The organism is Kitasatospora sp. NE20-6 (assembly GCF_045862635.1).
Map to the genome: position 1 here is coordinate 341,363 of NZ_BPRL01000003.1, position 56,274 is coordinate 397,636.

The 56,274-nt window shown below is 75.6% G+C and carries 50 protein-coding genes (2 of these 50 only partly in view); 35 read left to right on the forward strand and 15 right to left on the reverse strand.

The features are described from left to right. Positions 1–181, forward strand: the end of a protein-coding gene (locus SNE206_RS03800) for a (2Fe-2S)-binding protein (protein WP_407911885.1). It extends 596 nt beyond the left edge of the window; the window shows 181 of its 777 coding nt (coding positions 597–777); the start codon falls outside the window, past its left edge; its stop codon occupies positions 179–181. Between the two features lie 25 nt (positions 182–206). Here SNE206_RS03800 and SNE206_RS03805 read toward each other — a convergent pair whose 3' ends face one another. Together SNE206_RS03805 and SNE206_RS03810 are read right to left on the reverse strand one after the other, a co-directional pair. After that, the gene (locus SNE206_RS03805; RefSeq protein WP_407911886.1) at positions 207–1,097 is read right to left on the reverse strand and encodes a DMT family transporter; all 891 of its coding nucleotides are present in this window, start codon (positions 1,095–1,097) and stop codon (positions 207–209) included. 114 nt (positions 1,098–1,211) lie between these two features. Then, positions 1,212–1,964, reverse strand: coding sequence for a MerR family transcriptional regulator (locus tag SNE206_RS03810; protein WP_407911887.1), 753 nt, complete (start codon positions 1,962–1,964; stop codon positions 1,212–1,214). 161 nt (positions 1,965–2,125) lie between these two features. Between SNE206_RS03810 and SNE206_RS03815 the strand changes: the two genes are divergently transcribed. The 6 genes from SNE206_RS03815 to SNE206_RS03840 all read left to right on the forward strand — a co-directional run bounded on the left by SNE206_RS03815 (position 2,126) and on the right by SNE206_RS03840 (position 9,602). Next, entirely contained in the window at positions 2,126–3,664 is a 1,539-nt protein-coding gene (locus SNE206_RS03815; protein WP_407911888.1) for a flavin-containing monooxygenase, read from the forward strand. Then, entirely contained in the window at positions 3,661–4,599 is a 939-nt protein-coding gene (locus tag SNE206_RS03820) for an alpha/beta fold hydrolase (protein ID WP_407911889.1), read from the forward strand. Before SNE206_RS03815 ends, SNE206_RS03820 begins: the two co-directional genes overlap by 4 nt. Then, positions 4,596–5,537 carry an SDR family oxidoreductase gene (locus tag SNE206_RS03825; protein WP_407911890.1) on the forward strand — a complete coding sequence of 314 codons (942 nt, stop codon included), beginning with the start codon at positions 4,596–4,598 and terminating at the stop codon, positions 5,535–5,537. Before SNE206_RS03820 ends, SNE206_RS03825 begins: the two co-directional genes overlap by 4 nt. Before the next feature lie 252 nt (positions 5,538–5,789). Further along, positions 5,790–6,800 (forward strand): zinc metalloprotease, encoded by a 1,011-nt coding sequence (locus tag SNE206_RS03830; protein WP_407911891.1) that lies wholly within the window; start codon positions 5,790–5,792, stop codon positions 6,798–6,800. A gap of 95 nt (positions 6,801–6,895) precedes the next feature. Continuing rightward, positions 6,896–7,669 carry an SDR family NAD(P)-dependent oxidoreductase gene (locus tag SNE206_RS03835; RefSeq protein WP_407911892.1) on the forward strand — a complete coding sequence of 258 codons (774 nt, stop codon included), beginning with the start codon at positions 6,896–6,898 and terminating at the stop codon, positions 7,667–7,669. A gap of 130 nt (positions 7,670–7,799) precedes the next feature. Further along, a complete protein-coding gene (locus tag SNE206_RS03840; RefSeq protein WP_407911893.1) occupies positions 7,800–9,602 on the forward strand; it encodes an ABC transporter ATP-binding protein in 1,803 nt (600 codons plus the stop codon). On the opposite strand, the gene SNE206_RS03845 is transcribed toward SNE206_RS03840, so the two are convergent. Next, complete coding sequence (locus SNE206_RS03845) at positions 9,599–10,153, reverse strand: MarR family winged helix-turn-helix transcriptional regulator (protein ID WP_407911894.1); 555 nt, start codon at positions 10,151–10,153, stop codon at positions 9,599–9,601. The genes SNE206_RS03840 and SNE206_RS03845 overlap by 4 nt on opposite strands. A gap of 45 nt (positions 10,154–10,198) precedes the next feature. On the opposite strand from SNE206_RS03845, the gene SNE206_RS03850 reads away from it, so the two are divergent. Then, the gene (locus tag SNE206_RS03850) at positions 10,199–11,140 is read left to right on the forward strand and encodes an EamA family transporter (protein WP_407911895.1); all 942 of its coding nucleotides are present in this window, start codon (positions 10,199–10,201) and stop codon (positions 11,138–11,140) included. Positions 11,141–11,207: 67 nt separating this feature from the next. Here the strand turns inward: SNE206_RS03850 and SNE206_RS03855 are convergent, their stop codons facing one another. Continuing rightward, positions 11,208–11,879: a lysophospholipid acyltransferase family protein gene (locus SNE206_RS03855; protein ID WP_407911896.1), complete on the reverse strand. Its 672-nt coding sequence runs from the start codon at positions 11,877–11,879 to the stop codon at positions 11,208–11,210. A 214-nt stretch (positions 11,880–12,093) separates the two neighbouring features. Further along, positions 12,094–14,313, reverse strand: coding sequence for a CDP-glycerol glycerophosphotransferase family protein (locus SNE206_RS03860; RefSeq protein ID WP_407911897.1), 2,220 nt, complete (start codon positions 14,311–14,313; stop codon positions 12,094–12,096). Between the two features lie 1,092 nt (positions 14,314–15,405). On the opposite strand from SNE206_RS03860, the gene SNE206_RS03865 reads away from it, so the two are divergent. The 3 genes from SNE206_RS03865 (at position 15,406) to SNE206_RS03875 (ending at position 16,614) form a co-directional block, all read left to right on the forward strand. Further along, the gene (locus tag SNE206_RS03865) at positions 15,406–15,681 is read left to right on the forward strand and encodes a hypothetical protein (protein ID WP_407911898.1); all 276 of its coding nucleotides are present in this window, start codon (positions 15,406–15,408) and stop codon (positions 15,679–15,681) included. Positions 15,682–15,817: 136 nt separating this feature from the next. Then, complete coding sequence (locus SNE206_RS03870) at positions 15,818–16,240, forward strand: YjbQ family protein (RefSeq protein ID WP_407911899.1); 423 nt, start codon at positions 15,818–15,820, stop codon at positions 16,238–16,240. Positions 16,241–16,401: 161 nt separating this feature from the next. Further along, entirely contained in the window at positions 16,402–16,614 is a 213-nt protein-coding gene (locus SNE206_RS03875) for a hypothetical protein (RefSeq protein ID WP_407911900.1), read from the forward strand. A 107-nt stretch (positions 16,615–16,721) separates the two neighbouring features. Here SNE206_RS03875 and SNE206_RS03880 read toward each other — a convergent pair whose 3' ends face one another. Together SNE206_RS03880 and SNE206_RS03885 are read right to left on the reverse strand one after the other, a co-directional pair. Continuing rightward, positions 16,722–19,859, reverse strand: a complete 3,138-nt coding sequence (locus SNE206_RS03880; protein WP_407911901.1) for an AAA family ATPase — start codon at positions 19,857–19,859, stop codon at positions 16,722–16,724. After that, on the reverse strand, positions 19,856–21,028 hold the full coding sequence (locus SNE206_RS03885; RefSeq protein WP_407911902.1) for an exonuclease SbcCD subunit D: 1,173 nt from the start codon (positions 21,026–21,028) through the stop codon (positions 19,856–19,858). The genes SNE206_RS03880 and SNE206_RS03885 overlap by 4 nt, the downstream gene beginning before the upstream one ends. Positions 21,029–21,336: 308 nt before the next feature. Between SNE206_RS03885 and SNE206_RS03890 the strand changes: the two genes are divergently transcribed. Beyond that, entirely contained in the window at positions 21,337–21,942 is a 606-nt protein-coding gene (locus SNE206_RS03890; protein WP_407911903.1) for a hypothetical protein, read from the forward strand. A gap of 242 nt (positions 21,943–22,184) precedes the next feature. Further along, positions 22,185–22,982 carry an SGNH/GDSL hydrolase family protein gene (locus SNE206_RS03895; RefSeq protein WP_407911904.1) on the forward strand — a complete coding sequence of 266 codons (798 nt, stop codon included), beginning with the start codon at positions 22,185–22,187 and terminating at the stop codon, positions 22,980–22,982. Between the two features lie 166 nt (positions 22,983–23,148). Here the strand turns inward: SNE206_RS03895 and SNE206_RS03900 are convergent, their stop codons facing one another. Then, the gene (locus SNE206_RS03900; protein WP_407911905.1) at positions 23,149–24,969 is read right to left on the reverse strand and encodes an AMP-dependent synthetase/ligase; all 1,821 of its coding nucleotides are present in this window, start codon (positions 24,967–24,969) and stop codon (positions 23,149–23,151) included. Positions 24,970–25,335: 366 nt separating this feature from the next. On the opposite strand from SNE206_RS03900, the gene SNE206_RS03905 reads away from it, so the two are divergent. The 5 genes from SNE206_RS03905 to SNE206_RS03925 all read left to right on the forward strand — a co-directional run bounded on the left by SNE206_RS03905 (position 25,336) and on the right by SNE206_RS03925 (position 30,841). Beyond that, positions 25,336–28,041 carry a nitrate- and nitrite sensing domain-containing protein gene (locus SNE206_RS03905; RefSeq protein ID WP_407911906.1) on the forward strand — a complete coding sequence of 902 codons (2,706 nt, stop codon included), beginning with the start codon at positions 25,336–25,338 and terminating at the stop codon, positions 28,039–28,041. After that, positions 28,038–28,457: a roadblock/LC7 domain-containing protein gene (locus SNE206_RS03910; protein WP_407911907.1), complete on the forward strand. Its 420-nt coding sequence runs from the start codon at positions 28,038–28,040 to the stop codon at positions 28,455–28,457. Before SNE206_RS03905 ends, SNE206_RS03910 begins: the two co-directional genes overlap by 4 nt. An 8-nt stretch (positions 28,458–28,465) precedes the next feature. Next, positions 28,466–28,939, forward strand: coding sequence for a DUF742 domain-containing protein (locus SNE206_RS03915; RefSeq protein ID WP_407911908.1), 474 nt, complete (start codon positions 28,466–28,468; stop codon positions 28,937–28,939). Then, positions 28,920–29,531, forward strand: a complete 612-nt coding sequence (locus SNE206_RS03920; RefSeq protein ID WP_407911909.1) for a GTP-binding protein — start codon at positions 28,920–28,922, stop codon at positions 29,529–29,531. The genes SNE206_RS03915 and SNE206_RS03920 overlap by 20 nt, the downstream gene beginning before the upstream one ends. A gap of 584 nt (positions 29,532–30,115) precedes the next feature. Beyond that, a complete protein-coding gene (locus tag SNE206_RS03925; protein WP_407911910.1) occupies positions 30,116–30,841 on the forward strand; it encodes a winged helix-turn-helix domain-containing protein in 726 nt (241 codons plus the stop codon). A 166-nt stretch (positions 30,842–31,007) separates the two neighbouring features. Here the strand turns inward: SNE206_RS03925 and SNE206_RS03930 are convergent, their stop codons facing one another. Then, positions 31,008–31,997 (reverse strand): aldo/keto reductase, encoded by a 990-nt coding sequence (locus SNE206_RS03930; RefSeq protein WP_407911911.1) that lies wholly within the window; start codon positions 31,995–31,997, stop codon positions 31,008–31,010. A 109-nt stretch (positions 31,998–32,106) separates the two neighbouring features. Here SNE206_RS03930 and SNE206_RS03935 point away from each other — a divergent pair, with 109 nt between their 5' ends. The 9 genes from SNE206_RS03935 to SNE206_RS03975 all read left to right on the forward strand — a co-directional run bounded on the left by SNE206_RS03935 (position 32,107) and on the right by SNE206_RS03975 (position 43,359). Continuing rightward, positions 32,107–32,541, forward strand: coding sequence for a group III truncated hemoglobin (locus SNE206_RS03935; RefSeq protein WP_407911912.1), 435 nt, complete (start codon positions 32,107–32,109; stop codon positions 32,539–32,541). A 137-nt stretch (positions 32,542–32,678) separates the two neighbouring features. Then, complete coding sequence (locus tag SNE206_RS03940; protein ID WP_407911913.1) at positions 32,679–36,080, forward strand: BTAD domain-containing putative transcriptional regulator; 3,402 nt, start codon at positions 32,679–32,681, stop codon at positions 36,078–36,080. 34 nt (positions 36,081–36,114) lie between these two features. Continuing rightward, positions 36,115–38,250, forward strand: coding sequence for an MMPL family transporter (locus SNE206_RS03945; RefSeq protein WP_407911914.1), 2,136 nt, complete (start codon positions 36,115–36,117; stop codon positions 38,248–38,250). Positions 38,251–38,376: 126 nt separating this feature from the next. Further along, positions 38,377–38,934, forward strand: a complete 558-nt coding sequence (locus SNE206_RS03950) for a TetR/AcrR family transcriptional regulator (protein ID WP_407911915.1) — start codon at positions 38,377–38,379, stop codon at positions 38,932–38,934. Positions 38,935–38,945: 11 nt separating this feature from the next. Then, on the forward strand, positions 38,946–39,515 hold the full coding sequence (locus SNE206_RS03955) for a DUF4865 family protein (protein WP_407911916.1): 570 nt from the start codon (positions 38,946–38,948) through the stop codon (positions 39,513–39,515). Position 39,516: 1 nt separating this feature from the next. Next, positions 39,517–40,014, forward strand: a complete 498-nt coding sequence (locus tag SNE206_RS03960; RefSeq protein WP_407911917.1) for a carboxymuconolactone decarboxylase family protein — start codon at positions 39,517–39,519, stop codon at positions 40,012–40,014. Beyond that, a complete protein-coding gene (locus tag SNE206_RS03965) occupies positions 40,011–40,865 on the forward strand; it encodes a phosphotriesterase (RefSeq protein ID WP_407911918.1) in 855 nt (284 codons plus the stop codon). The genes SNE206_RS03960 and SNE206_RS03965 overlap by 4 nt, the downstream gene beginning before the upstream one ends. 168 nt (positions 40,866–41,033) lie before the next feature. Further along, positions 41,034–41,900, forward strand: coding sequence for a universal stress protein (locus SNE206_RS03970; protein WP_407911919.1), 867 nt, complete (start codon positions 41,034–41,036; stop codon positions 41,898–41,900). 271 nt (positions 41,901–42,171) lie between these two features. Beyond that, positions 42,172–43,359 carry an alpha/beta hydrolase gene (locus SNE206_RS03975; RefSeq protein ID WP_407911920.1) on the forward strand — a complete coding sequence of 396 codons (1,188 nt, stop codon included), beginning with the start codon at positions 42,172–42,174 and terminating at the stop codon, positions 43,357–43,359. Here SNE206_RS03975 and SNE206_RS03980 read toward each other — a convergent pair. Continuing rightward, a complete protein-coding gene (locus SNE206_RS03980) occupies positions 43,352–43,681 on the reverse strand; it encodes a MoaF-related domain-containing protein (protein WP_407911921.1) in 330 nt (109 codons plus the stop codon). The genes SNE206_RS03975 and SNE206_RS03980 overlap by 8 nt on opposite strands. Before the next feature lie 278 nt (positions 43,682–43,959). Here SNE206_RS03980 and SNE206_RS03985 point away from each other — a divergent pair, with 278 nt between their 5' ends. Next, complete coding sequence (locus SNE206_RS03985; protein WP_407911922.1) at positions 43,960–44,271, forward strand: antibiotic biosynthesis monooxygenase; 312 nt, start codon at positions 43,960–43,962, stop codon at positions 44,269–44,271. 49 nt (positions 44,272–44,320) lie between these two features. Here the strand turns inward: SNE206_RS03985 and SNE206_RS03990 are convergent, their stop codons facing one another. Further along, positions 44,321–45,109: an IclR family transcriptional regulator gene (locus SNE206_RS03990; RefSeq protein ID WP_407911923.1), complete on the reverse strand. Its 789-nt coding sequence runs from the start codon at positions 45,107–45,109 to the stop codon at positions 44,321–44,323. Between the two features lie 189 nt (positions 45,110–45,298). Here SNE206_RS03990 and aceB point away from each other — a divergent pair, with 189 nt between their 5' ends. Continuing rightward, positions 45,299–46,951 carry a malate synthase A gene (gene aceB, locus SNE206_RS03995; RefSeq protein WP_407911924.1) on the forward strand — a complete coding sequence of 551 codons (1,653 nt, stop codon included), beginning with the start codon at positions 45,299–45,301 and terminating at the stop codon, positions 46,949–46,951. 50 nt (positions 46,952–47,001) lie between these two features. Here the strand turns inward: aceB and SNE206_RS04000 are convergent, their stop codons facing one another. The 3 genes from SNE206_RS04000 to SNE206_RS04010 are packed head-to-tail and all read right to left on the reverse strand — an operon-like array spanning position 47,002 to position 49,749. Further along, complete coding sequence (locus SNE206_RS04000) at positions 47,002–47,772, reverse strand: SDR family NAD(P)-dependent oxidoreductase (RefSeq protein WP_407911925.1); 771 nt, start codon at positions 47,770–47,772, stop codon at positions 47,002–47,004. A gap of 37 nt (positions 47,773–47,809) precedes the next feature. After that, the gene (locus SNE206_RS04005) at positions 47,810–48,748 is read right to left on the reverse strand and encodes an NAD-dependent epimerase/dehydratase family protein (protein ID WP_407911926.1); all 939 of its coding nucleotides are present in this window, start codon (positions 48,746–48,748) and stop codon (positions 47,810–47,812) included. A gap of 38 nt (positions 48,749–48,786) precedes the next feature. Continuing rightward, positions 48,787–49,749, reverse strand: coding sequence for a ScbA/BarX family gamma-butyrolactone biosynthesis protein (locus SNE206_RS04010; protein ID WP_407911927.1), 963 nt, complete (start codon positions 49,747–49,749; stop codon positions 48,787–48,789). Positions 49,750–49,914: 165 nt separating this feature from the next. Between SNE206_RS04010 and SNE206_RS04015 the strand changes: the two genes are divergently transcribed. The 4 genes from SNE206_RS04015 (at position 49,915) to SNE206_RS04030 (ending at position 53,487) form a co-directional block, all read left to right on the forward strand. Further along, positions 49,915–50,568 carry a ScbR family autoregulator-binding transcription factor gene (locus SNE206_RS04015; RefSeq protein WP_407911928.1) on the forward strand — a complete coding sequence of 218 codons (654 nt, stop codon included), beginning with the start codon at positions 49,915–49,917 and terminating at the stop codon, positions 50,566–50,568. A 160-nt stretch (positions 50,569–50,728) separates the two neighbouring features. Continuing rightward, on the forward strand, positions 50,729–51,355 hold the full coding sequence (locus SNE206_RS04020; RefSeq protein ID WP_405015347.1) for a TetR family transcriptional regulator: 627 nt from the start codon (positions 50,729–50,731) through the stop codon (positions 51,353–51,355). 70 nt (positions 51,356–51,425) lie between these two features. After that, positions 51,426–52,340, forward strand: a complete 915-nt coding sequence (gene galU, locus SNE206_RS04025) for a UTP--glucose-1-phosphate uridylyltransferase GalU (protein ID WP_407911929.1) — start codon at positions 51,426–51,428, stop codon at positions 52,338–52,340. Between the two features lie 115 nt (positions 52,341–52,455). After that, complete coding sequence (locus SNE206_RS04030; RefSeq protein WP_407911930.1) at positions 52,456–53,487, forward strand: ParB/RepB/Spo0J family partition protein; 1,032 nt, start codon at positions 52,456–52,458, stop codon at positions 53,485–53,487. A 20-nt stretch (positions 53,488–53,507) separates the two neighbouring features. Here SNE206_RS04030 and SNE206_RS04035 read toward each other — a convergent pair whose 3' ends face one another. Then, the gene (locus SNE206_RS04035) at positions 53,508–54,395 is read right to left on the reverse strand and encodes a helix-turn-helix domain-containing protein (RefSeq protein ID WP_407911931.1); all 888 of its coding nucleotides are present in this window, start codon (positions 54,393–54,395) and stop codon (positions 53,508–53,510) included. Positions 54,396–54,609: 214 nt separating this feature from the next. Between SNE206_RS04035 and SNE206_RS04040 the strand changes: the two genes are divergently transcribed. Then, positions 54,610–56,040 carry an MFS transporter gene (locus SNE206_RS04040; protein ID WP_407911932.1) on the forward strand — a complete coding sequence of 477 codons (1,431 nt, stop codon included), beginning with the start codon at positions 54,610–54,612 and terminating at the stop codon, positions 56,038–56,040. A gap of 169 nt (positions 56,041–56,209) precedes the next feature. Further along, a protein-coding gene (locus tag SNE206_RS04045; protein ID WP_407911933.1) for an MFS transporter crosses the window boundary here: on the forward strand, positions 56,210–56,274 show its start. Its footprint extends 1,138 nt past the window's final position; 65 of the gene's 1,203 nt are visible here — the first part of the coding sequence; its start codon is at positions 56,210–56,212; its stop codon lies off the right edge, out of view.

The window sequence follows — 56,274 nt, forward strand, 5'->3', positions numbered from 1 at the left end:
CGGCACCCCGCCCTTCGCCGGGGCCGCGGCCTTCCGCACGCTCCCCGGCACGGCGGGGCGCGCCCACCGGACGCGCACCCGGCAGGGCTGCTGCCTCTACTACGCGATCAGCCCGGCCGAGGCCTGCGTGACCTGCCCGCGCACCGCCGACGAGGAGCGCGTGCGGCGGCTGGAGGCCTGACCCTCCGGCGCGCCCGCCGCGTCGGTCAGCCCCGGCGGGAGACCGCTACGCCCGCCAGGCAGAGCACGCCGCCCGCCAGCGTCAGCGCGGCCGGCACCTCGCCGAGCGCGGCCCAGGCCATCAGCACGACGAGCGCCGGCACCGCGTAGGTCGTGGCGCCCATCCGCCCGGCGGTGGTGCGGGCGAGGGCGTAGGCCCAGGTGGTGAAGGCGAGGGCGGTCGGGAACAGCCCGAGGTAGACCATGTCGAGGGTGGCCCGCAGGGGCGCCGCGTCGAGGTCGGAGACCAGCTGCGGCGCGAACGGCAGGCAGGCCGCCGCCCCGATCAGGCAGCCGAAGGCCGTCACCTGCAGCGGGGAGGCGTGCCGCAGCGCGGGCTTCTGGGCGACCACCCCGGCGGCGTACGAGACCGCGGCCAGCAGGCAGAGCCCGATGCCGAGGGCCGAGCCGGTGCCCGTGTCGCCGGCCGTCGACAGGCCGACCACCGCGGCGCCCGCGAACGACACCGCCAGCCCGGCCAGCAGGGACCGGGGGAACCCCTCGCGGAGGACCCAGCCGCCGAGCACGGCGATCAGCACCGGTCCGATGTTGACCACCATCGCCGCGGTGCCCGCGTCGACCTCCTGCTCGCCCCAGTTGAGCGCCACCATGTAGAGGCCGAACCAGAGCAGTCCGGAGACCGCGATGCCGGGCCAGGCGGCCCGCGGCGGCAGCCCCTCGCCGCGGACGGCCAGCAGCACCAGCAGCGCCACGGCGCCGACGAGGAGGCGGCCGAGGGCGAGCGCCCCGGGGCCGAAGTGCGGTCCGGCGTCGCGGATGGCGACGAACGCGGACGCCCACAGCAGGACGGTCGTGGCGGCGGCGGCCAGCGCGCGCCCGTCCGGGCGGGTGGTGCCGTCGGTGAGGGTCTGCTCCATGGCGCGCAGGTTACCGGCGGCGCGCCCCGCGGCCGACCGGGTTTTCCGCGGCGGCGGAACCGGCCCGGCCGGGGGCAGCGCCGACCGCTGTCGGCGCCCGGTCGGCGCCCGGCTTCACTCCTGGGTGAGCAGGCGTTCGTACGCGGCCCGCACCTTGCGGTCCATGGCGAGCGAGAACTGGGCGTCGGCGGTGGCGCGGGCGAGCGGGCGGACGCGGCGGATCCGCTCGGTGAGGCCGGCGGCCTCGGCGGGGGTCAGGTCGTCGACGTGGGCGAGGCCGCCGAGCAGGTGGTCGCGGGCGAGGTCGGTGAACGCCTCGGCGACGGCGTCGAGGTGCTGCTGGGCCTTGCGGCTGGCGGCGAGCACGGCGGCCAGCGGCACGCCCTCGGCGACGAGGGCGAGGGTGGCGTCCATCAGGCGGCGGCTGATGTGGGTGATGCCGTCCTCGTCGAGGGTGATGTAGCCCTGGGCGATGGTCTCGGCGGTGTTCTCCGGGGTGAGCTGGTCGCCGAAGGCGGCGACGAGTTCGTCCCAGCCGAGGCGCACGGGAGTCTCGTCCGACCAGGGGGCGGCGATCTCGTCGCGCAGTCCGATGAGGTCGGCGACGTCGCGGCCGCTCTCGCCGGCGCCGATGAGCTCGGCGATGCCGCCCAGGGTGTGTCCGCGGTCGAGGAGCTCGCCGATCACGCGCAGCCGGGCGAGGTGGTGCTCGCCGTACCAGGCGATGCGGCCCTCCTTGCGGGGTGGCTGGAGGAGCTTGCGCTCCCGGTAGAAGCGCAGGGTGCGCGTGGTGATGCCGGCGGCCTCGGCGAGTTCCTCGACGCGGTACTCGCGGGGCTGCCCGGTGCTGCTGGTGATCTCCGCCACGCGGCTCAGCATAGGGCGGCGACCGGGTGAACCGGACCCGTCCGGCGTCTTCCCGGAATGCACGGCAGCGACTACCCTCCAATCGTGCCAGTGATTACTGGCATGGTTCGACCGGTCGTGCATGCCCCTCTCATGCCCCACCCTCGCCCTGGAGCCGCCGCATGGCATCGCGCAGCAAGCAGTCCCCCGGCCCCGCCGCCGACCCGGCAGCCGTGCCGCACGTCCGGGTCGCCGTGATCGGCTCCGGCTTCGGCGGCCTGGGCGCCGGCGTCCGCCTCCGCCGGGCCGGCATCACCGACTTCGTCATCCTGGAGCGCGCCGCCTCCGTCGGCGGCACCTGGCGCGACAACAGCTACCCCGGCTGCGCCTGCGACGTGCCCTCGCACCTCTACTCCTTCTCCTTCGCGCCGAACCCGGAGTGGCCCCGGAGCTTCTCCGGCCAGCCCGACATCCGCGCCTACCTGGAGAAGGTCACCGACACCTTCGGCCTCCGCCCGCACCTGCGCTTCGGCGCCGAGGTCACCGAGGCCCGCTGGGAGGAGGGCCCGGCCCGCTGGCGCCTCACCACCGCCGCCGGCACCTGGACGGCCGACGCGGTCGTCTCCGCCGCCGGCCCGCTCGCCGACCCGCAGATCCCCGGCATCCCGGGCCTCGCGGACTTCCCCGGCAGGGTCTTCCACTCCTCCCGCTGGGACCACGACTACGACCTCACCGGCAAGCGCGTCGCCGTCATCGGCACCGGCGCCTCCGCCGCGCAGATCATCCCGGCCATCCAGCCGAAGGTCGGCCGGCTCACCGTCTTCCAGCGCACCCCCGCCTGGGTCATGCCGCGGCGCGACCGCGAGATCACCGGCCCGGAGAAGTGGCTGCACGGCGCGCTCCCGCCGACCGGCGCGCTGCGCCGCGGCGCCCTCTTCGCGCTGCGCGAGCTCCAGGTCGACGCCTTCGTGCGCCGGCCCGGCCTGCTCAGGCTGGTGCAGCGGATCGCCGAGCGGCACATCGCCCGCGGCGTGAAGGACCCGCAGCTGCGCGCCCGCCTCACCCCGGACTATCGGATCGGCTGCAAGCGCATCCTGCTCAGCAACACCTACTACCCGGCGCTCGCGGCGTCCAACGCCGAGGTCGTCCCCGGGGGCCTCGCCGAGGTGCGCGGCTCCACCCTGGTCGGCGCCGACGGCAGCGAGCACGAGGCCGACGCGATCGTCCTCGGCACCGGCTTCCACGTCACCGACATGCCGATCGCCCAGCGGGTCTTCGGCGTCGGCGGCCGGTGCCTGGCGGAGGAGTGGAAGGACGGCATGGAGGCGCTGCGCGGCTCCACCGTGCACGGCTTCCCCAACCTCTTCTTCGTGATCGGCCCCAACACCGGGCTCGGCAACAGCTCGATGATCCTCATGATCGAGTCGCAGCTGAACTACCTGGTCGACGCCCTCGGGGCGCTCGACTCCGTCGGCGCCACCGCGATGCAGCCCACCGCCCGCGCCCAGCGCCACTGGAACCTCGAACTCCAGCAGAAGATGTCACGCACCGTCTGGACGACCGGCGGCTGCACCAGCTGGTACCTCGACGACGGCGGCCGCAACACCGTGCTCTGGCCGGGCTCGACCACCGCCTTCCGCCGCGCCACCCGCCGGGTCGACCTCGGCGAGTACGAGCTGATCAAGCGCACCGCCCCGGTGGCCGAGGGGGTGCCGGCATGATCGACCGCGACTTCGTCCTCCCCGACCCGGCCGCCGTGCACCGGGTGGTCTCGGCCGACGGCACCGGCCTGAACGTCGAGGAGTACGGCCCCGCCGGCGCCCCGGTCGTCGTGCTCGCGCACGGCTGGACGTGCTCCACGCCGTTCTGGGCGCCGGTCGTCCACCGGCTGGCCGCCGACCACCGGGTGATCGCCTACGACCAGCGCGGCCACGGACGCAGCGACCGGCCGTCCGGCCCCGCCGGGTACGGCACCCGGCAGCTGGCCGACGACCTGGAGGCGGTGCTGTCCGCGGTCGTGCCGGCCGGCGGGCGGGCCGTGCTCGCCGGGCACAGCATGGGCGGCATGACGATCATGGCCGCCGCGGGTCGTGCCGGGGTCGCGGCGCGCACCGCGGGCGCCGTCCTGATCAGCACCGGTCCGGCCGACCTCGTCGCCGAACTGCTGGTGGTGCCGGCGGGCGTCCGCCCCGCCGGGCTGCGCCGGGCGCTGCACCGCCTCGTCCTGGAGTCGCGCCTGCCGCTGGGCCGGGTCAACGCGGTCAGCCGCGCCCTGCTCAAGTACGCCACCATGGGCCCGCGCACCCCGGCGGCGCAGGTGCAGGCGTGCGCCCTGGTGGTGCACGCCTGCCCGACGGCCGTGCGGCACGGCTGGGCGAAGGTGCTCGGCACGCTGGACGTGACGGAGGGTCTGGCGCGGATCGCCGTGCCGACCGCCGTCGTCGTCGGCACCGCCGACCGGCTGACCCCGCCGGTGCACGCCCGCCGGATCGCCGCCGCGCTGCCGGACCTCCGCGGCCTGCTGGAGCTGCCCGGGGTGGGTCACATGTCGCCGGTCGAGCGGCCCGACGAGGTGGCCGCCGAGATCCGCCGGATCGTCGGGGCCGCCGCCGAGGGCGCGCCGTCCACCGAGAACGAGAGGAGCCGCACCGCATGAACCCGCCCCTGTCCTCCCAGGTCGTGGTGGTGACCGGAGCCGCCCGCGGCATCGGCGCCCTGATGGCCCGCCGGCTCTCCGCGCAGGGCGCGAAGGTCGCCCTGGTCGGCCTGGAGCCGGCCGAGCTCAAGGCGGTGGCCGCCACGTGCGGCCCGGACGCCTCCGCGTGGGAGGCCGACGTCACCGACCTGGACGCGCTGACCGCGGTCGCCCGGCAGATCCAGGACCGGTACGGCCGGATCGACACCGTCGTCGCCAACGCGGGCATCGCCATCGGCGGCCCGCTGCTCGACAGCGACCACCGGGCGTTCACCCGGGTGATCGAGGTCAACCTGCTGGGCGGCGTCGCCACCGCGCGGGCGTTCCTGCCCGCGCTGACCGAGAGCCGCGGCTACCTGCTGCAGATCGCCTCGCTCGCCGCGCTCACCCCGGCCCCGCTGATGTCCGCGTACTGCGCCAGCAAGTCCGGCGTGGAGGCGTTCGCGCACGCGCTGCGCGCCGAGGTCGCCCATCAGGGCGTCAGGGTGGGGGTCGGCTACCTCAGCTGGACCGACACCGACATGGTGCGCGGGGCCGACCAGGACGCCGTGCTCAAGCAGATGCGGTCCCGGCTGCCGTGGCCGGCCAACAAGACGTACCCGCTGGGTCCGGCCGTCGACCGGCTGGTCGCGGGGATCGCCCGGCGTTCGGCCCACGTGTACGCGCAGGCCTGGCTGCGCGGCATGCAGCCGATCCGCTGGCTGGTGCCGTCGGTGATCGCCCTCGGCGGACGCCGCGACATGGCCCGGCTGGAGCCGCAGCTGAGGGCGACGGCGGGGGAGCGCCTGCGCCCGGTGGGGGCCGGCGGGGCGGCCGACGCGGCGGTGTCGGGGGCGGGCGCCGGGGTCGCCCGGACGGGTGAACCGGCGGCGCGTCCGGTGGACCCGGGGGCCGAATAGCCGTCAGTCTTCGACCGGGGTGGCGGACTTCGCCACCCCGGTCTGGCGGTTTCCGGCCACGGGGCTGGTGTTGCGGGGAGGTAAAAGCTCCCCCTGGATGGACCGATCACCGGTAAACCTCCGGCATTTGAGTGATTTGTCCGTAGTATTTCGCGGCCTGAACGCATCTGACGCGTGCACGGCGGGAATGCGTAGCCTCTGCTCGGCGGCACCCACGGCCGCCGTCCCCCCACACCCTCTCCGGGAGAGCAGATGCGCCGTTCTGCCCGTGTCCTCAGCCCTGCCCTGGCCGTCCTGCGGGGCAACCGCCTGCTCGCCGCGGCCGCCCTCGCCGGCGTCCTGTCGGTCGGTCAACTCGCCCTGCCCGCCTCCTCCGCCGTGCTCGGCGCGCCGTCCGCGTCGGCGTGTACGACGGACTCCGGCCAGGACGCCGGTGCCCGCCGCGGCACCGGCTCCTCGGCCCACGAGCCGAACGCCGTCACCGACGCCCAGGCCCAGGCGATGGACGCCGACCTCAAGGCGAAGGTCGCGAAGCTGGCGAAGTCCGCCCAGGGCTCCCAGCTGCTGGCCGACTCCGCCCTCGCGGCGACGAGCATCCCCGTCTACGTGCACGTCGTGCACTCCGGCACCACCGGCAAGCTCTCCGCCGCCACCATCGCCAACCAGATCGCCGTGCTGAACGCCGCGTACGGCGGCCAGGGCACCGGCAACGTCGCCACCCCGTTCACCTTCTCGCTGGCCGGCACCGACTACACCGACAAGGCCGCCTGGTACAACGGCATCACCCCGGGCTCCTCGGCGGAGAGCGCGATGAAGTCCGCCCTGCGCAAGGGCGGCGCCAACGCGCTGAACCTCTACACCGCGAGCCTCGGCGACGGCCTGCTCGGCTGGGCGACCTTCCCGAGCTCGTACTCCTCCGCCCCGACCGACGACGGCGTCGTCATGCTGGACACCTCGGTGCCCGGCGGCTCCGCCACCAACTACAACGAGGGCGACACCGCCACCCACGAGGTCGGCCACTGGCTGGGGCTCTACCACACCTTCCAGGGCGGCTGCAACGGCAACGGTGACTACGTGTCGGACACCCCGGCCGAGAAGAGCGCCGCCTACGCCTGCCCGACCGGCCGCGACACCTGCACCACCAAGGCCGGCGTCGACCCGATCCACAACTTCATGGACTACACGTACGACTCCTGCATGTACCAGTTCACCGCGGGCCAGGTGACCCGCATGACGAACTCCTGGGCCTCCTACCGCGCCTGACCGCGCGCTACGACCCCGCCGCCGCCCGTCCGGGAACCGCTCCCGGGCGGGCGGCGCCCGTGCGCGCGGGCCGCCCGGATCGGTACGGTCGGCGCATGACCACTGCTCTCATCACCGGCGCCACCGCCGGCATCGGCGCCGCCTTCGCCCGCCGCCTCGCCCGCGACGGCCGCGACCTCGTGCTGGTCGCCCGCGACACCGAGCGGCTGGACGCGGCCGCCGCCGACCTCGCGAAGCGCTTCGGGGTGCAGGTCGCCACGCTCACCGCCGACCTGGCCACCGAGGCCGGGATCGCCGCCGTCGAGGAGCGGCTGCGCTCCGGCGACCACCCGGTGGACATCCTGGTCAACAACGCGGGCTTCGGGAACAAGGGCGCCTTCCTCGACGTGCCGCTGCAGGCCGAGCTCGACATGGTCAAGGTGCACGTCGAGGCGATCCTGCGGACGACCGCCGCCGCCCTGCCCGGCATGCGCGAGCGCGGCCGCGGCGCCGTCGTCAACGTCGCGTCGGTCGCCGCCTTCCTGCCGCGCGGCACGTACGGCGCGAGCAAGGCGTGGGTGGTGAGCTTCACCCAGGGCATCGCCCGCGACCTCGGCGGCACCGGGGTGCGGCTGCAGGCGCTGTGCCCCGGCTTCACCCGGACGGAGTTCCACCAGCGCGCCGGCATGGGCACCTCGAACATCCCGTCGTGGGGCTGGCTGACCGCCGACCGGGTGGTCGACGACTCGCTGCGCGACCTGGCCCGCGGCCGCACGCTCTCGGTGCCGGGCAAGCGCTACAAGGCCGCCGTGGCCCTCGCCCGACTGCTGCCGAGCGGCCGGATGGGTGCGGTCTCCTCGAAGGCCGGGCGCAGCTACGGGACCGACTGAGCGGGAGACTGGGGACGGTGCGGCCGGGCGGCCCACGGGAATAGAGCATGGCTCACTATTAGTTCCGCTAAAAGTGAGCCCTACTCCACTCAGCAGGCCGCCCCGCCCGCCCCGACCCCGGAGGCCGCCCTTGAAGCTCGACCGGATCGACTGGACCCCTCCCGAACGCGACGCCGCCGAACCCGGCCCGCCCGCGCAGATCCGCCGCATCCTCGCCCTGTTCCGCCCCTACACCGGGCGGCTGGCGATCGTCGGCCTGCTCGTCGCGGCCTCCGCCGTGGTCTCGGTGATCACGCCGTTCCTGCTGCGCGCCGTGCTCGACACCGCGATCCCGCAGGGCCGCACCGGCCTGCTCACCGTGCTCGCGCTCGGCATGATCGCGGCCGCGGTCGTCAACAGCATCTTCAACGTGCTGCAGACCCTCATATCCACCGTCGTCGGCCAGCGCGTCATGCACGACCTGCGCACCTCCGTCTACAGCCACCTCCAGCGGATGTCGCTGGCCTTCTTCACCCGCACCCGCACCGGCGAGGTGCAGTCGCGCATCGCCAACGACATCGGCGGCATGCAGTCGACCGTCACCATGACGGCCACCTCGCTGGTCTCCAACCTCACCGGCGTCATCGCCACGGTCGTCGCCATGCTCGCCCTCGACTGGCGGCTCACCGTGATCTCCCTGCTGCTGCTCCCGCTGTTCGTCTGGATCAGCCGCCGGGTCGGCAGCGAGCGCAAGAAGATCACCACCGAGCGGCAGCGCAAGCTCGCCGCCATGAGCTCCGCCGTCCAGGAGTCGCTCTCCGTCAGCGGCATCCTCCTCGGCCGCACCATGGGCCGCTCCGACTCGCTCTCCCGCGAGTTCACCCAGCAGTCCGACGAGCTCGCCGAGCTGGAGGTCCGGGTCAACATGGCCGGCCGCTGGCGCATGTCGACCATCCAGATCGTCATGGCGGCCATGCCCGCACTGATCTACTGGGCCGCCGGCCTGGCCGCCGCGGGCGGCGCGCCGATCGTCTCCGTCGGCACCCTCGTCGCCTTCGTCTCCCTCCAGCAGGGCCTCTTCCGCCCGACCGTCAGCCTGCTCTCCACCGGCGTCCAGGTGCAGGTCTCGCTCGCGCTCTTCCAGCGCATCTTCGAGTACCTCGACCTGCCCGTCGAGACCGCCGAGCCGGCCCGGCCCGTGCGGCTCGCCGAGGTGCGCGGCGACGTCACCTTCGAGGGCGTCGAGTTCGCCTACCAGGGCGACCAGGAGCGGCCGACCCTCGGCGGCGTCGACCTCAAGGTGCCCGCGGGCAGCTCGCTCGCCGTCGTCGGCGAGACCGGCTCCGGCAAGACGACGCTCAGCTACCTGGTGCCGCGGCTCTACGACGTCACCGGCGGCCGGGTCTGCATCGACGGCACCGACGTGCGCGACCTCTCCTTCGAGACCCTGGCGCGCGCGGTCGGCGTGGTCTCCCAGGAGACGTACCTCTTCCACGCCTCCGTCGCCGACAACCTGCGCTTCGCCAAGCCCGACGCCACCGGCGAGGAGCTCGTCGCGGCCGCCCGCGCGGCCCAGATCCACACGATGATCGCCGACCTGCCCGACGGCTACGACACCGTGGTCGGCGAGCGGGGCTACCGCTTCTCCGGCGGCGAGAAGCAGCGGCTCGCCATCGCCCGCACGATCCTGCGAAACCCGCCCGTGCTGATCCTCGACGAGGCCACCAGTGCCCTCGACAACCGCACCGAGGCCGCCGTGCAGCAGGCGATCGACGCCCTCGCCGCGGGCCGCACCACCATCACCATCGCGCACCGGCTCTCCACCGTGCGGCACGCCGACCAGATCGCCGTGCTCGACCGGGGCGAGGTCGTCGAGCTCGGCACCCACGAGGAACTGCTCGACCGCGGCGGCCGCTACGCGGCCCTGCTGCGCCGGGAGGCCGGGACCGGCTAGCCCCGGTCCGGCCCGCCCCGGTCCGGCCGGGGCTCCTCCGGGGCGTCGTCCCCGAGCGAGAGCAGCAGGGTGCGCAGCGTGCCGGCCAGCGCGGCGCGGTCGTCGGCGCCGAGGGCGGCGAGCAGGCGGTGCTCGTTGGCGACGTGGTCGGGCAGCGCCCGGTCGATCAGCTCGCGCCCCCGGGCGGTGAGGGCGACGTGCACCACGCGGGCGTCGTCGGTGCTGCGGGTGCGGGCGACCAGGCCGGCGGCCTCCAGGCGGTCCAGGCGCTGGCTGACGGCGCCCGAGGTGACCATCGAGGTCTGCATGAGCCGGGCCGGGGTGAGCCGGTGCGGGGGGTCGCTGCGGCGCAGCGTGGCGAGCATGTCGAAGGAGGCGGTGTCGAGGCCGTGCTCGGCGAAGGTGCGGCGCAGCTCGGTGTCCAGCAGGCGGGTGAGCCGGCGGAGCCGTCCGATCACCGCCATCGGCGAGACGTCCAGGTCGGGGCGCTGCCGGGCCCACTGGGCCAGCACGAGATCGACGTGGTCACTGGGGGGCCCGGCATCGGTCATGGCGTCAGGGTAGCCAATCTCTTAGTGCTGAGATAATTTATCTTAGTGCTAAGAAATCGGCCTGCGACCCTGCTGCTGACCGCCCTGGCGCCGAGCGTCTGGGGCACCACCTACTACGTCACCACCGAGTTCCTGCCCCCGGGCCGGCCGCTGCTCGCCGCCGTGGTGCGCGCCCTGCCCGCCGGGCTGCTGCTCGTCGCGGCCACCCGGCGACTGCCCGCGGGCGCGTGGTGGTGGCGCTCCCTCGTCCTCGGCACCCTCAACATCGGCATCTTCCTCGCCCTGCTCTTCGTCGCCGCCTACCGCCTGCCGGGCGGCGTGGCCGCCACCGTCGGGGCCCTGCAGCCACTCCTCGCCGCCCTGCTCTCCGCCGGGCTGCTGGGCATCCGCCCGACCCGGCGCACCCTCCTCGCGGGCCTCGCCGGCGTGCTGGGCGTCGGCCTGCTGGTGCTGCGGTCCACCGCCCGCCTGGACGCCGTCGGCCTCGCCGCCGCCCTGGGCAGCGCGGCCGTGATGGCGACCGGCGTGGTGCTCAGCAAGCGCTGGACCCCGTCCGCGCCGGTGCTCGCCACCACCGGCTGGCAGCTCGTGGCCGGCGGCCTGGTGCTGCTGCCCGTCGCCCTGCTCGTCGAAGGGCCGCCGCCCGCGGTGCTGACCGCGGGCAACCTGCTCGGCTACGCCTGGCTCTCCGTGGTCGGCGCCGCCCTCGCCTACACCCTCTGGTTCCGCGGCATCCGCGCCCTCCCGCCGACCGACGTCACCTTCCTCGGCCTGCTCAGCCCGGTGGTGGCCACCGCCGTCGGCCTGCTGGCGCTGGGGCAGGGGCTGACGGCGGCCCAGGCGGCCGGAGGCGTCCTCGTGCTCGGCGCCCTGGTGGCGGCCCAGTGGCGGACCGCACCCGCCGCCCGGCCCGGCGCCACGCCGGCCGGGGCCGACGGGGAGCCCGCACGCGGAAGCGAGCCCGCGCATGGGGGTGCGGGCCGGTAGCGGGCCGGTAGTGGGCCGGCCCGGTCGGGCCTCCCCGGCGGCCTTCCTGTCGGCGGAGGGCGGAGCCTCAGGCGGCCTTCGGCGTCTCGTTGTAGGACTCGGCCAGCTCCTGGCCGGAGAGCTCGTGGATCGCCGCCATCACCTCGTCGGTGACCTGGCGGCGGGCCCGGGCCGAACGGGCCTGCCCGTGCAGCTCGGTGAAGTGCAGCGGTGCGCCGAAGCGCACGGTCACCCGGCGCACGCGCGGGATGCGCCGGCCGACCGGCAGGATCTCCTGCGGACCCTCCAGCGCGACCGGCACCACCGGCACGCCCGCGGTCAGCGCCAGCCAGGCCACACCGGTCTTGCCGCGGTACAGGCGGCCGTCCAGCGAGCGGGTGCCCTCCGGGTAGATGCCGAACGCGTTGCCGTCGTTCAGGATGCCCAGCGCCTGCTCCAGCGACGCCGCGGCCGAGCGGTAGTCGCCGCGCTCGACCGGCACCGCGTTGATCGCGGAGGTGAAGAAGGCGCGGGAGATCGCCCCCTTGATCCCCGTGCCGGTGAAGTACTCGGCCTTCGCCAGGAAGAACACCTGGCGCGGCGCCGTCAGCGGGATGATCACGCTGTCGACGAAGGACAGGTGGTTGCTGGCCAGGATCACCCCACCCTTGCGAGGCACGTGCTCCAGACCCTCGACGACCGGCCGGTAGACGGCCTTCGCGAGCGGCTTGAGCACGAACTTCGTGATGAGGTTGAGCATGGGCCCTCCCTGGCCGGCCTGCGTGTCCGGGCCGGACGGCCCGCGGTCAGCTCGCAGGTTACGACATGCACCCCCGCGGGCGTCCACTCCTCCGGGCCGGTCGGCGGGTGCGATCCTCGTCACGCTGCGCGCAGGGGCGACTCCGGAGCAGAGCGGCCGGGGTCGACGGTGCGTCATGCCGGCGCCGTGCGGCGGGGGTCGGGAGGGCGGCGGGTCAGGCCGTCAGCACCCGCGGGCTCTGCTCCCCGGCGGGGGATCCGGTCGGGAAGACCGCGCGGACGACCCGCTCCGCGGCGCGCCCGTCGTCCCAGGGGCAGAACCGGGCGCGGAAGACGGCCCGCAGGTCGGGGCGGGGGTCTCCGGAGAGAAGGGCCTCGGCGGCGGCGGGGGTGGTGGTGGCGACCGGCCCGGGCGCCTCGGCGAGGAGGTCGAAGTAGGCGCCGCGGACGGCGCGGTACTCCTCCCAGTCCGGGGCGAAGACGGTGATCGGCCGGTCCAGCACCGCGTAGTCGAACATGACCGAGGAGTAGTCCGTGAGCAGGGCGTCGGCCGCCAGGTAGAGGTCCTCCACCACGGGGTGGGCGGACACGTCGACGATCCGGGCGGCGTCCGGGCCGGTGGCGAGGGCCCCGGGGCCGCCGCTGTGGAAGTAGTGCGTGCGGACGAGCAGGGTGTGGCCCGGGCCCAGGAGACGGGCCAGCGCGGGCAGGTCGAGCAGGGGCAGGTAGCCGCCGCGGGCCTCGCGGTGCGTCGGGGCGTACAGCACGGTGCGCTGCCCCTCCGCGATGCCGAGGGCCTCCCGGACGGCCGCGCACGCCGCGGGGGTGGCCAGCGCCAGCCGGTCGTTGCGCGGGTATCCGGTCTCCAGCAGCTCGTAGCGGCCGGGGAAGGCCCGCGAGAAGTGCTCGCTGGTGTGCGGGTTGGGGGAGACCAGGTAGTCCCAGCGGGCGACGGCCTCCCGCAGCCGGTCGAAGTCCATGCCGTCCGCGGCGACCGGGTGCGCCCGCAGGTCCATGCCCATCGACTTCAGCGGGGTGCCGTGCTGGGTCTGCACGTGCACGGAGCCGGGCCGCTTGACCATCGTGTGCGGGAAGTTGACGTTGTTGACGAAGTACTTGGCGGTGGCCGTCGCCCGCAGGTAGGCGGGCGAGTTGAGCAGCACGTACGGCACCCCGGCGGGCAGGACGGCGGCCTGCGCGCGGGTCTCCACCACCCACACCCCGCGGATCTGCGGTGCGAGCTCGCGGGCCTTCTCGTAGATCGCCGCGGGGTTGCAGGCGTAGCCGCGGTGCCAGTAGGCGGCGTAGACCGCGAGGTGCTCGTCGAGCGGCAGCCGGCGGAAGGCGTTGTAGGCGGTGAAGCGGGCGCCGCCGCGGACCGCCCGCCGCACGGTCGGCGCGAGGGCCAGGGTGCCCTCGCGGGCGGCCCGGGGCAGCCCCCTGGTGCGGCGCAGCTCGTCGTACGGGCGCCGGGCGCCGCGCGCGGCGAGCCGGTACGGCACGCCGCGGGGGCCGCGCGGGAAGTGGTGGCCGTCCGGGCGGTGCCGGGCGATGTGGTCGGTGATCCGGCGGAAGAAGTCGGCGCGCAGGTCGGCCGGCACCAGCCCGGGGGTGTCGTACACGGTGAGCGCCTGGCGGACGGTCCGCTCGAAGACGAGCGGGCGCAGCGGGTCGTCGCGGCGGTCGAGGAAGGCGAAGATCGCGTCGTACTGGGCGAAGGCGTCGGCGTGCCGGGCGGAGGCGGTGCTGGTGATCGCGCCGGGGCGGCCGCGCCGGTAGGTGTAGCAGGAGCGGTCGAGGAAGCGCAGGCGGCGGGCGGCGAGGAGGGCCGGGTAGGTGACGGAGATGTCCTCGTAGTAGCCGCGGCCGAAGGAGACGCCGAGGTCGAGCAGGAAGGTGCGGCGCACGATCTTGTTCCACACCGCCATGACGGCGCGCAGCAGGCCGGGCTGGTCGGCCGCGGTGCAGCCGGCGGCGAGGGCGGGGGTGGCGAGCACCCGGTGCCAGGGGTTGGGCTCGGTGCCGCCGTCGGCGTAGGCGTGGCTGAAGTCGGTGAGGAGGACGTCCGCGGGGTGCTCGCCCGCCCGGGCGCGCTCCTCCTCGCGGGCGAGCTCGGCGAGGACGGCGTCCAGGGCGCCGTCGGGCAGCCAGTCGTCGCTGTCGACGAACCAGACGTAGGTGCCGGCGGCCTCGGCCAGGCCGGCCGCGCGGGCGCCGCCGAGTCCCTGGTTCTCGGTGAGGTGGAGGACGCGCATCCGCCCGTCCCGGGCGGCGTGCGCGTCGAGGAGGGCGGGGCACCCGTCGGGGGAGAGGTCGTCGACGGCGATGATCTCGACCGTGCCGGGGGCGGCCTCGGCCCGGAGCGAGTCCAGGCATGCGGGGAGGAAGCGTTCCACTCCATGGACCGGCAGGACAATGCTGAGGAGGGGGCTCACGCTCGTTCACTCCGCGAAGACGGTGGGTCGGCGGATGCTCGCCCGCTACAGCTCACTCTAGCGAGCGGATGTGGACGGCCGGTTGACCAAAAGTGATCCCAGGGGTGTCGAAATATGTCCGGGATTGATCGCTGCCGGGTGCTGTCGCAGGTCAGACGTTCCCTGCGGTGATCGCGGGCCCGGTCCGGCGTCCGGGGGCCGGGACGGGCGGGGCGGGAGTGCGGGGCGGTGCCGCACCGGTCGCGGGGCGTGGACGGCCCCGGAAACGCGACCGCCGGTGCCGCGCCGTGCGAGCGGCGGCACCGGCAGTCCGGTTGGCGGCCCAGCCGACCCTCAACGGCCGGCCGCCGGTCCGTACACCGCACCTGAGTCGGGCCGCCGCAGCGTCGAGACGGCCGGACAGTGACTCACGGAGGTGTCGGAAGCTTCATCAGTCGAACTCATTCGACAGGGTCTCCCGGGGGGTGGCCCGGGATTCCTTGTCTGGGGAAATATTGCTTGTAGGTTTCCGCCACGTCAATCCCCTCGGCGCGTTCAAGTTCTGAAGAAACGCTCCCGTCATGATCGGCCGCGGAGGGTGACCGCCGCACCGTCGGCACCAAGCCCCCGGTCAGCGCCCCGCGACCTTGATCCGATGCTCCCACCGCCGGACCGGGCGGCACCGTCCCGCGGGCGCACTCTCACCCGCACCGGTGACCCCGCCGCCCGCCGCGTCACCCGTTCCCGTTCGGTCCTCCCGATCGCCGACCGCCGTCCGGGGCCGTCCCGGCCCGCCCCCGCCCGCCGCTGTTCGCGTCGGCCCGCCCCGGGAGCGCCCCCGCCCCGTCCGCGCGCCGGGGCCGCACCGCCGTACGCGGACCCGCACCCCCGCCTGCTGCCACCGGCGGGTTTGCCGTCCCGCGGGCCCGCCCCGCACCGGGCCGGAGCAGGTCCGATCGATGCCCAGTCGTGACCGATGCCACCGGTATCTGGTGAAGTGTCAGTTCCGTTCGCGCGATACGGTGGCAGAACACCAGGACGGTTGCGCGAAGGCCGTCCCTCACGGATAGTCTTCGCCTCACGGCCCTGGCGCCTCGTAGGGGTGGGAAACTGATGGAACAGATGCAAGTGCGGGTACGGGCCCGCGTGCCGGCGGTCCAGTGCGGAGTCGGTACGACCGGCCGCCGGATCGAGCGGCACCTCGCCGTGCTCGGCGCGCCCGCGCTCTCGACGGTCGACACGGCGGAGGCCCTCGGCCTCATAAGGGAGCTGACGCCGCGCGGCACCGGAGCGGCCGGCACCCAGGCCGCGCCCCGGCGTACCGCCCGGGTCTCGCTGCTCGCCCCGCTGCGCCGGCTCCGACGGAGCCTGTTCGGCAACCGGCACTAGCCGGGCAGCGTCCGGGCGCACGCCGCCCGGCCGGTGCGACCCGACGGACACGAGTCCGCCGGGTCGTCGTCATGTCCGCGGGGCGCTCCCGCGGTGGCTGCACGGCAGCGGGCCGGCGATGCGTCAGGATGTGACCATGGCGGACACCTTCCACACGCTCACCTTCGAGACGGCCACCGGCACCGGTGAGGTCGCCCTCGACATCACCGAGCGCTGCACGGCCTTCCTCGACACCGCGGCCGGCGGCCGCGACGGCCTCTTCAACGTCTTCGTGCCGCACGCGACCGCCGGCATCGCCGTCATCGAGACCGGCGCCGGCAGCGACGACGACCTCCTCGCCGTCCTGCGCGACCTGCTCCCCGCCGACGGCCGCTACCGGCACCGGCACGGCAGCCCCGGGCACGGCCGCGACCACGTGCTGCCCGGCCTCGTCGCACCGCACGCCACCCTGCCCGTGATCGGCGGCCGGCTCGCCCTCGGCATCTGGCAGTCGATCGTGCTCGTCGACACCAACGTCGACAACCCGCGCCGCACGGTACGGCTCAGCTTCCTCGGCTGAGCCCGGCCCGACGGCGGCGGTTCCACGGCGGCGGGTTCCGCCGGGCCCGGTTCTGCCGCACCCGGTTCTGCCGGCGGGCCGGAATGAACGGCGGCGGGCCGGCGCTGTGCAGCGACGACGGCACGGAGACGCGGCGGAACGCCGCCAGGAGGATGAAGACCATGGACGACGACCCGGACACCCGGCTCTGCGAGCTCGCACCCGCCCCCGGCACGGCGGCCGAAGGGCTGACCCCGGCCGCCCCGGACGCCGGCCCCCGCGCCGACTGCGTGCTGTGCGGGGAGCCGACCGAGTACCCGGAGGACCGGGTCGGCAGCACGCTCTGCCCCGTCTGCACCTGGCAGCAGGCGCAGCGCATCGCCTGCTCGGGCTGAGCCCGCGCCGTCACCCGCCCCCGCCGTCACCCGCCGGCACGCCCGCCCCGCCACGCCCGCACGTCCTCAGGCGGCCCGTACGCCGTCCGGCGTGTCGGCCGCACCGGTCAGGCGTCCTCCCGGGAGGCGAGCGCCAGCGTCGACCCGTGCCGCCGCTTGTGGACCAGCAGCTGCGCGGGGATCCGCGAGCGCAGGTCCGCGACGTGGCTGACGATGCCGACCGCCCGGTCGCGCTCGCGCAGCCCGTCCAGGACGTCCATGACCTCCTCCAGCGTCTGCTCGTCGAGGCTGCCGAAACCCTCGTCGACGAAGAGGGTGTCGAGCGGCATGCCGCCGGCCTCGTCGGTCACGACGTCGGCCAGCCCGAGCGCCAGCGCGAGCGAGGCGAAGAAGCTCTCCCCGCCCGACAGCGTCGCGGTGTCCCGCTCGCGGCCCGTCCAGGCGTCCACCACCCGCAGCGAGAGCCCGGAGCGCTTCGTGCCGGAGACCAGGCCGTCGCTGTGCACCAGGGTGTAGCGCCCGCCGGACATCCGCACCAGCCGGGTGCTGGCCGCCGCGGCCACCTGCTCCAGCCGGGCCGCGAGCACGTACGACTCCAGGCGCATCCGCAGCGCGTTCTCCCCGGGGGTGCCGGACACCAGCGCGGAGAGTCGGCCGAGCCGGCCGTACTCGGCCAGGGCGGGCGCCAGCTCGGACGCCAGCCCGGCCAGCCCCGCGCCGATCCGCCGCAGCGCCGCGCGGCGCTCCTCGGCCGCGCCGGCCGCCGCAGCGGCCCGCTGGAGCCGTTCCGTCGCCCGGTCCAGCTCGGCCTCCGGCCCGGCCGGGTCGACCGGCGGCAGGCCCGCCGCCGAGACCAGCTCCGGTCGCGCCAGCTCCGCCTCCACGGCGGCGAACGCCCGGTCGTGCTGCTCCAGCCGCACCGCCAGCGCCTCCCGCCGGGCGGCCGGGAGCGCAGCCTCCTGCGCGGCCCCGGGGGTGTCGAAGCCGGCCTCGGCCGTGGCGCGGGCGACCTCGGCCTCCGCCTCGGCCAGCCGCTCCGCGGCCTGCGCCGACGCCCGTACGGCGGCCAGGGCCGCCGCGACCGCCCCGGCGGCCTCCTCGATCTGCCGCGCCCGCACGGCCACCGACGGCGCGTCGCCGCGGGCCGCCGTGACGAGCGCGGCCAGCTGGCCGCGCTCGCCCTCCAGCGTGTGGAGCCGGCCGGCGAACCCGGCCGCGTCCGCGCCGCCCGTCCGCAGCTGCTCCTCGCGGAGGTGCTGCTCGGCGGTGAGCCGCTCGATCCGCTGCTCGATGCGGCCGAGCCCGTCGGCCTCCCGCACGGCGTGCCCGCGTTCGGCGGCGGCGGCCGCCAGGGCCCGTGCCAGCGCGGCGGCCGGCTCCTCGCCGGCCACGGCGCGCGCCGCGGCCTCGGCGGTCCGGAGCGCGGCCAGCGCCCCGCGGGCGGTGTCCCGCCGCTGTTCGGCGGCGGACTGTTCGGCGGCGGCCCGCTCCTGGTCGCCGGCGGTGACCGGGTCGCTCGCGGGGACGGCCGGGGCGGGGTGCTCGGCCGCGCCGCAGACCCGGCACGGCTCTCCGGCGAGCAGGCCGCCGGCGAGCTCGGCGGCCATGCCGGCCAGTCGCCGCTCCTGGAGGTCGAGGCTGTGCGCCCGCGCGTCGAGGGCGAGGTGTTCGAGGTCCAGGACCTGCTGCCCGGTGGCGGCGATCCGGCCGGTCAGGTCGTCCCGCTCCTCGGCGGCGCGGTGCCGCCGGGTCAGCGCGGCGTGGTCGAGGTCGAGGACGGCGACCCGTGCGGCGGCCGCGGCGGCGGCGGTCTGCTCGGCGCGGAGGCCGGCGAGCCGCTCGTCGACGTCGGCCAGCCACTCCCGGGCCTCCTCGGCGAGCAGCTCGGCCTTCTCCTGCCGGGCCGTGAGCTCCCCGGCCTCGCGGCCGAGTTCGGCGTGCCGGCGTTCGGCGTCGCGGGCCGCGGCCAGCCCGCCGCCCGCGGCGCGCAGCCGGCGCTCGGCCGCGGCGAGCGCCTCGGCGTCGCCGTCGGCGGGCAGCGCCGCCGGCTCCGCGGGGCCTGCCTGACGGGGGAGCAGGGCGTCGCCGTCCGCCGGCCCCGGCCCTCCCCCCGAACCGGTACGGGACGGCAGGACGGCCGCCGCGGACCGCCGCAGGGCCGCACGGCGCTCCTGTTCGGTGTCGAGCGCCGCACGGCGGGCCCGGTCGGCGGCGGAGTGCAGCCGCAGCGCCGACTCGACGCCCAGCGCGGCCTGCGCACGGGCGAGCCGGCCGCGGTCGCCGGCGACGGCCTGCGCCTGCCGACCGAGCTCCTCGGCCCGGCGGACGGCGGCGCGGTGCTGCCGCTGCCGGTCGGCCAGCTGCCCGGCCTCCTGCCGGCGCTGCACGGCCCCGGCCTGGGCGGTGCGGGCGGCGGTCAGCGCGGAGGCGGCCACGGCCTCCTGTTCGGCGGCGCCGCTGCGCAGCACGGCGGCCCAGCCGAGCACGCCGTCGACGAGCCCGGCGGCGCTCGCCGCGGAGCCGTCCTCGGCGGGCACCCAGGCGTCCTGCGGTTCGGCGTCCGGGCCGGCGGCCTCCTCGGCCCGGGCGGCCAGGGCGCGGAGCCGCTGGCGGCCCTCGCGGACGGCGGCTTCCTGCCGGGTGCGCCGGTCGGCGAGCCACCGCTCGACCTGGCCGAAGCGCCGGGTGTCGAAGAGCCGGCCGAGCAGCTCGGCGCGCTGCTTGGTGTCGGCCCGCAGGAAACGGGCGAAGTCGCCCTGCGGCAGCAGCACGACCTGGCAGAACTGCTCCCGGCTCATGCCGATCAGCCGGCCGATCTCCTCGCCCGCCTCCTGGTGCGACCTGCTGAGCGCCCGCCAGCCGGGCGCCCCGCCGTCGGTGCCCGGCACGCGCTCGCGCAGCAGCGTCCGGGCCTTCTCGGTGGTGGAGCCGGTGCCGCGCAGCTTGGGGCGCTGCTGCTCGGGGCTGCGGGTGATCTCCAGGCGGCGTCCGCCGAGGGTGAGTTCGAGGCGCACCTCGGTGAGCAGGCCGGGGGCGGCGTGGTCGCTGCGCAGCGGGTTGCCCTTGCGGGCGCCGGGCACCTCGCCGTACACGGCGTAGCAGACGGCGTCGAGCACGCTGCTCTTGCCGGCGCCGGTGGCGCCGCGCAGCAGGAAGAGCCCGGAGGCGGCGAGGGTGTCGAAGTCGACCTCCTCGGTGCCGGCGAACGGGCCGAAGGCGGTGAGGGTGAGCCGGTGCAGCCTCATCGGGCCTCCTCCCGGGCGTGCTCGGTGTCGCGGCGGACGCTCTCGAAGCCCTCGGCGAGCCAGCCGTGCTCCTCGTCGGTCAGCGTGCTGCCGGGGCGTACGTGCCGGACGAAGCCCTCGGCGACCTGCAGGTCGGTGCGGCCGCCGACGCGTGCCGCGTACGAGGGCAGGCCGTCGGTGGCGGCGTCGTCGGGTTCGAAGAGCAGCTGCAGGGTGTGGGGGAACCTGCGGCGCAGCTGCTCCATGGCGTCGGCGGGCCGGCCGGGGTCGGTGAGGGTGGCCTGCACCCAGCGGTCCTCGGCCCAGGCGTGCCCGTCGTCGTGGAGCAGGTCGTGGAGGCGGCCGCGCAGGCAGGCGAGGGCGCGGGGCTGCGGGCAGTCGACGCGCTGCTCGGCGGCGATCGCGCCGTCGGCGTCGAGGTCGATCAGCCACATGCTCTTGCGGTGCTTCCACTCGGAGAAGGAGTAGGCGAGCGGGGAGCCGCTGTAGCGCAGGTGCGGGGCGAGGCGCTGGCTGCCGTGGAGGTGGCCGAGGGCGGCGTAGTGCACGCCGTCGAAGACGCCGGCGGGCACGCTCGCGACGCCGCCGACGGTGATGTCGCGTTCGCTGTCGCTGGGCTCGCCGCCGGTGACGAAGGCGTGCGCGAGCACCACGGCGCGGGTGCCGGCGGGCCGGCCGGCGAGGTCGGCGCGGACGGCGTCCATGGCGGCGCCGAGCACCCGGTCGTGGCCGCCGCGGTCGAGCCCGAAGCGGTCGCGGACGAGGGCGGGCTCCAGGTAGGGCAGGCCGTAGACGGCGACCGGCCCGTGCTGGTCGGAGAGCAGCACGGGCGTGGCGCAGCCGTCCGGGTCGGTGCGCAGGTGGATGCCGGCGCGGTCGATCAGGCGGGCGCCGACGCCGAGCCGGCGGGCCGAGTCGTGGTTGCCGCTGATGAAGACGGCGGGCACGCCGAGGCCGGCCAGCCGCACGAGGACGTCGTCGAAGAGCGCGACCGCCTCCAGGCCGGGCAGCGCCCGGTCGTAGACGTCGCCCGCGACCAGCACGGCGTCGACGCGCTCGGCCTCGGTGACGGTCACCAGGTGGTCGAGGAAGGCGCGCTGGGCGTCGTGCAGGCTCTCCCGGTGGAAGGAGCGGCCGAGGTGCCAGTCGGAGGTATGCAGCAGTCGCATGGTCACCGACCATAACGGGCGTCACCGACATCCCGTGGGTCGCTCCGGACGCGCCGGTGCCGATCCGTGATGCCCGGTGGACCGTCGGTGACGTCCGGTACGGTCCGTTCCGCGGAGGGCCGGACGGGACGGCGGGGGCGCACGCCGGGGGCGGGTGTCCGGCGCGGTGCCCCGGGCGGCCGCCAGGACTGTTCATCGACCGGATGTTCGGGGAAGATCAACAGTCAACGGCGGGCGGCGGCGCCACCGCACCCGCTCCCGGCCGCCGCCCGGCGCGCCGGTCGGCCCGGGACCGCCGGAGGGGACGCGTGAACCGCATCGAGTACAGCGCGGAGATCGCCGAGCTGCTCGGGCTCGTACGGCGCCGGCCCAGCGCCGGGTGGCCGTGGCTGCCCGGCGACGCGGTGCCGGCCGGGCTGCCGGTGAAGCAGTCGTGGGGGTGGCTGTTCGCGCCGGACGGCCGCGTGCTGACCCTGGTGAACCCCAAGGACGGGGTCGTCAGCCTGCCCGGCGGCTCGCTGGAGCCGGAGGACGCCGGCGACCCGGGCGCGGCGCTGGCCCGGGAGGCGGGCGAGGAGGCGCAGGCGGTGATCGGCCGCCCGTACTACCTGGGGTACCTCTACGACCGGGTGGGCTCCGCGAACGGCGGGCACGAGTGCGCCCGGGTGCGGATGGCGGCGGCGCTGCAGCGGGTGGGGGAGTCCCGCCCGGACCCCGCGTCGGGCCGGCACTACCGGCGGCTGCTGGTCGCGCCGGGGCTCGCGGTGGAGCTGCTCGGCTGGGGTGCGCCGGGCCTGCGGCAGGCCCGGGCCGCGGTGGCCGCGGCCGTACGGCACCTGGGGGTGCCCGCCGCGGCGGACGAGACGATCGAGGAGCTCCCGCGGGCGGGCTGCACGCTCTGGCCGGCGGTCTGACGCCCCGGCGTCCGCGCCGCCCCCTTCGCCCCGTCGCCCGCGTCTCCCCCCGGCGTCCGCAGATGGCCCGCCCGTGGCCTCCGGGTGGCACCCGGGAGGCCTGACGGTGCCGTACCTGTCATTCCGTCAACAACTTTGGCATGGGCACTATCCACTCAGGCTACTGCCTGGTATCAACAAAGTGTGATCCGGGTCACCCCACCTCCCGGACCGCTTTCACCCCCCCACCCGGAGGTCCCCCCATGCCTCGCGTCAGAATCCTGGCCGTTGCCGCCACGACCCTCGCGCTCTCGCTGTCCACCCTCGTCACCGCCACCCAGGCGTCGGCCGCCGGAGCCCGGTACGTCGCCCTCGGCGACTCGTACTCCGCCGGTGTGGGCGCCGGCAGTTACACCAGCGACAGCGGCAGCTGCAAGCGCAGCAACAACGCCTATCCGACCCTCTGGAAGAATGCCAACGCCCCCACCTCGTTCTCCTTCGTCGCGTGTTCCGGCGCGAAGACCGGTGACGTTCTGAACAACCAGATCTCCGCGTTGAGTTCGACCACGACCCTGGTGAGCATCACCATCGGCGGCAACGACGCGGGATTCGCGAGCACCATGCAGACGTGCGTGCTCAACTCCGAGAGCTCCTGCCTCAGCGCCGTCGCCGCGGCCAAGGCCTACGCCACCAACACCCTCCCGGGGCAGCTCGACTCCGTCTACAACGCCATCCGCAGCAAGGCCCCCAACGCCCATGTGGTGGTGCTCGGTTACCCGCACCTCTACAAGATCGGCGGGAGCTGCATCTTCGGCATCGGCGACACCAAGCGGGCCGCGATCAACGGGGCCGCCGACACCATCGACTCGGTCATCGCCAAGCGCGTGGCGAACGCCGGCTTCACCTTCAAGGACGTGCGCAGCGTCTTCACCGAGCACGAGATCTGCGGCTCCGCCACGCAGTGGCTCAACAGCACCACCGTGCCCGTCGACGAGAGCTACCACCCCAACAAGGCCGGACAGTCCGGCGGTTACCTGCCGTCGTTCAGCGCCGGCGCCTGATCCGCACCCCCCACGGCGCACCCCCCACGGCGCACCCCACCGCGCCCTGGTGACGGGCCGTCCGGCAGACCCCGCCGGGCGGCCCGTCCGCGTGTCGGGAGAGGCGCGCACGCCGGTCCGCCGCGCACCCGCCGTCAGGATGCCCCTCCGGGTGTCCGGCGGGCCGTCAGGGGGTGTACAGCTCCTCGATGTCCTCCGCGTGGTGCTCCAGGATCGCGCCGCGCCGCATCTTCAGCGAAGGCGTCAGCAGGCCGTCCTCCGCGGAGAACTCCTTCGGCAGCAGCCGGAACGCCCGGATCGACTCCGCCCGGGAGACCGCGGTGTTGGCCGCCGCGACGGCCCGCTGGATCTCGCCGTGCAGATCGGCGTCGGCGAGCGCCCCCCACATGTCCAGCTGCGCGCGGCCGCGCACCTTGAGCCAGTGCGTCAGGGCGAGGGGGTCGAGCGTGATCAGCGCCGCCACGTACGGCCGGTTGTCGCCCACCACCAGGCACTGGGCGACGAGCGGGTGCGCCCGCACCCGCTCCTCCAGGGCGCCGGGGGCGAGGTTCTTGCCGCTGCTGGTGACGATCAGCTCCTTCTTGCGGCCGGTGATGGTGAGGTAGCCGTCCTCGTCGAGCGCCCCGAGGTCGCCGGTGGCGAGCCAGCCGTTCACGAGCGCGGCCTCGGTGCACCGCGGGTGGTTGAGGTAGCCGGCGAAGACGGTGCCGCCGCGCACCCACACCTCGCCGTCCCCGCCGATCGCCACCGTCGCCCCCGGCACCGGCCGGCCGACCGTGCCGAACTTCGGCTTCCCGGGAGGGTTCGCGGTGACCGCCGCGGTCGTCTCCGTCAGGCCGTACCCCTCGTACACGGTCATGCCCGCGCCCGCGAAGAAGAGGCCGAGCTCGCGGCCCAGCGTCGACCCGCCGGACATCACGCTGCGCACCCGCCCGCCGAGCACCGCCCGCAGCCGCTGGTACACCAGCCGGTCGTACGCGGTGTGGCGCACCCGCAGCGCCGGGCTCGGGCCGGAGCCGTGGCCGAGCGCCCGGCGTTCCTTCGCGGCGGCCCAGGCGACCGCGGTCTCGGCGGCCTGGTCGAAGAGTTCGGCCTTGCCGGCCTCCTCGGCCCGCTCCCGGGCGCGCTGGTAGATCTTCTCGAAGACGTACGGCACCGCGTGCAGGAAGGTCGGGCGGAAGGAGGCGATCGCGGGCAGCAGGCTGTCGGTGGAGAGCTCGCCGTGGTGGCCGATCCGGATGCCGCCGCGGACGGCCGCGACCTGCACCATGCGGCCGTACACGTGGGCGAGCGGCAGGAAGACCAGGGTGGCGGGCGGCACCCCGCCGGTGTCGCGGAAGATCTCGCCCCACCCGGCGAGGAGGCCGTCCGCCTCGGCGGCGAAGTTGCCGTGGGTGAGCAGGCAGCCCTTCGGGCGGCCCGTGGTGCCGGAGGTGTAGATGACGGTGGCGACGCTGTCGGCGGTGACGCCGAGGCGCTGGCGGTGCACGAGGGAGTCGGGCACGCCGCGGCCGTCCTCCATCAGGTTCTCCACGCAGTCCCGGTCGAGCTGCCAGATGCCGGTCAGCTCGGGCAGGGCGTCGCAGACCGCGCCGACCGTCATCGCGTGGTCCTCGTGCTCCACCACGCACGCCACCGCCTGGGTCTCCGCGAGGATCCAGCGGACCTGCTCCGGCGCCGACGTCGGGTAGACCGGCACGGGGATCGCGCCGACCGCCCAGAGCGCGTAGTCGAAGAGCGTCCACTCGTAACAGGTGCCCGACATGACGGCGACCCGGTCGCCGTAGCGGACGCCGCGCGTCAGCAGGCCCTTGGCCAGGGCGAGCACCTCGTCGCGGAACTGCAGCGCCGTCACCGGGTGCCAGACGCCGTCGTGGCGCCGCGAGAGCTGGATCAGGCCGGGGTCGTGCTCGGCGGTGTCGAAGACCGAGTCGGCCAGCCCGCCGGCGGCGGGGGCGGACAGGGCCGGGCTGCTGACCTCGCGCACACGCCGCCCCCGATCCCCGTGCCCCCCGGCGGCCGGTCCGTCCCGGCCGCGCGGGCGGATGGCAGGGAAGCTACCGGATCGCCCGGTCCGCTGCCCAGAGCCTGCGGCGACGGCGCGCGGATCGGCACCGTGTGCCGCCCGCGGTGACACCCGCGCGGCGCCGCCGGGAGAGCAATACGGGATCATTCGGGCAGGGCCCGTCGGCGATCGGTGCGACCCTTCGAACGGGTGGTCAGTGCGGTGTAGGCTCACGCAGATCCGTCGGCCCGGCCCCTCCGCCCGGGCCGTCATGCCCGACCCGGGAGGCACTGCGCCCGCCCGGCAAGCACCCCGTCCGCGCCTGGCTCCATCCCGACCGAGGACCCCATGCGTCTGCGCAGCAGCTCGATCCGCGCGAAGATCATCGCGCTGCTCATGGTGCCCATCGTGGCGCTCACCGGGCTGTGGGTCTACGCGACCCTGATCACCACCGGCGACGTCTGGAGCCAGCTCGACGTCAGCACCACCTACCGCGAACTCGTCCGGCCGGTCGACGACTACACCCAGGACCTCCAGGAGGAGCGCCGCACCGCGGTGCTCCGGCTCGCCGAACCCGGCTCGCAGCCCGCCAAGGACGCCTACCAGCACGCCCAGGCCGCCACCGACAGCAGCCTGCGCGAGCTCCGCTACCTGACCGACTCCACCGCCGCCGGCAAGCTCGACGCGCAGCAGCGGGTCCGCTACCAGGACATCCTCACCGCCGCCGACCAGCTCGCCGCCATCCGCAGCCAGGCCGGCCGCGAGGCCGTCAGCTGGGACCACCAGCTCGCCTCCTACAGCGGACTCGTCGAGGCGGTCTTCCCCTTCCGCTCGTCCTTCGTCGGCCGGCAGAGCGGCCAGCTGCCCCGCCAGACCACCCTGCTCAACGAGCTGGTGCGGGCCCGCGAGTACCTCTCCCGCGAGGCCGCCGCCATGCAGGCGCTGCGGCTCTCCCGGAGCACCTACCCCCAGCAGATCCAGGTCGCGCTCGACAACATGCACGCCCAGCAGGCGCTCTTCCGCGTCTACGTCGGCGAACTCGACCTGCAGGACCAGCGCGACTACGCCGACCTGCGCGGCAGCGACGCCTGGATGGTGCTCGACGCCGCCGAGGCCACCTTCGACAGCGCCGCCGACCGCGTCGCCACGCTGCACGCGGGCACCAAGGACCCCTGGAAGGAAGCCGCCGAGCCCTCCCTCGCCTCCTTCGCCGACCTCAACACCCGGCTCGCCGACCGGATCGGCGAACGCGCCACCTCGTACGCCGTCAACCAGATCGTGCGCGGCGGCATCGCCGGCCTCATCGGCCTCGTCGCCGTCGTGCTGTCGGTGCTCATCTCGTACCGGATCGGCCGCGGGCACGTCCGCGAACTCGTCGCGCTGCGCAACGCCGCGCAGGAGCTCTCCGGCACCCGGCTGCCCGGCATGATGCTGCGGCTGCGCCGCGGCGACCCGGTCGACGTCGAGGCGGAGGCCCCGCAGCTGGAGTTCGGCCCGGCCGAGATCGGCCAGGTCGGCCGCGCCTTCCACGAGGTGCAGCGGGTCGCCGTCGAGGCCGTCGTCGAGCAGGCCGAGCTGCGGCGCGGCGTCTCCGCGGTCTTCGTCAACCTCGCCCGCCGCAGCCAGGTGCTGCTGCACCGCCAGCTGACCCTGCTGGACGCCATGGAGCGCCGCACCGAGGACCCGGCCGAGCTGGAGGACCTCTTCCGCCTCGACCACCTCACCACCCGCATGCGGCGCCACTCCGAGGGCCTCATCATCCTCTCCGGCGGCTCGCCCGGCCGGGCCTGGCGCAAGCCCGTCCGGATGGTCGACGTGGTGCGCGCCGCGGTCGGCGAGGTCGAGGACTACGCCCGGGTGATCGTGCGGCCCTTCCCCGGCACCGGCCTGCTCGGCAGCGCGGTCGCGGACGTCACCCACCTCGTCGCCGAACTCGTCGAGAACGCGACGGTGTTCTCCCCGCCGCACAGCCAGGTCACGGTGCAGGGCGAGGTCGTCGCGCACGGCTTCTGCCTGGAGATCGACGACCGCGGCCTCGGCCTGAGCGAGCACGCCCTGGAGGAGATCAACGAGCGGCTCGCGGTGGAGCAGGAGTTCGACCTCGCCGACACCGACCGGCTCGGCCTCTTCGTCGTCAGCCGGCTCGCCCGCCGGCACGGCATCCGGGTGCACATGCGGCCCTCGCCGTACGGCGGCAGCACGGCCGTCGTGCTCGTGCCGCGCGAGCTGCTCGCGGACGCCAGCGAGGTGATGGCCGACCAGTTCTCCGGCCAGCCCGTGGCCGACGCCCGCCCCGACGCCGCCCGCACGGCCGGGGCCCGCCCCGAGGCCGGCCGCCCCGGGACCGCCCGACCCGAGACCGGCCGGCACGCCGCCGGGCCCGCCGAGGTCCCGCCCGCCGCCGACGGCAGGCCCGCGCACGGTGCCGCCCGGGTCGGCGGCGGCCCCCGGCCGTCCGCGGCCGAGCCCGCCAGCACACCCGGCGGGCTGCCCCGCCGCCGCACCGGCGGCCCCGTCCTGGTGCCCGACCCCGACGGGGCCGGCACGGGCCGCCACCGCCGTGCCGACGGCCCGGAGCCGTCCGCCGCACCGGCCGCCGCCGACGCCGTTCCGGCCGCCGGGCCGCAGGGCCCCGCGCCGCTGGTGGCGGGCGGGCTGCTGCCCCGGCGCGTACGGCAGGCCAGCCTGGCCCCGCAGCTCCGGGACGGCGCCGACGAGCACGACGCGGCCGCCGCCGAACGCGCCAGGGACCGCTCGCCCGAGGAGGCGCGGGCCGCCTTCGCGTCGTTCCAGCGGGGCTTCCAGCGCGGCCGCGGCGACCGCATCCAGCCGGCGTCGCTCACCGTCGTGCCGGACCTCCCCGGGCCCCCGCCGCCGCCCCGCGCCGGCACCCCCAGGGGCCGGTCTCCCGTGCCTCCCCGGGTGGCGCTACCCTCTGCACCCGTCCCACCTGCTCTGCCGGCCGCGCGACCGCGGCCCCAGCTGTACCCCGTACGTCAAGGACATCCCGTACCACCCGCACAGCCCGCCCCAGCGGAAGGACCCGAATCATGACCGCAACGACACCGTCGTCCGGAGACCTCAACTGGCTTCTGGACGATCTGGTGGGCCGTGTCGCCACGTTGAGGCACGCGGTGATCCTCTCCGGTGACGGCCTGGCCACCGGCGTGTCCAGCGGCCTGGCCCGGGAGGACGCCGAGCACCTCGCCGCCGTCGCGTCCGGCTTCCACAGCCTCGCCAAGGGCGCCGGCCGGCACTTCCGCGTCGGCGGGGTCCGCCAGACGATGGTGGAGCTCGACGAGGCGTTCCTCTTCATCACGGCGGCGGGCGACGGCAGCTGCCTCGCCGTGCTGAGCGACGCGGAGTCCGACGTCGGCCAGATCGCCTACGAGATGGCCCTGCTCGTGAAGCGGGTCGGCGAGCACCTCGCCGCGGAGCCGCGCACCGAGCCCGCCCCGCCGGGGAGATGAGCGAGCCGATGAGCGCCCCCGAGGACGGACGGCAGGACGACGGGCAGGACGACGGGCACGGCACGGCGCCGGACGTCGACCTGTTCGTGCCGCGCGGCCCGGTCGAGGACCGCTGGTTCGACGACGACGCCGGCCCGGTCGTGCGGCTGTTCTCGATGACGCGCGGCCGCGCGGCCCGGCCCGTCGAGGACGGGCTGTTCGACCTCATCTCGCTCATCCGCGCGGCGGACGCGGACCCGGTGCCCGATCGCGGGCCCGTGCTGGACGCCTCCCACCACGCCCTGCTCGCGCTCTGCCGCGACGAACCGCTGAGCGTCGCCGAGCTCGGCTCCTACACCGACCTGCCGGTCAGCGTCGTCAGGGTGCTGCTCGGCGACCTCCACGAGGCCGAACTGATCAGTGTCACGAAGCCGGTGACACTCGCGCAGCGCCCCGACGAACAACTGCTCCGGGACGTGATCCATGCCCTCCGTGCCCTCTGACGCCCCCGCGGGGCCCCGCTCCGCGCCGTGGTCCGCCGTCGCCCTCAAGATCCTGGTCGCCGGCGGGTTCGGCGCGGGCAAGACCACCCTGGTCGGGGCGGTCAGCGAGATCCGCCCGCTCCGCACCGAGGAACTCCTCAGCGAGCGCGGCCGCCCGGTCGACGACACGGCCGGGGTCGAGGGCAAGCGCACCACCACCGTCGCCATGGACTTCGGGCGGATCGACCTCCGCCCGGGGCTGGCGCTCTACCTCTTCGGCACGCCCGGCCAGGACCGGTTCTGGTTCCTGTGGGACGAGCTCGCGAGCGGCGCGCTCGGCGCCGTGGTGCTGGCCGACACCCGGCGGCTCGCCGACTCCTTCCCGTCCGTCGACTACTTCGAGCAGCGCGGCCTGCCGTTCGTCGTCGCGGTCAACTGCTTCGAGGGCACCGAGGTGTACGCCCCGGACGACGTCCGTGCCGCGCTCGACCTCGACCCCCGGGTGCCGGTGCTGCTGTGCGACGCGCGGCGCCGCGAGGACGGCAAGGAGCTGCTGGCCCGGCTGGTCGAGCATGCGGCGGGCTTCGACGCGGCTCCCGCCGCGCGCGGCTGACCGGGGACGTTCCGGCGACCGTCCGGATGGTGGGCGGTTCCTGTCCCGGATGGCGGACGCCGTTGTCCGCGGGCTTGCCCGGGGCCGTCAGGGCATGGAAGGCTCATACCTGTTGCACGCCGCGCCCGTCCCGGCGCCGTGCCCGAGGGGGAGGAGTCGACACCGTGACCGCAGACGCGTTCCGTTCCGTCGTGATGCCCGCCCCCGCCGTGCCGGCGCTCACGGTGCGCCGCCACATCGACCAGGCGCTGGTCTGCAGCGCCTGCTGTCGCTGACGGTTCCCCCACCGGGCCCGCGCCCCGTTCGCAGGCCGGTCCGTCGCCCCGCACCACGCCCCTCCGCCGTCCGCGGAGCACGGCAGCCTCCACCCTTGCGCACACCGGAGACCCACTCGTGGACCCGTTCCATCGCGACCTCGAACCCTTCTGGCCCTCCCGCCAGCCCTACCTCTTCGACCGGACGTGTCGGCGCGCTCCCGGCGCGTCCCGCCCTGCGGCTTACTGACGGACCGTCAGTTCCCTTCCCGCACCAGGCCCGACGCGCAGACGACCACCCGAATCCGTTCCGCGCGAAGAGAGCTCACCATGTCCTCCACCTCCACGGCCACCCGTACCGTCACCGCCGCCACCCCGCACCTGCGGGCCGTACGCTCCGTCACCGCCGTGCCCGGGGGTGAGCGGTGGTACCCCGCCGCAGCCCCGCAGCAGCACCCGGTGCCGCCCCAGGACCGCACCGCCGACCGGCTCGCCGCGCCCGCCGAGGCCCCGCAGTCCGTCCTGCCCGCCGCCGCGCCGACGACCGCCGCGCCGACGACCGCCGCGCCGACGACCGCCGGGCTGCCGGCCGGCGCGATCCCGGAGGGCGCCACGGTCGTCGCCCTCCCGCAGGCCCTGCTCGCCCAGTACGGGGCCGAACTCGGCGGCTCCGCCGGGCATCCGCTCGTCGGCTACCTGCTGCTGGTGCCCGCCGACCGGCCCGCCGCCGTCCCCGCCGAGGCGCCCCGGCCCGCGGCCCGCCAGGCCGGCCGCGGCATCGCGGTCGACACCGACCGGCGCACCGCCTACGTCGACGGCGTCCAGCTCGACCTGACCTACCTGGAGTTCGAGCTCCTCGCCCACCTCACCGCCCACCCGCACCGGGTGCACACCCGCGACCACCTCGTCACCGCGGTCTGGGGCTACGGCCACGTCGGCGACGGCCGCACGGTGGACGTCCACGTGGCGCGCCTGCGGCGCAAGCTCGGTGCGGCCCAGCGCGACAGCATCGTCACCGTGCGCCGGGTCGGCTACAAGTACGCCCCGACCGCGTGACGCGTGGCGCGTGACGCGTGAGGCCTGACGTGCGACGGCCAGGCCCGCCCCCGCAGGGCGGACCCGGCCGTCGCCGCTCACCGTGCACCGCTCACCGGCGCGGACCGCGCCGGAGCAGTCTCCGCAGGAGGCGCGGCCGGCGGCGCAGGCCGGCCGTGCCTGCTCTTCAACGGCTGAGGCGGTCGATCTCGGCGAGCTCCTCGGCGGTCAGCGGGCCGCCGTTCAGCGCGTCGATGTTCTGGTCGAGCTGGCCGACGCTGGACGCGCCGATGATCACCGACACGACCCGCTCGTCCCGCAGCACCCACGAGAGCGCCAGCTGGGCCAGGGTCTGGCCGCGCTGCTCGGCGACCTTGTTCAGCGCGCGCAGCTGCTCCAGCTTCTGCCCGCTCAGCGACTCCTCCTTGAGGAAGTGGCCGACCGACATCCGCGAACCGGCGGGCACCTCGCCGCTCAGGTAGCGGTCCGTCAGCAGGCCCTGCGCCAGCGGCGAGAAGGCGATCAGGCTGGTCTGCGTCTCGCCGACCGCGTCGAGCAGCCCGTCCTCCGGCGTGCGGTTGAGGATCGAGTAGCTGATCTGGTTCATCAGCACCGGCGTGCCGAGGCCGCGCAGGATCTCCACGGCCTCCCGGTGCTGCTCCGCCGGGTAGTTGGAGATGCCCGCGTACAGCGCCCTGCCGGAGCGCACCGCGGAGTCCAGCGCCCCCATCGTCTCCTCCAGCGGAGTCGTGGGGTCGTAGCGGTGCGAGTAGAAGACGTCGACGTAGTCGAGGCCCATCCGGCCCAGCGACTGGTCGAGGCTGGCCAGCAGGTACTTGCGCGAGCCGCCGTCGCCGTACGGGCCCGGCCACATGTCGTAGCCCGCCTTGGAGGCGATGAACAGCTCGTCGCGGTACGGCTTGAAGTCCTGCGCGAAGAGGTAGCCGAAGTTGCGCTCCGCACTGCCGTACGGCGGGCCGTAGTTGTTCGCCAGGTCGAAGTGGGTGATGCCGCGGTCGAACGCCCGGCGCAGCACCGCGCGCTGGACGTCGAGCGGCTGGGTGTCGCCGAAGTTGTGCCACAGGCCCAGCGAGACGGCGGGCAGCTGCACGCCGCTGCGGCCGGCCCGGCGGTAGGTCATCGACGCGTAGCGGTCGTCGGAGGGGATGTAGGTCATACCGGCATCCTGCCAGGTGGAGAGCGGTTGCCGGGACGAAGGTCCCTGCCCCGGGCCGCTACCGGCGCGTAGCCTGGGGTGCACCGCCCCGTGGAGGAGAGGAGACCCGGTGCCGCACCCCGACATCGCCGCCCGCGCCGACCTGGAGCCCCTGCTCCGCCGCTTCTACGCCGCCGCGTTCGCCGACCCGCTGATCGGCCCGTTCTTCACCGAGGTCGCCCGGCTCGACCTGGAGGCGCACCTCCCGCACATCACCGACTTCTGGGAGGGCGCCCTGCTGCGCAGCGGCGACTACCGCCGCAACGCCTTCGCGCCGCACCTCGGCCTGCACCGGCGGCGGCCGCTGACCGCCGCGCACTTCGGCCGCTGGGTGCAGCTCTGGCGGGCCGCCGTCGACGGCCTGTACGCCGGGCCGGTGGCCGAACGCGCCAAGGCGCAGGGCGAGCGGATCGCCCGTGCCATGCTCGGCCGCCTCACCGACGGCGGCACCGGCGGCGGCGAGGGCGGCTTCGTGCCGCTCGCGGCCGTACTGCTGCGGGGCTGAACCGCCCGGCCCGGCCGTCCGTGCACCGAGCAGCCGTGCGGCGCCGCGGTCCCGGGCCCCGGCCCCGGGACGGGTGCGGAAGCGGCTTGGAAGCGGCTTGGAACATGCCGCCGGGCATCGCATAGGCTCGTCGCACCATGGTGCGGATAACGGTGCTGGGTGCGCTCACGGCGCAGGTGGCGGGGGTCGGGGCCGGACTGGGCGGGCCGCGCCAGCGCGGGGTGCTCGCCCGGCTGCTGGTGGCCCACGGCGCCGTCGTGCCGGTCGACCTGCTGATCGACGACCTGTGGCGGGGCCGGCCGCCGGCCAAGGCCGCCGCCTCGCTCCAGGCGTACGTCTCCAACCTGCGCCGCACCCTCGAACCGGGGCGGGCCCCGCGGGAGCCCGCCGAGCGGATCGTCAGCGCGGCGCCCGGCTATGCCGCGGTGTTCCCCGTCCCCGCCGTCGACGCGTGGGAGTTCGAGGGGCTCCTCCGGGACGCGCACGGGCTCGTCCCGTACGCGCAGCAGCTGCGGGAGGAGACCGGCCGGTCCGTCGCCCGGATGTTCGAGGATGCCCTCGCGCTCTGGCGGGGCGGTCCGTACGCCGAGTTCGCCGACGAGCCGTGGGCCGCCGCCGAGATCGCCCGGCTCGGCGAACTCCGCACCGCTGCAAGGGAGTCGGCCGTCGCACTGGCCGTCGCCGAGGCGCGCTGCGCGGACGCCGTGCCGGCCGCCCGCGCCCTCACCGAGGAACACCCGCTGCGCGAGGAGGGCTGGCGGCTGCTGGCCCGCGCCCTGTGGGGCACCGGACGGCAGGCCGACGCCCTGGACGCGCTGCGCCGCGCCCGCGCCGTGCTCACCGCCGAACTCGGCCTGGACCCCGGCCCCGCGCTCGCCGAGCTGGAGGCGGCGATCCTCCAGCAGCGCACCGACCTGCTCGCGGTGCCCACCCCGCCCCCCGCGCTGCCGCGGACGCCAGATCCCGGCGGATGCGGCAACGGCCCGTCGGACGCGCCGTTCGTCGGCCGGCAGACCGAGGAGCGGCTGCTGCGCGAGGCGGCCGACACCGACCGCGCCCGGACGGTCGTGCTCGTCAGCGGTGAGGCCGGCGCGGGCAAGTCCACCCTGCTCGACCGCGAGTGGCACCGGCTGCGCCGGGCCGGCTGGCTGGTGGCCTCCGGGCGCTGCCCCGAGACGGAGGGCGCGCCGCCCGCGTGGGCCTGGACCGAGGCGCTGCGCGAACTCGCCCACCAGGCGCCCCCGGACGCCGCGACCGCCGCCGAACTCGCCCCGCTGCTCGACGAGGACGACCCCACCCGCCGCCGGGACGCCCTCACCGGCCGGTTCCGGCTGCACCGGGCCGTCGTCGACTGGATCACGGCGGTGTCCCGGCAGTCACGGGTCGCCGTCTTCCTGGACGACCTGCACGCCGCGGACCCCGAGACCAGGGACCTCCTCGCCGAGCTCGCCGCCGCCGCCGGGCCCGGGCGCCTGCTGCTGGTGCTCGCCCACCGCCCCGGCGAGGGCGACCTGACCGGGCTGCTCGGCGTCCTCGCCCGCCGCTCCCCGCACCGCATCCCGCTCGGCGGCCTGGACGAGGCCGAGGCCGGCGAGCTGATCGGCAGGGTCTGCGGCAGGCGCGTCGCCCCGGAGACCGTCCACGCGCTCGCCGAACGCACCGGCGGCAACCCGTTCTACCTCGGGGAGATCGCCCGGCTGCTGGCGGCCGAAGGCCCGCGCGCCGCCGCCCAGGAGGTGCCCCAGGGCGTCCGGGACGTGCTGAGGTGGCGCTTCGACCGGCTGCCGGCCGCCACCGTCGAGGTGCTGCGGCTGGCGGCGGTGGCCGGCCGGGACGCCGACGTCGACCTGCTGCTGCACGCCTCCGACGGCACCGAGGAGGACCTCCTCGACGCGCTGGAGGCGGCCGTCGTCGTCGGTCTGCTCACCGAACGGCGGCCGGGCACCGTCCGCTTCGCGCACGCCCTCGTCCGCGACACCCTGTACGCCGACCTCGGCGGCCTGCGCCGGGCCCGCCTGCACGGCCGGTACGCCGAGGCGCTGGGCGCGCTGCGCCCCGACCGGCTCGCCGCGCTCGCCCACCACTGGACGAACGCCGCGTCCTCCGCCACCGCCGAGCGCGCCGTCGACGCGTGCGTCCGCGCCGCCGAGGCCGCCGAGCGCCGCTACGCCCACGAGACCTGCGCCGACCTCCTCCGGCAGGCCCTGGACAACCTCGACCGCGTACCCGAGGACCCCGGCGGCCCCCGCGACCGCCCCGCCCGCCGGATCGCCCTGCTCGGCGCGCTCCTCCGGGCCCAGGTGCGCTCCGGCGAGATCGCCGCGGCCACCGCCACCCGCGGCCGGGCCGTCGCCCTCGCCGAGGAGACCGGCCGCGAGGACCTGCTGATCGAGGCCTGGACGGCGTGGACGGAGCCCACCCCGTGGGTGACGCACCCCTACGGCACGTTCGACGTGCAGGCCGTCGAGACCCTGCAACGGCTGCTCGCCCGCCCCGGACTCACCCCGGCCACCCGCTGCCGGCTGCTCGACGCCCTCACCCTGGAGTGCAACTGCTCCGGCGAGCCGGTCGGCGTCGCCGCCGCCGCGGAGGCCGTCGCCCTCGCCCGCGCCGAGGGCGACCCGCGCCTGCTGGCGCTGGCCCTCGCCGCGAGCGCCCGCATCTGCGACCTCGAACTCGCCGCCCCCGCACGCGCCGGGATCGCCCGCGAACTCGCCGCGCTCGCCCGCCGCCACGACCTGCCCGCCTACCGCTGGCAGGCCGAGCAGCTGCAGGCCACCGGCGCCGCCGTCCGCGGCGACCTGCCCGCGCTGCGGGGCCACCTCGCCGAGGCCGCCGACCTCGCCGGACGCTACGCGCTGCGCGAGCTCCAGGACGTCGGCCTCTGCCACCGGGGCATGCTCGCGATCACCGCCGGCCGCACCGACCTGGCCGCCGAGCTCTACGGGCGGGCCGTCGCCGGCCTGCGGGCCCGCGGTTCCGTGCACGCCGAGAGCTTCGGCGCGCTCACCGAGATCACCCTGGCCGTCCAGGAGGGCCGGATCGGCGGGCAGCTCGCCCGGATCCGCGCCCTCGGCGCCGTGCACGGCCCGCTCGTCGCGGACGCGGAGGCGCTCGCGCTGGCCGCGCAGGGCCGCACCGAGGAGGCACGTGCCGTACGGGCCGTGCGGACGCCCGTCCAGCCCGACTACTACCGCTCCTTCTTCCTCACCGTGCGGGCGCTGGCCGTCGTCGCACTGGAGGAGCACGCCGAGGCCGCCGACCTGATCACCGAACTCCTGCCGCTGCGCGGCACGGTGGCCGGCACCGCCTCGACCTCGATCGCGCTGCGCCCGGTCGACCTCGCGCTCGGCGAGCTCGCCCGGCTGCTCGGCCGCACCGGGGAGGCCGCCCGGCACTTCGCCGACGCCGCCGCGACGGCCCGCCGCTGGGAGGCCCCGCACTGGGAGGCCGAGGCGTGCGCCGCCCTGGACGGGCTCCCGGACGGCGGGGCCGCGGCCGGGCGCCAAGTGGTCTCCAAGCGCGGCCCCGCAGGCTGAGCGGGCAACGATCACCGCTGCCGAAAGGCCCGACATGTCCTCCCTGCTCGCCCGACTGGGCGGCGCATCCGCCGCCCGGCCCTGGCGCACCGTGCTCGCCTGGGCGCTGCTGCTCGCCGTCGCCCTGGGCCTCGCCGCCGCGTTCGGCGGCACCCCGCGCGACGACTACCGGGTGCCGGGCACCCGCTCCACCGCCGGCAGCGACCTGCTGACCGCGCGCTTCCCCGAGATGTCCGGGGCGAGCGCCCGGGTCGTCGTCCACGACCGGCACGGCGCCCCGGTGCCCGCCGCCGAGCTGGACGCGCTGCACACCCGGCTCGCCGCCCTCCCCGGGGTGTCCGCGGTGGCCCCGCCCGTGCTGTCGGCACGCGGCGACACCGCGCTGCTGGCGGTCTCCTACTCCGTGCCCGTCACGGACTTCGAGGGCTCCGAGGGACTGGACGCGCTGCGCACCGCCGGGAGCCCGGCCGAACGGGCCGGCCTGCAGGTCGAGTACGGCGGCCAGCTGCCGGAGAACTTCACCGCGCCGGACGGCGTCGCCGAGATGATCGGGGTGGGCGCCGCGCTGGTCATCCTCGTCGTCGCGCTCGGCACGCTGGTCTCCGCGGGGCTCCCGCTGGTGGTGGCACTCGCCGGTCTCGGCCTCGGCACCGCGCTGACCTCCCTGCTGGCGGCCGTCACCGACATCAGCCCGACCGCGCCGACGGTGGCCTCCATGGTCGGCCTCGGCGTCGGCATCGACTACGCGCTGCTGCTGGTGAGCCGCCATGTCGAGGGCCTGCGCAAGGGGCTGGACAAGCACGAGGCGGCCGCCGAGGCGACGGCCACCGCCGGTGCGTCCGTGGTGGTGGCCGGATCGACCGTGCTGGTCGCGCTGTTCGGGCTGAAGCTGGCCGGCCTGCCGACGTACTCCTCGTTCGGCTACGCGACGTTCGCCGTGGTCGGTGCCGTGATGGTGGCGGCGCTGACGCTCGTGCCGGCGCTGTGCTCGCTGGCCGGCGACCGGCTGCTGCGCCGTGCCGAGCGGCGCGGGCCGCGGGTCCGGCCGGAGCGCGGCCCGACCCGCACCGAGCGGTGGGCCGGGCTGATCGGCCGCCGTCCGGTGGCGGCCGCGGTCGGCTCGCTGGTGCTGCTGCTGGCCCTGGCGGCCCCGGTGCTGGGCATGCGCACCTGGCCGCAGGACGCGGGCAGCCAGTCCGCGTCGAACACCACCCGCAAGGCGTACGACCTGACGGCGGCGGCCTACGGGCCGGGCGCCAACGGGCCGTTGGTGGTCGCGGTGGACCTGCGCCGGATCCCGCAGGCCGAACTGCCGGGGATCGTGGCGTCGTTGAAGGCCGAGCCGGGTGTCGCGGCGGTCGCGCCGCCGCTGGTCAACCGGGCCGGCGACGCCGCCGTCGTCACCGTGACGCCCACCACCGGCCCGCAGGACGCCCGCACCGCACGGCTGTTGAAGGCCGTACGGGCCGGGGTGCTGCCCGCGGGCGCCGAGGTGACCGGCACGGTCGCCGCCTTCTCGGACATATCCGACCGGCTGGCCTCCCGGCTCTGGCTGGTGGTGCCGGTGGTGGTCGCGCTGTCGCTCGTCCTGCTGACCGTGCTCTTCCGGGCCCCGGTGATCGCGGTGAAGGCGGCCGCGATGAACCTGCTGTCGGTGGCGGCCGCGTACGGGGTGACGACGGCGGTCTTCCAGTCCGACGCGGGCGCGCAGGCGCTGGGGCTGCCGCACGCGGTGCCGGTCTCCAGCTGGGTGCCGATCCTGATGTTCACGGTGCTCTTCGGCCTCTCCATGGACTACGAGGTCTTCCTGCTGGACCGGGTGCGCGAGGACTGGCTGGCGACCGGGGACGCCCGCGGCTCGGTGGTGCGGGGCCTGTCGGCGACCGGCCGGGTCATCAGCAGCGCGGCGGCCATCATGGTGGCGGTGTTCACGGGCTTCGCGATCGACCCGGACATCACCGTCAAGATGATGGGCGTCGGCATGGCGGTCGCGGTGCTGGTCGACGCGACGGTCGTCCGGCTGGTGCTGGTGCCCGCCACGATGACCCTGCTGGGCCGCCTCAACTGGTGGCTGCCCGGCTGGCTGGACCGGCTGCTGCCGCGGTTCGGCGGCGCGCACGCCGTCGCCGTGCCGGCCGCGTCGCCCGCCCCGGAGCGCGTCCCGGCCTGAGCCGCGCCGCGCAGGGCCGCCGACCAGGGCCGTCGAGCAGAGGGGGGCCGTTCCCGACCGGGGACGGCCCCCGGCCCGTGCCTGCCGCACTGGATTCTGTACCTACTGGTATGTACAGTGAGGCGCGTGAGCACCCAGGACCGACTCGTCGAGAGCACCCAGGAACTCCTCTGGGAACGCGGCTACACCGGCACCAGCCCGCGGGCCATCCAGCAGCACGCCGGCGCCGGACAGGGCAGCATGTACCACCACTTCGACGGCAAGCCCGACCTCGCCGCCGCCGCCCTGCGCCGCAGCGCCGAGCAGCTCCGCGCCCTCGCCGAGGAGCGCCTCGGCGCCCCCGGCACCGCGTACGAGCGGATCGCCGCCTACCTGGGGCGCGAGCGCGACGTGCTGCGCGGCTGCCGGATCGGCCGCATGGCGCAGGACCCGGACGTCGTCGCCGACCCGCGGCTGCGGGCACCGGTTGAGGAGACCTTCGCCTGGCTGCGCGGACGGATCGCCGGGATCGTCGCCGAGGGCCGCGCCGCGGGCGAGCTCGCCGACGGCCCCGACCCGGCCGACACCGCCGCCGCGATCGTCGCCGTCGTCCAGGGCGGGTACGTCCTCGCCCGCGCCGCCGGCTCGCCCGAGCCCTTCGACCGGGCCGTCCGCGGCGCCCTCGCCCTGCTCCGCACCCCCTGAGGAGACGCCCGATGCAGGCCATGCAGTACGCCGTCACCCTGCCCGCCGACTACGACATGGCGATCGTCCACCGCCGGGTCGCCGTCAACGGCCACCGCACCGACGACCTCCCCGGGCTCGGTCTCAAGGCGTACCTCGTCCGCGAGCGCGGCAGGGACGGCTCGCCCGTCAACCAGTACGCGCCGTTCTACCTCTGGCACACCGCCGAGGGCATGGCGGACTTCCTCGGCGGCGCCGGATTCCGCGGACTCAGCGCCGACTTCGGCCGGCCCGCCGTCCGCCACTGGCTCGGCACCGCCTTCCGCACCGGCCCGGCCGCCGACGCGACGCCCCGCACCGCCACCCGCACCCTGCGCCCGCTGACCGCCGGCGCCGACCCCGGCGAGGAGATCGCCCGGGCCGCCGGCGCCCTCGGTGACGCGCCGGGCCTGCACTCCGCGGCCGTCGCCCTCGACCCGGACCGCTGGGAGATCGCCGTGTTCGAGCTGTGGGCCGACGGCCCGCCCGCGCCCCGCCCCGACACCTTCCGGGTGCTGCACCTCTCCCGTCCCGGGTTCCACCTCCTCCCCGCAGAGGCCTGACATGACCGGTCCCGCCCCCGCCCGCACCTTCGACGCCGCCCGCCTCACCCCCGCCGTCCTCGACCGGGCCGCCGGCCGGCGGGTCCTCGGGACGCTCGTGGACGCCCCCACCCAGGAGGCCACCCTCCCCGGCCTGGAGGAGATCGCCCCCGGCTTCCCCGACTGGATCGTCACCAGCCTCTTCGGCGGCACCTACCAGCGCCCCGGCCTCGAACTCCGCGACCGCCAGCTCCTCACCCTCGCCGCGCTCGCCGCCCTCGGCGGCGTCGACCCGCAACTCCACGGGCACGTCCGCAGCGGCCTGCGCCTCGGCCTCACCGGACAGCAGATCACCGAGAGCTTCGTGCACCTCGCCCCGTACATCGGGGTGCCCAAGGCACTCGCCGCCCTGCGGGTGGCCACCGCGGCCCTCGCCGAGGCGGGCACGGACCCGGGTACGGGCACGGGCGCGGACACGGCTGCGGACACGGCCGCGGGCGCCGAGGCCGGCACACCGTGACCGCCGTCCGCACCGTGCTCGGGCCCGTGCCGCCCGGGGAGCTCGGCGTCACCGACGCCCACGACCACCTCTTCCTGCGCAGCGCCCTGCTCCCCGGCCGTGAGCTCGACGACCCCGCCGCCGCCGAGCAGGAACTCCGGGCCTTCGCCGCGCTCGGCGGCCGCGCCGTCGTCCAGTGGACGCCGTACGGCCTCGGGCGCCGCCGCGCCGACCTGCCCGCGCTGTCGAAGGCCACCGGCGTGCACATCGTCTCCGCCACCGGCCTCCACCAGGCCGCCCACTACGCCGACCCGGACAGCCTCGCCCGGCTCCCGCTCGCCGAACTCTTCACCGCCGAACTCCGCGCCGGCGCGGGCCTGGTCAAGGTCGCCGGCGGCTACCACGGCCTGGACGCGCACGCCCGGTGGACGATGGCCGCCGCCGCCGAGGCGCACCACGCCACCGGCGCGCCCGTCGCCGTCCACCACGAACTCGGCACCGGCGCGCAGGACGTCCTCGAACTCCTCTGCGACACCCTCGGCGTGCCCCCGCACCGCGTCGTCCTCGGCCACCTCAACCGCTTCCCCGACCCCGGCCTGCACCGCGAGCTCGCCGCCACCGGCGCCTACCTCGCCTTCGACGGGCCCTCCCTCGCCCACCACGCCACCGACCACCGGCTCGTCGACGGCCTGCACGCGCTCGCCGACGCCGGGCACGCCGACCGCCTCCTGCTCGGCGGCGACACCACCACGGCCGCCGCCCGCGGCAACCCCGGCATGTCCTACCTGCTGCGCCGCCTGCGGCCCCGTCTCGGCCCGGACCTCGCCCACCGGGTGCTGACCGCCAATCCGGCCGCCACCTTCGCCTGGTGACCCGGGCCGCCGCGGCAGAAGTGCGCCCGCCGGCCGCCGAAGAGGCATCCTGGTAACTGGAGGCGTGCCGCAGCGCGGACGTCCGTCCGTGGTGCCCGGGCACGCCCCAGGGGCCCCGCCGCACGGCCCGGGAGGCCGTGCCGGGGCGAGGCAGCACGGGAGCCGGCCATGAACAGCAGATCCCCCGCAGGTGTCGTCGTCGGCGTCGACGGGTCGGCGCACGCCGCGGCCGCGGCCGACTGGGCCGCCCAGGAGGCCGTCCGCCGCGGCTGTGCACTGCACCTGGTGCACGCGGTCAACACCGGCACGGTGACCCTCTCGCCCCGCACGAGCTCGGCCGTCACCGACCTGATCCTGCACGACGCAGACGCCGTCCTGGCGGACGCGCTCGGCAAGGTCCGGGCCTCCCACCCGACCCTGCGCCTCACCGGCGACGTCGTCCCGCGGGACGCGGCCGAGGCCGTGCTCACCGCCGCCGAGCACGCCGAACTCGCCGTCGTCGGCACCCGCGGCCACGGCGGGTTCGCCTCCCTGCTGCTCGGCTCCGTCAGCCTGCGGGTCGCCGCGCACGCGAGCTGCCCGGTGGTCGTCGTCCGCGGCGCCCCGCAGGTCGGCAGCCACGTGCTGGTCGCGGTCCGTGACGAACACGACGGCGGCACCCTGCGGTTCGCGCTCCGCACCGGCGAGCTGACCGGCCTGCCGGTGCACGCCCTGCACACCTGGTCGCCGGTGGTCGCGGACGTCGGCCACATGGCGCCGATGGTCGACGAGATCGGCGAGGAGGCCCGCCTGCACGAGCAGCTGCTGCGCCACACCTGCGACCCGATCCGCGAGGAGTTCCCCGACGTGGTGTTCGAGGCCCGGCAGGAGCACGGCGCGACCGCGGGCACCCTGGTCGAGGCGTCCCGCAAGGCCGCCCTGCTCGTGGTCTCCCGGCGGCAGCCGGCCCCGCACTTCGGCCTGCGGCTCGGCACCGCGGTGCACGCGGTGCTGCACCACGCGTACTGTCCGGTGGCGGTCGTGCCGCTCGGCTGATCCGCCGCCGCGCCGCCGCCGCGTCAACCGCCCGGCTCCGGGGTCGGTCCCGCAGGTGATCTGAGTCACCGCCACGGGCGCGGAGGTCGGCCGCACCCGCGCGGACGTGCATACTTGTCCGTCGGCATGCACGGCTTCGGTGCGGCGCGCCGGGAGCCGCCCGCCCCGGGGTGCAACCGGCAGCCCGCCGTTGCGCGTGCGTTCACGGGGAGGCCGTCGGACGGACGCCGGCCGGCGCGGTGCGCGGGGATCTACGGAGAGTGGCAGGGGAATGGGACTCACCAGCGGGACGGTCCTGGCGATCGCGGTCGCCGTCGCCGTCCTCATCCTGGCGGCGACCGTCGTGTGGTGGCCGCGGCTCTCCCGGCCGACCTGGCCGGCGGTGCTCGGACGGATCACCACCCTGCTGACGTGTCAGGTCGCGGTGCTCTGCGCGATCGGCCTGGTCGCCAACAACTACTTCGCCTTCTACAGCAGTTGGGACGACCTGCTGGGCACCGGCGACACCGGCCCGGTGAGCGTGCAGGCGGCCGCCGACGACCGGCCGACGGCCCGGCCGGTCGTGAAGGCCGAACTGCTGGGCCACGAGCAGGTGCAGGGCGGCAGCGGCGGCCCCGAGCAGATCGGCCAGGTGCAGTCCGTACGGATCACCGGCTCGGTCTCCGGGCTGGCCACCGACGCCTACGTCTACCTGCCCCCGCAGTACTTCCAGCCCGCGCACGCGCAGCGGCGGTTCCCGGCCGCGGTCGTGATGACCGGCTTCCCCGGGGACGCCAAGAACCTCATCACCCGGCTCAACTACCCCGCGGCAGCACTCCAGTCGATGCAGGCCGGGCGGATGCGGCCGACCGTGCTCGTGCTGATGCGGCCCTCGCCGGCGATGCCCGCCGACACCGAGTGCGAGGACGTCCCCGGCGGGGCGCCCTCGGAGACGTACTTCACCCGGGACGTGCCCGCGGTCGTGGCGGCCAGCTACCGGGTGACGCCCTCGCCCTCCGGCTGGGCGGTGATGGGCAACTCGACCGGCGGCTACTGCGCGCTGAAGATGGCCATGCGCCACCCCGAGGTGTTCCCGACCGCGGTTGCGATGTCCGGTTACTACAAGGCCGCGGAGGACGCCACGACGGGCGACCTCTTCCGGGGCAGCGCGCAGCGCCGCAACGAGGCCGACCTGATGTGGCGGCTGCAGCACCTGCCGCAGCCGCGGATCTCCGTGCTCCTGGCGGGCAGCCAGGCGGGCGACGGCGGCTACCGGCAGGGCACGGAGGCCTTCCAGCAGGCCGTGCGGGCCCCGATGACGGCGAACACCGCCTGGGTGCCGCAGGGCGGCCACAACTTCCGCACCTGGACGCAGCTGCTCGCGCCCTCGCTGGAGTGGATGTCCGCGCACCTCTCCGAGGGCGACACCGGCGCGGCGCCGGACGCCGTGGCCGCCGGCGGGATGGTCCCGGTCAGCTGAGCTGCTCCAGCACGCCGCTGTGCAGCTCGCCGACCCGGCCGCCCTCGCCCTCGTACGTCCAGAAGACCCGCACGGTGAGGGCGGCGAGGTCCATCACGTGACTGACGGTGATGCCGCTCTGCTCCGTCCAGCTGACGAACCAGACCTGCGGGCCGACCTGGGCGACGTGCAGGGCGACGTCCTCGTACTGCCCGGCGGACTCGCCGAGGCCCTCCCAGCGCAGCCGGGTGCCGTCGGCCGCGTACGTGTTGCGGAAGGCCGCGCCGTTGTCGACCTGGAAGAGGTAGGTGTGGCCGGCGAAGCCAGGCAGGGGCGCGGTCATCTCGGTCGGTTCCTCGGAGGCTCGACGGGCGGGTGCGGCCCGGGCGGCCGCACCCGTTCAACCTAGCGGACGGGGTGATCGTTCCCCACCCGGACGGCGGTACGCGGCCGCGGGGCGCCGGTGCCGTCCGTCCTGACGGCCCGTCGGGTCCGTGCGGGCGGCCCGCGGCGTGCTCGCGCGGTGTGCGGGCCCCGTCACGGCGGGTCGCCGCCGGTGCGGGCGTCCGGCGGCTGCGTGCCGACCGCTCCCGGCGTACGTTGGAGATTCGGAGGTGAGCCATGACCGAGCTGGTTCTGAGTGAGGTCGGCGCCGTCGTCGCGCCGGAGCGTGAGGCCGAACTGGTGGCCCTGTACCGCGAGCTGGTGGCGGGCCCGCTGCCCGAGGGGCTCGTCCGCACCGAGCTGCTGCACGGGCCCGGCGGCCGCTGGCGGGTGCAGAGCCTGTGGCGTGACATGGCCGCCCTGGAGGCGGTCCGCAGTGCGCCGGGGCGGCCGGCGGCGCCGGCGCTCTTCCGGAAGGTCGGCACGGAGCCGGAGCTCGCGGTGTACGTGGTGGCGGTGGCGCAGACCGGCGAGTTCACCCTGCAGTGAGCGCGGGCCCCGGCCCGCGGGCGGGTGCGGCGCGGGCCGGTCCGCCGGTTCAGGGGGCGAGCACCTGGCCGAGGCGGGCGGCGATCTCCTGCATCACCGGCACCAGGGCGGCCTGGCCGGCCTGGCCCTCCAGCGCCCTGATCCGGGCCTCAGGGCCGGAGACGGAGAGCGCGGCCGGGGCCGGTGCGCCGGGCACGGCGACGGCGATGCAGCGCACGCCGATCTCCTGCTCCTGGTCGTCGACCACGTAGCCCGCGGCGCGGGCGGCGGCGAGGTGGCGCAGGAGTTCGGCGGGGTCGGTCAGGGTGTGGGGCGTGTGGGCCTGGAGCGGCTGGGTGCCGAGCACCGCCCGGGCCTCGTCCTCGGGCAGCTGGGCGAGCAGGGCCTTGCCGACGCCGGTGCAGTGCGGCTGCACGCGCCGGCCGACCTCGGTGAACATCCGCATGGAGCGGCGTGACTGCACCTGGCCGACGTAGACGACCTCGCCGCCCTCCAGCACGGCGAGGTTGGCGGTCTCGCCGGTGGCCTCCATGAGTTCGGCCAGGTAGGGGCGGGCCCAGCTGCCGAGGAGGCGGCCGGCGGTCTCGCCGAGCCGGATCAGGCGCGGGCCGAGGGTGTAGCGGCGGGCCGTGTCCTGCCGGACATATCCCTGCTGCACGAGGGTACGGATGAGACGGTGGATGGTCGGCATCGGCAGGCCGGAGCTGGCGGACAGCTCGCTGAGCGCGGCGACGCCACCGGCGTCGGCGAGCGCCTCCAGCAGCAGGAAGGCGCGCTCGACGGACTGCACGCCGCCGGAGCGGTCGGCGCCTGTCCGGTCTGCAGGGGTGCTGGCCACCGGCGTTCCCTTCGCTGTGTCGTGGGGAGGAGCGGAGCTCGGCGATCGCCTCAACAAACCGTTGAAATTCTGCATCGCGGAAACTAGGCTCCACCCTACAGAACGGAACCCTCCACTCGGGGGTCCGCATCCCGGGAGTCCCCGTCGGGGCCCCCGCACCGGCCCGACCGTCCAAGGAGTGTCCTGCCCATGGCTGCAGATCAGGGGCCCGTCGGCGCCGTCCCCGCCGCCCCGGTCGTCACTGTCGCCGGTCCGCGCGTCGCCCGCGCCGAGGAGGTGCTCACCCCGGAGGCCGTCGCGTTCGTCGTCGGGCTGCACCGCGCCTTCGAAGGCCGCCGCCAGGAACTCCTCGCCCGACGGAAGACCCGCCGCGCGGAGATCGCCGCGACCGGCACCCTCGACTTCCTCCCGGAGACCGCGGACGTCCGGGCCGGCGACTGGACGGTCGCCGAGGCCCCCCGCGCCCTCCGGGACCGCCGCGTCGAGATCACCGGCCCCACCGACCGCAAGATGGTCGTCAACGCCCTCAACTCCGGCGCCCGCATCTGGCTCGCCGACTTCGAGGACGCCTCCTCGCCCACCTGGGAGAACGTCGTCGGCGGCCAGATCAACCTGGTCGACGCCTTCGAGGGCCGCATCGACTTCACCTCGGAGGCCGGCAAGGCCTACACCCTCGGGCCCGCCGCCGGGCTCGCCACCGTCGTCGTCCGCCCCCGCGGCTGGCACCTCGACGAGAACCACCTGCTCGTCGACGGCACCCCCGTCGCCGGCGCCTTCGTCGACTTCGGCCTGTACTTCTTCCACAACGCGGCCCGACTGCTCGCCCGCGGCGCCGACGACCCCAACTCCGGGCCGTACTTCTACCTGCCGAAGACCGAGAGCCACCTGGAGGCCCGGCTCTGGAACGACGTCTTCACCCACGCGCAGGCGGCCCTCGGCATCCCGTACGGCACCGTGCGGGCCACCGTGCTCATCGAGACCGTCACGGCCGCCTTCGAGATGGACGAGATCCTGTACGAACTGCGCGACCACGCGGCCGGCCTCAACGCGGGCCGCTGGGACTACCTCTTCTCCATCGTCAAGAACTTCCGCGACGCCGGTGAGCACTACATCCTGCCGGACCGCAACACCGTCACCATGGCCTCGCCGTTCATGGCCGCCTACACCCGCCTGCTCGTGCGCACCTGCCACCGGCGCGGCGCCCACGCCATCGGCGGCATGGCCGCGTTCGTCCCGTCCCGGCGGGACGCCGCGGTCAACGCCGCCGCCCTGGAGAAGGTCGAGGCCGACAAGCGGCGCGAGGCGGCGGGAGGCTTCGACGGGTCGTGGGTCGCGCACCCCGACCTGGTGCCCGTCGCCAGGGCCTGCTTCGACGCCGTGCTCGGCGACCGCCCGCACCAGAAGGACGCGCCCGGCTCCGCCGAGCCGGTCACGGCCGCCGACCTCCTCGACGTCGCGGGGGCGGGCGGCACCTGCACCCGGGCCGGTCTGCACAACGCCGTGCAGGTCGGCATCCGCTACATCGAGGCGTGGCTGCGCGGCATCGGTGCCGTCGCGATCTTCCACATGATGGAGGACGCCGCCACCGCCGAGATCTCCCGCTCGCAGACCTGGCAGTGGATCAACAACGGCGTCGTCCTCGCCGACACCGGGGAGAAGGCCACCGCCGGCCTCGTGCGCCGGCTCGTCGCGGAGGAGCTCGCCGAGCTGGAGGCCGAGACCGGCGAGGCCGCCTTCGCCGCCGGACGCTGGCCCGAGGCCGCCCGCCTCTTCGAACAGGTCGCGCTGGCCGAGGAGTTCGTCGACTTCCTCACCCTGCCCGCGCTGCCCCTGCTCGACTGACACCGCGCCGGCCGCCGCGGCCCCGCCCGGCGGCCGCCGGAGGAGGCCGGTCAGAGTGCGGTGAAGCCGCCGTCCACCGCGAGCGTCGCCCCGGTGACGAAGGACGAGCGGTCGCTGCACAGCCAGGCCGCCGCCTCGGCGACCTCCTCCGGGCGGGCCGTCCGCGGCTGCGGGGTGGCACGGTGGAGGGCCTCCTCCACCCCCGGGTTGGCGGCGAACCAGTCGGTCACCATCTCGGTGCCGGTGATGCCCGGCGCGATCGCGTTGACCCGGATGCCGTGCGCGCCGTACTCCGCCGCGGCAGCCTTCGTCAGCCCGATCACGGCGTGCTTGGACGCGACGTAGGGCGCGGCGACCGGGGTGGCGACCAGGCCGCCGGTGCTGCTGGTGTTGACGATCGCACCGCCGCCGGCGGTGAGCATGGCCGCGATCTCGGGGCGCAGGAAGTTCCAGACCCCGCGCAGGTTGGTGTCGACCACGGCGTCGTAGACCTCGTCGGCCATCAGGTGCAGGGGGGTGCGGCCCGTGCCGTACCCGGCGTTGTTGAAGGCCGCGTCGAGCCGGCCGAAGCGCTCCACGGCGAGCGCGACCACGGCGCGGGCGGCCGCCGGGTCGCGGACGTCGGCGGCCAGGTGGGTGACCTCGGCGCCGTCCTCGCGGAGTACGGCGGCGAGGTCGTGGAGCCGCTCGGCGCGCCGTGCGGTGAGCACGAGCCGGGCGCCCTCACGGGCGAACACCCGGGCGGCGGCGGCGCCGATGCCGCTGCTGGCGCCGGTGACGAGGGCGACCTTGCCGTGCAGCATGCCGGGTGCGGTGCTCATCGCGCTCCTTGGGGGAAGGGGCCGGGGGCCGGGACCGTCAGCAGGGGACGTGCTGCCGGTACCAGGAGAGGTGGTCGGCGAAGCGGGCGGCGAAACCCGGCCCGGGGTCGCGGCCGGTCAGCCGCCACACCGCGCCGTCGTCGAACCAGTGGTCGGTGGTGAGGCGTTCGAGGGCGTGCAGGCCGACGGGGTCGCCGGCGAGCCGGTCGCGGGCCTCCGCGAGTCCGATGCGGGAGCGGTGCCGGCGCAGCCCGAGCCGGTCGGCCAGCGCCGCCACGATCTCGGAGCACCGCACCGGCTCGGGGTGGTTGACGAAGTGCGCGCCCGGCAGCGGCACCGGGCCGAGGGCCGCCCCGACGGCGGCCTCCGCGAGGTCGCGGACGTCGACGAGCGAGAGCAGGGCGTCCCAGCCCGCGGGGTCGGCGGCCAGCCTCCGGTGCAGGGCGGCCAGCCCGGGGACGAACCAGCGGTCGCCCGCGCCGTACACCAGGTGGGGCCGCAGCACGGTGCCGCCGGCGGCGAGGACGTGCCGCTCGGCGGCGGCCCGGGTGCGGCTGGTCGCCGAGGACGGGGCGAGCGGCGCCCGGTGCGGGGCGATGCCGCGGAACGGTCCCCGGCCGTGCACGGCCGCCGTGGACACCAGCACGATCCGCCCGACGCCGTGCCGCCGGGCGTCCGCGACCAGGGCGGCCGTGCCGCGGTCGTTGACGGCGGCGAGGCCGGCCTCCGGTCCGCCGATCCGCGAGGCGCAGTGCAGGAGCACGTCGGCGCCGCGGCAGGCTCCCGCCAGGGTGGCGGGGTCGGCCAGGTCGCCGTGCACCGTCCGGCTGCCGGGGGCGGGGGTGGCGCCTCCGGGGCCGGGGTGGTGCCGGGAGAGGAGCAGGAGCGTGGCGTGCGGGGCGGAGCGGCGGGCGGCGGCGGCCACCCGGCTGCCGACGAAGCCGGTGGCCCCGGTGATCAGGATGCGTGCTGGCATGGGAGTCCCGCCGGTCCGGCCGGGTCGCGTCGGCGGTCTCAGACCAGCGCCGTGAGCAGGGTGTTGAAGACCTCGTGGCCGTCCTGGTGCCCGGTCACGTTGACGATGGCGGTGCCGGGGCGGTCGGCCGGGAGGACGCTGGTGCCGATCAGGCAGGGGCTGTCGAACTCGGCGTACCGGCCGAAGACGCTGAGTGCGCTCACCGGCAGGAAGCGAGGCGAGCCGAGTGCGGCGCGGGCCGCCTGGCGGGAGGCCTCCAGCAGCACCATGCCCGGGACGTGGTCGCACGGGTGGTCGAAGAGCACGGGGTGGTGCGGGTCGTAGCGGAGCTGCCACACCCCGGACCGGTCGGTGGGGGCGAGCACCACGTCGCGCGGGTCGGTGCGGCCGACGTACCGGGCCGGCACGGGGGCCGGCGGGGTCTCGGACGGGACGGCGCCGCGGCGGTCGCCGCGCAGCCGGTCGTAGACCCCGGGCGTGGTGCAGGTGTACTGCGCGGAGCCGGTGGCGAGGACGGCGTCGCCGCGCCGCACCTGGACGCGGTAGTGCATGGCGGCGAGCCGGCCGGCGCGGTGCTGCACCTCGGTGGTGACGTCGAGGGTGAGTTCGGCGGGGGCGGGGCCGACCGCGAGGTGCTCCTCGTGGGCGGTGTAGTCGAGCTGCCAGAGGAGGAAGTGCCGGTCCAGCGGCACGCCGTACTCGGCATGGGCGAGCAGGGCGCCGGTCTGGCGTATCGTCTCGGCGACGAGCAGAGGATCGTGCAGGGAGTCGCGGAGCGGGGTGAAGAAGGTGTGGGCCCGGGGCCACTGGGCGGAGACGGTGAAGCGGTGCTCGTCTCTGCGCTGCCAGCCGGTGAGGAGGACCTCGGCGACGGCGGCGCGGTGGACGAACTGCCGTGGCACGGTGGTGGTGAGCGGGCCGGATTCGGGTGCGGCCGGGTCGGTGGGCCCGGTCCCGGTGTGCGGTCGGCGGAGCGTGGTCGACGCTGTGGACTGCGACATGGATACCCCCAGGGGTGGACGTGAGTGACGCACAGCTCTGGCTCGAAAAAAGATACGGCATGTACGGTTTGGTTTCTAGTGCTCCCACGGGAGCGGCTTGGACCCGGAGCGGAACCCCCACCTCCGGGCGGGCACCATGGTGCGAACGGAAAGGCAGGACCCCCAGTGGCTCAACAGGAACGGGCGATCCGCACGCGGCGGACCATCCTCGCGGCGGCTGCCGCCGTCTTCGACGAGTGCGGCTACGAGAGCGCCACGATCGCGCAGATCCTGGCCCGGGCCGAGGTGACCAAGGGGGCGCTCTACTTCCACTTCACCTCCAAGGAGGAGCTCGCCCGGGGCGTCCTCGACGCCCAGCTGCTGCAGGGCGCGGTGCTGCCGCAGGCGTTCAAGCTGCAGGAACTGGTGGACGTGACGATGGCGGTCGCGCACCGGCTGCCGGGTGACCCGCTGCTGCGCGGCGGTGTGCGGCTCGCGGTCGAGCAGGCCGGCGACTTCGGCGGCGGGCCGTTCCCCGCCTGGGTCGAGCTCTGCGCCGGTCTGGTGGCCGAGGCGAAGGCGCAGGGCGAGGTGCTGCCGCACGTCGAGCCGGAGGCCGCCGCGGAGCTCGTGGTGGGCGCCTGGACGGGCATCCAGCTGCTGTCGCAGCGCATGACCCGCCGGGCCGACCTGGAGCGCAGGGTGGCCACCTTCTGGTCGCACGTGCTGCCCGGCATCGCGGTGCCCGGTGTGCTGCCGCACCTCGACACCGCCGAGGACCGGGGCGCCCGGGTGGTCCGCGACTTCGAACGCTCCGCCGGCCGCCGGATCGCCGGCTGACCCCGCCCCGCCGCCCGGTTCCGGGCGGCTTCATCTCCATGAAACAAACCGCTCATACGGTTTCTTGCTCGCCGCGAGCCGGTCGATGGGACAGAATTTTGCCCACGACGGGTCTTGGAATCCGTCCGTGGGGACGTGCTGCTCGCGGGAGGCGGCGTTGGTGAAGCAGGTGCGGGCCGTGCAGACGCGGCGGGCTCTGGTCAGGGCCGCCGCCGGACTCTTCGACCGGGACGGCTACGAGCGCACGTCCCTCTCGGCCGTCAGCGACGCGGCCCGGGTGAGCAAGGGGGCGCTCTCCTTCCACTTCGACTCCAAGGCCCAGCTCGCCAACGCGGTCGAGGACGAGGGCTACGCCGAGGCGCGGTGCGCCGTCGGCGTCGCGGCCCGGGCCGGCCGCACCCCGCTCCAGACGGTGATCGAGGTGACGCACGCCCTCGGCCGACTGCTGGAGGGCGACGACGCGCTGGCCCGCGCGGCCGTGCGCCTGGCCCGGGAACGCGAGCGCGGCGGCCCCGTGGCGCTCGACTGGCACGGTGCCTGGGAACCCGCGGTGCGGGTGCTGCTGCGGCAGGCCCGGGCCGACCGCAGCCTGCGCCCGGAGGCGGACCTCCCGGCGATCGAGGCGATGGTCGAACTCCTCGTGGTGGGCGTCGAGCTGGCCTACCGGCGGCACGCGGGCGCCTACCGCAGGGCCGAGCTGACCGCGCGCTTCTGGCGTACGGCGCTGCCCGGGATCGCGGCGCCCGGGGTGCTCCCGAAGCTCCGTGTCGAGGGCCTCGCCGACTGAGCATCGGGCCGTCCCGAGGCGTTCGACAAGGGCTTCAACTCCCTTGCCGTGCATGGCTACTGTGGCCGCCATGCAGACGAACCCGACCCGCCTGAACAAGGCCGTCATCCCCGTCGCCGGACTCGGCACCCGCTTCCTGCCCGCCACCAAGTCGACGCCCAAGGAGATGCTCCCGGTCGTCGACAAACCGGCCATCCAGTACGTCGTCGAGGAGGCCGTCTCGGCCGGCCTGCTCGACGTCCTCATGGTCACCGGCCGCAACAAGCGGCCGCTGGAGGACCACTTCGACCGCAACTACGAGCTGGAGGACATGCTCCTGCGCAAGGGCGACACCGAGCGCCTCGCGCAGGTCTGCGCCTCCACCGACCTCGCCGACGTGCACTACGTGCGCCAGGGCGATCCCCGCGGCCTGGGCCACGCGGTGCTGTGCGCCGCCTCGCACGTCGGCGACGAGCCCTTCGCGGTGCTGCTCGGCGACGACCTCATCGACCCCCGCGACCCGCTGCTCGCCCGCATGGTGGAGGTGCAGGCGCGGTACGGCGGCAGCGTGGTCGCCCTGATCGAGGTGCCGGCCGACCGCATCCACCTCTACGGCTGCGCCGACGTGCGCCCGGCCGGGCCGGACGGCCTGGTGCGGGTGGTCGACCTGGTCGAGAAGCCCGATCCCGGTACGGCGCCCAGCGGTTACGCCGTCATCGGCCGCTACGTGCTCGCGCCGGAGATCTTCGGGGTGCTGCAGCGCACGGCCCCCGGGCGCGGCGGCGAGATCCAGCTCACCGACGCCCTGCGGGAGCTGGCCCGGTGCGGCGAGGTGCGCGGCGTGGTCTTCGAGGGGCGCCGCTACGACACCGGCGACCGCGCCGAGTACCTGCGCACGACGGTGCGGCTGGCCTGCGAGCGGACCGACCTGGGCGAGGACTTCCGTTCCTGGCTGCGGGAGTTCGTCGAGAGCGAGCTGCGGAGTCCGCAGTCCGTCGGGGGCTGAGCCCGGTGTGCAACCGCGGACGGGCAGCGGTTGCACAGTGTTCGGCGCCGCGGTGTTGCCAAGAAACGAACCGCATGGTTGGTTTGTTCTTGTCACCAGCAGGGGGAGGTCGACCATGAAGGTCGTCGAAGCCGGGCACCAGCCCGACACCGCCCACGCCCTGCGGCTGGGGCCCGCGTGCCGGGCCCCGGTCGCAGCGCTGAGGCCGGCCGATTCACCACGCACCACCGGCGAGGACCCGGAGCACGTCCGCCTCCTCGCCGACTCCGAGGACGACCTGCCGCCGATCATCGTGCACCGGGGCACGATGCGTGTCGTCGACGGCATGCACCGGCTCAAGGCCGCCGTGCTGCGCGGCGACCGCGAGATCACCGTCCGGTTCTTCGAGGGCAGCCCCGACGAGGCGTTCGTCCTCGCCGTCCGGTCCAACACCGGGCACGGCCTGCCGCTCTCCGCGGCCGACCGCCGCGCCGCGGCCGTCCGCATCCTGGAGAGCCACCCGCAGTGGTCCGACCGGGCGGTCGCCACCGCCGCGGGCCTCGCCGCCCGGACGGTCGCCGCCCTCCGCAGCCGCATCCCCGCCCCGGCACCCGCGCCCGCCCCGCACGGCGGCACGGACGCCGGCGGACCGTGGCAGCACCGGGTCGGCCGCGACGGCCGGGCCCGCCCGCTCGACAGCTCCGAGGGACGCCGCCTGGCCGGCCGGCTCATCACCGACGCACCCGACGCGTCCCTGCGCACCATCGCCCAGCAGTCGGGCATCTCGCCCGGCACCGTCCGCGACGTCCGCGACCGGCTGCGCCGCGGCGAGGACCCCGTACCGCTGCGCGTGCTGCCCGTCGCACCGCCGCCGGAGCGGGGCCGCGACGACGCGCACACCGTCGTCCGGCTCGCACCGCCGGGGGAGCGCCGCACCGCCCTCGCCGACAGCCTCCACCGCGACCCCTCGCTGCGGCTCAGCGAGACCGGCCGGCTGCTGCTCCGGATGCTCCAGGTGCGCACCCTGCCGCCGGCCCAGTGGGAGCGGATCATCTCCACGGTGCCCGCCCACTCCACGGGCATGCTCTCCGCGGCGGCGGCGGAGTGCGCCGAAGCCTGGCAGCAGTTCGCGGCCCGGATGGAGCGGCGCCGGTGCGCGGGGGAGTGACCGCCGCGCGGGCAGACCGCTCAGCCGGCCGGGGTGTGGTCCGCGGCCGGCCGCGACCGGCCGGGCACCGTGACCTCGCGCAGCATCCGCAGCCCCGCCTCGGCGGGCGAACCCGGCTCCGCGCTGTACATCAGCATCCAGTGGCCCGACTCGTCGGCCAGCCGCACCGTCTCGAAGCTCAGCTCCATCGGGCCGACCAGCGGGTGGTGGAAGGACTTCACGCCCTCGACGCAGTTGCGCACCGGGTGCCGGGACCACAGCTCGGCGAACTCCGGGCTCTTCATCAGGAGTTCGCCGACGAGACCGGCCAGCCGGAGGTCGTCCGCGTGCCGGCCTGCGGTGATCCGCAGCGAGGCCACCGCCCGCCGGGCCTCCTCCTCCCACAGGGGGTACAGCTCGCGGGTGTGCGGGTCGAGGAACAGCAGCCGCTGCAGGTTCGGCCGGTCCGCGGGCCGGTCCGGGGCGGAGGCGTCCAGATGACCGGCGACCAGGGCGTGGCCGAGGGCGTTCCACGCCAGCACCTCGCTGCGCCGGTCGAGCAGCACCACCGGCACGTCCAGGGCGGCGACCAGCTGGCGGGTGCCGGCCCGGGCGTACTCGGGCCGCTCCGGCCGGCGGCGGCCCGAACCGCGGTGCGGACGGGCCAGGTTGCGCAGGTGCACCTGCTCGTCCTCGTTCAGCCGCAGGGCCCGGGCGATCGCGTCCAGCACCGCCTCCGAGGCGTTGCTGCTCTGCCCCTGCTCCAGCCGCGTGTAGTACGCGGAGCTCACGCCGGCCAGCTGCGCGAGCTCCTCGCGCCGCAGACCCGGCACACGCCGGGCCCCGTACGAGACGAGCCCGACGTCCTCCGGCAGCAGCCGGGCCCGCCGGGTGCGGAGGAATTCGCCGAGCTCGGTGGGAGTGTCCATGCACCCCAGTATCACCGCGCCGGGCCGCCGCACGGGGCGTCCAGCCTGACCCTGCGAGTGGTAGGCAGCGCGGTGGTAGGCAGCCGCTGCGTAGGCAGACCAAGGGCCTGGCCCGGCCCCGCGGGCGCTCGCAGACTTCCCCCTGAACACCCCTTCCACGCCCGACACGCTCCCCTTCCCCGCCCCGACACGGCACATGACGAAAGGCTCTGACATGTCGACAATCGACGAGGTGGCCGCCGCAACCGCGCCGGCCGCCGCGCCGCAGAAGCTCACCGGCCGGCTGCGGCTCGTCCTGGTGGTCCTGCTGGTCGCGCAGTTCATGCTGGCCGTGGACTTCTCGATCCTCAACGTGGCCCTCCCGGTCATCGGCCGCGGCCTCGGCTTCTCCCTCGCGAACCTGCAGTGGATCGCCACCGCCTTCGCCCTCTCCGCCGCCGGCTTCACCCTGCTCTTCGGCCGGATCGCCGACCTCGTCGGCCGCCGCCGGCTCTTCCTGGCCGGCCTGGCCGTGCTCGGCCTCTCCTCCCTGGTCGGCGGACTCGCCGTCAACCCGGAGATGCTGCTGATCGCCCGCGTCGCCCAGGGCCTGGCGACCGCCGCCGTCACCCCGGCCGGCCTCTCGCTGCTCACCTCCTCCTTCCCGGAGGGCCCGCTGCGCGACAAGGCGCTCGGCCTCAACGGCGCCCTCATGTCGGCCGGTTTCACCACCGGCGCGGTGCTCGGCGGCATCCTGACCGACCTGCTCAGCTGGCGCTGGGCGTTCTTCATCAACGTGCCGGTCGCCCTGGCCGTGCTGATCATCGCCCCCCGGGTGCTCGGCGAGAGCCGCGGCGAGCGCGCCCGGCTCGACGTGCCCGGCGCCCTCACCGTCACCCTCGGCCTGCTCGCCCTCGTCTTCGGCCTCACCATGGCCGGCGAGCACGGCTTCGGCGACGCCCGGGCCCTGACCGGCCTCCTCGCCGGCGTGGTGCTGCTCGTCGCCTTCTACTTCGTCGAGAAGCGGTCGCCGCAGCCCCTCGTGCCCGTCCGGGTGCTGCACCGGCGCACCGTCATCTGGGGCAACGTCGCCGGCCTCATCGCCTTCGTCACCGAGACGTCGCTGGTCTTCCTGATGACCCTCTACCTGCAGAAGGTGCTCGGCTTCTCGCCGCTCGCCGCCGGCCTGTCCTTCGCCGTCCTCGGCCTCGGCACCGTGATCGGCGGCGTCACCGCGGCCCGCGTCATCGGCCGCATCGGCACCACCCCCGCCCTCGTCACCGGCGGCATCGTGCAGGCCGTCGCCACCGCCGCCCTGCTCGGCCTCGGCGACGACCGCAGCTGGATGTGGCTGCTGCTGCTCGCCACCTTCGTCGGCGGCGTCGGCAACATGCTGGTCATCGTCGGCTTCATGGTCACCGCCACCTCCGGCCTGCCGGACGAGGACCAGGGCATGGCCACCGGCGTCGCCACCATGACCCAGCAGATCGGCATCACCATGGGCACCCCGATCATGAGCGCCATCGCCACCGCCGGGATCGGAGCCTCCGCCACCGCCGCGGCGATCCTCGACGGCGTCGGCACGGCGGTGCTCGTCAACGCGATCGTCGTGGCCGTCGGCGCCGTGCTCGCCGGGGTCTTCCTCCGGAAGCGCGCCACGGCCTGACCCCGACGGGTCCGCCCCGGCCGACCCGGTACCCCGCCCGACCCAGGCGCGGTGGCAGTGCTCCGTACAGCACCGCCACCGCGCCTCGGCATGTCCGGACGCGTTCCCCTCCCGACCCCCCTCCCATCCCCTCCCACCCCCTCCCGTCCCCCTCCGGAAAGGAGTTGTGATGCCGCTCGCCCTGCTCGCCCTCGCCGTCGGAGCGTTCGGGATCGGCACCACGGAGTTCGTCAT

Excerpts from the sequence above, each read along its gene's own strand:
- SNE206_RS03805 (WP_407911886.1), bottom strand. The coding sequence starts at position 1,097 with ATGGAGCAGACCCTCACCGACGGCACCACCCGCCCGGACGGGCGCGCG.
- SNE206_RS03815 (WP_407911888.1), top strand. The coding sequence starts at position 2,126 with ATGGCATCGCGCAGCAAGCAGTCCCCCGGCCCCGCCGCCGACCCGGCA.
- SNE206_RS03820 (WP_407911889.1), top strand. The coding sequence starts at position 3,661 with ATGATCGACCGCGACTTCGTCCTCCCCGACCCGGCCGCCGTGCACCGG.
- SNE206_RS03825 (WP_407911890.1), top strand. The coding sequence starts at position 4,596 with ATGAACCCGCCCCTGTCCTCCCAGGTCGTGGTGGTGACCGGAGCCGCC.
- SNE206_RS03830 (WP_407911891.1), top strand. The coding sequence starts at position 5,790 with ATGCGCCGTTCTGCCCGTGTCCTCAGCCCTGCCCTGGCCGTCCTGCGG.
- SNE206_RS03835 (WP_407911892.1), top strand. The coding sequence starts at position 6,896 with ATGACCACTGCTCTCATCACCGGCGCCACCGCCGGCATCGGCGCCGCC.
- SNE206_RS03845 (WP_407911894.1), bottom strand. The coding sequence starts at position 10,153 with ATGACCGATGCCGGGCCCCCCAGTGACCACGTCGATCTCGTGCTGGCC.
- SNE206_RS03855 (WP_407911896.1), bottom strand. The coding sequence starts at position 11,879 with ATGCTCAACCTCATCACGAAGTTCGTGCTCAAGCCGCTCGCGAAGGCC.
- SNE206_RS03865 (WP_407911898.1), top strand. The coding sequence starts at position 15,406 with ATGGAACAGATGCAAGTGCGGGTACGGGCCCGCGTGCCGGCGGTCCAG.
- SNE206_RS03870 (WP_407911899.1), top strand. The coding sequence starts at position 15,818 with ATGGCGGACACCTTCCACACGCTCACCTTCGAGACGGCCACCGGCACC.
- SNE206_RS03875 (WP_407911900.1), top strand. The coding sequence starts at position 16,402 with ATGGACGACGACCCGGACACCCGGCTCTGCGAGCTCGCACCCGCCCCC.
- SNE206_RS03880 (WP_407911901.1), bottom strand. The coding sequence starts at position 19,859 with ATGAGGCTGCACCGGCTCACCCTCACCGCCTTCGGCCCGTTCGCCGGC.
- SNE206_RS03885 (WP_407911902.1), bottom strand. The coding sequence starts at position 21,028 with ATGCGACTGCTGCATACCTCCGACTGGCACCTCGGCCGCTCCTTCCAC.
- SNE206_RS03895 (WP_407911904.1), top strand. The coding sequence starts at position 22,185 with ATGCCTCGCGTCAGAATCCTGGCCGTTGCCGCCACGACCCTCGCGCTC.
- SNE206_RS03905 (WP_407911906.1), top strand. The coding sequence starts at position 25,336 with ATGCGTCTGCGCAGCAGCTCGATCCGCGCGAAGATCATCGCGCTGCTC.
- SNE206_RS03910 (WP_407911907.1), top strand. The coding sequence starts at position 28,038 with ATGACCGCAACGACACCGTCGTCCGGAGACCTCAACTGGCTTCTGGAC.
- SNE206_RS03915 (WP_407911908.1), top strand. The coding sequence starts at position 28,466 with ATGAGCGCCCCCGAGGACGGACGGCAGGACGACGGGCAGGACGACGGG.
- SNE206_RS03920 (WP_407911909.1), top strand. The coding sequence starts at position 28,920 with ATGCCCTCCGTGCCCTCTGACGCCCCCGCGGGGCCCCGCTCCGCGCCG.
- SNE206_RS03925 (WP_407911910.1), top strand. The coding sequence starts at position 30,116 with ATGTCCTCCACCTCCACGGCCACCCGTACCGTCACCGCCGCCACCCCG.
- SNE206_RS03930 (WP_407911911.1), bottom strand. The coding sequence starts at position 31,997 with ATGACCTACATCCCCTCCGACGACCGCTACGCGTCGATGACCTACCGC.
- SNE206_RS03940 (WP_407911913.1), top strand. The coding sequence starts at position 32,679 with ATGGTGCGGATAACGGTGCTGGGTGCGCTCACGGCGCAGGTGGCGGGG.
- SNE206_RS03945 (WP_407911914.1), top strand. The coding sequence starts at position 36,115 with ATGTCCTCCCTGCTCGCCCGACTGGGCGGCGCATCCGCCGCCCGGCCC.
- SNE206_RS03955 (WP_407911916.1), top strand. The coding sequence starts at position 38,946 with ATGCAGGCCATGCAGTACGCCGTCACCCTGCCCGCCGACTACGACATG.
- SNE206_RS03960 (WP_407911917.1), top strand. The coding sequence starts at position 39,517 with ATGACCGGTCCCGCCCCCGCCCGCACCTTCGACGCCGCCCGCCTCACC.
- SNE206_RS03970 (WP_407911919.1), top strand. The coding sequence starts at position 41,034 with ATGAACAGCAGATCCCCCGCAGGTGTCGTCGTCGGCGTCGACGGGTCG.
- SNE206_RS03975 (WP_407911920.1), top strand. The coding sequence starts at position 42,172 with ATGGGACTCACCAGCGGGACGGTCCTGGCGATCGCGGTCGCCGTCGCC.
- SNE206_RS03980 (WP_407911921.1), bottom strand. The coding sequence starts at position 43,681 with ATGACCGCGCCCCTGCCTGGCTTCGCCGGCCACACCTACCTCTTCCAG.
- SNE206_RS03985 (WP_407911922.1), top strand. The coding sequence starts at position 43,960 with ATGACCGAGCTGGTTCTGAGTGAGGTCGGCGCCGTCGTCGCGCCGGAG.
- aceB (WP_407911924.1), top strand. The coding sequence starts at position 45,299 with ATGGCTGCAGATCAGGGGCCCGTCGGCGCCGTCCCCGCCGCCCCGGTC.
- SNE206_RS04000 (WP_407911925.1), bottom strand. The coding sequence starts at position 47,772 with ATGAGCACCGCACCCGGCATGCTGCACGGCAAGGTCGCCCTCGTCACC.
- SNE206_RS04005 (WP_407911926.1), bottom strand. The coding sequence starts at position 48,748 with ATGCCAGCACGCATCCTGATCACCGGGGCCACCGGCTTCGTCGGCAGC.
- SNE206_RS04010 (WP_407911927.1), bottom strand. The coding sequence starts at position 49,749 with ATGTCGCAGTCCACAGCGTCGACCACGCTCCGCCGACCGCACACCGGG.
- galU (WP_407911929.1), top strand. The coding sequence starts at position 51,426 with ATGCAGACGAACCCGACCCGCCTGAACAAGGCCGTCATCCCCGTCGCC.
- SNE206_RS04030 (WP_407911930.1), top strand. The coding sequence starts at position 52,456 with ATGAAGGTCGTCGAAGCCGGGCACCAGCCCGACACCGCCCACGCCCTG.
- SNE206_RS04035 (WP_407911931.1), bottom strand. The coding sequence starts at position 54,395 with ATGGACACTCCCACCGAGCTCGGCGAATTCCTCCGCACCCGGCGGGCC.
- SNE206_RS04040 (WP_407911932.1), top strand. The coding sequence starts at position 54,610 with ATGTCGACAATCGACGAGGTGGCCGCCGCAACCGCGCCGGCCGCCGCG.